Annotated in this window: 56 protein-coding genes and 2 tRNA genes (2 of these 58 only partly in view); 25 read left to right on the forward strand and 33 right to left on the reverse strand. The window is 63.9% G+C overall.

The window, feature by feature from the left end; translation table 11 throughout:
- From ACT7DK_RS12605 to fdhA, 3 genes are all read right to left on the reverse strand, one after another.
- Positions 1–782: the 5' portion of a formate dehydrogenase beta subunit gene (locus tag ACT7DK_RS12605; protein ID WP_445399651.1), read on the reverse strand. Its footprint begins 760 nt before the window's first position; the window shows 782 of its 1542 coding nt (coding positions 1–782); its start codon is at positions 780–782; the stop codon falls past the left edge of the window.
- Positions 782–1273 carry a formate dehydrogenase subunit gamma gene (locus ACT7DK_RS12610; protein ID WP_445399653.1) on the reverse strand — a complete coding sequence of 164 codons (492 nt, stop codon included), beginning with the start codon at positions 1271–1273 and terminating at the stop codon, positions 782–784. The genes ACT7DK_RS12605 and ACT7DK_RS12610 overlap by 1 nt, the downstream gene beginning before the upstream one ends.
- A 141-nt stretch (positions 1274–1414) precedes the next feature.
- The gene (gene fdhA, locus ACT7DK_RS12615) at positions 1415–2614 is read right to left on the reverse strand and encodes a formaldehyde dehydrogenase, glutathione-independent (RefSeq protein ID WP_096778904.1); all 1200 of its coding nucleotides are present in this window, start codon (positions 2612–2614) and stop codon (positions 1415–1417) included.
- A 412-nt stretch (positions 2615–3026) separates the two neighbouring features.
- Between fdhA and betI the strand changes: the two genes are divergently transcribed.
- From betI to ACT7DK_RS12635, 4 genes are all read left to right on the forward strand, one after another.
- The gene (gene betI, locus ACT7DK_RS12620; protein ID WP_445399655.1) at positions 3027–3629 is read left to right on the forward strand and encodes a transcriptional regulator BetI; all 603 of its coding nucleotides are present in this window, start codon (positions 3027–3029) and stop codon (positions 3627–3629) included.
- Positions 3620–5083, forward strand: a complete 1464-nt coding sequence (gene betB / locus ACT7DK_RS12625; RefSeq protein ID WP_445399657.1) for a betaine-aldehyde dehydrogenase — start codon at positions 3620–3622, stop codon at positions 5081–5083. The genes betI and betB overlap by 10 nt, the downstream gene beginning before the upstream one ends.
- Before the next feature lie 14 nt (positions 5084–5097).
- Positions 5098–6780, forward strand: coding sequence for a choline dehydrogenase (betA, locus tag ACT7DK_RS12630; protein WP_445399659.1), 1683 nt, complete (start codon positions 5098–5100; stop codon positions 6778–6780).
- An 82-nt stretch (positions 6781–6862) separates the two neighbouring features.
- The gene (locus ACT7DK_RS12635; RefSeq protein ID WP_445399661.1) at positions 6863–7129 is read left to right on the forward strand and encodes a DksA/TraR family C4-type zinc finger protein; all 267 of its coding nucleotides are present in this window, start codon (positions 6863–6865) and stop codon (positions 7127–7129) included.
- A 289-nt stretch (positions 7130–7418) separates the two neighbouring features.
- On the opposite strand, the gene ccoG is transcribed toward ACT7DK_RS12635, so the two are convergent.
- From ccoG to ACT7DK_RS12650, 3 genes are all read right to left on the reverse strand, one after another.
- Positions 7419–8807 (reverse strand): cytochrome c oxidase accessory protein CcoG, encoded by a 1389-nt coding sequence (ccoG, locus tag ACT7DK_RS12640; protein WP_445399663.1) that lies wholly within the window; start codon positions 8805–8807, stop codon positions 7419–7421.
- Between the two features lie 150 nt (positions 8808–8957).
- Positions 8958–10367, reverse strand: coding sequence for an aminotransferase-like domain-containing protein (locus ACT7DK_RS12645; RefSeq protein WP_445399665.1), 1410 nt, complete (start codon positions 10365–10367; stop codon positions 8958–8960).
- A complete protein-coding gene (locus ACT7DK_RS12650; protein ID WP_445399667.1) occupies positions 10368–10928 on the reverse strand; it encodes an acyl-CoA thioesterase in 561 nt (186 codons plus the stop codon).
- A 214-nt stretch (positions 10929–11142) separates the two neighbouring features.
- Here ACT7DK_RS12650 and tyrR point away from each other — a divergent pair, with 214 nt between their 5' ends.
- Entirely contained in the window at positions 11143–12699 is a 1557-nt protein-coding gene (tyrR, locus tag ACT7DK_RS12655) for a transcriptional regulator TyrR (RefSeq protein WP_445399669.1), read from the forward strand.
- Between the two features lie 304 nt (positions 12700–13003).
- Here the strand turns inward: tyrR and ACT7DK_RS12660 are convergent, their stop codons facing one another.
- From ACT7DK_RS12660 to ACT7DK_RS12685, 6 genes are all read right to left on the reverse strand, one after another.
- The gene (locus ACT7DK_RS12660; RefSeq protein ID WP_445399671.1) at positions 13004–13651 is read right to left on the reverse strand and encodes a DUF799 domain-containing protein; all 648 of its coding nucleotides are present in this window, start codon (positions 13649–13651) and stop codon (positions 13004–13006) included.
- A complete protein-coding gene (locus ACT7DK_RS12665) occupies positions 13648–14007 on the reverse strand; it encodes a DUF4810 domain-containing protein (RefSeq protein ID WP_445399673.1) in 360 nt (119 codons plus the stop codon). Before ACT7DK_RS12665 ends, ACT7DK_RS12660 begins: the two co-directional genes overlap by 4 nt.
- Before the next feature lie 16 nt (positions 14008–14023).
- A complete protein-coding gene (locus tag ACT7DK_RS12670; RefSeq protein WP_445399675.1) occupies positions 14024–14695 on the reverse strand; it encodes a CsgG/HfaB family protein in 672 nt (223 codons plus the stop codon).
- Between the two features lie 330 nt (positions 14696–15025).
- On the reverse strand, positions 15026–15397 hold the full coding sequence (locus ACT7DK_RS12675) for a diacylglycerol kinase (RefSeq protein WP_445402346.1): 372 nt from the start codon (positions 15395–15397) through the stop codon (positions 15026–15028).
- Entirely contained in the window at positions 15391–16128 is a 738-nt protein-coding gene (gene lpxH, locus ACT7DK_RS12680) for a UDP-2,3-diacylglucosamine diphosphatase (protein WP_445399677.1), read from the reverse strand. Before lpxH ends, ACT7DK_RS12675 begins: the two co-directional genes overlap by 7 nt.
- 73 nt (positions 16129–16201) lie before the next feature.
- The gene (locus ACT7DK_RS12685) at positions 16202–16699 is read right to left on the reverse strand and encodes a peptidylprolyl isomerase (RefSeq protein WP_445399679.1); all 498 of its coding nucleotides are present in this window, start codon (positions 16697–16699) and stop codon (positions 16202–16204) included.
- 147 nt (positions 16700–16846) lie between these two features.
- Between ACT7DK_RS12685 and cysS the strand changes: the two genes are divergently transcribed.
- The 3 genes from cysS (at position 16847) to ACT7DK_RS12700 (ending at position 19248) form a co-directional block, all read left to right on the forward strand.
- Positions 16847–18226: a cysteine--tRNA ligase gene (cysS, locus tag ACT7DK_RS12690; RefSeq protein ID WP_445399681.1), complete on the forward strand. Its 1380-nt coding sequence runs from the start codon at positions 16847–16849 to the stop codon at positions 18224–18226.
- Positions 18227–18335: 109 nt separating this feature from the next.
- Positions 18336–18623 carry a hypothetical protein gene (locus ACT7DK_RS12695; protein WP_445399683.1) on the forward strand — a complete coding sequence of 96 codons (288 nt, stop codon included), beginning with the start codon at positions 18336–18338 and terminating at the stop codon, positions 18621–18623.
- A 259-nt stretch (positions 18624–18882) separates the two neighbouring features.
- A complete protein-coding gene (locus tag ACT7DK_RS12700) occupies positions 18883–19248 on the forward strand; it encodes a hypothetical protein (protein WP_445399685.1) in 366 nt (121 codons plus the stop codon).
- Between the two features lie 29 nt (positions 19249–19277).
- Here the strand turns inward: ACT7DK_RS12700 and ACT7DK_RS12705 are convergent, their stop codons facing one another.
- Complete coding sequence (locus tag ACT7DK_RS12705) at positions 19278–20093, reverse strand: ion transporter (protein WP_445399687.1); 816 nt, start codon at positions 20091–20093, stop codon at positions 19278–19280.
- A 64-nt stretch (positions 20094–20157) separates the two neighbouring features.
- Positions 20158–21015, reverse strand: coding sequence for a bifunctional methylenetetrahydrofolate dehydrogenase/methenyltetrahydrofolate cyclohydrolase FolD (gene folD, locus ACT7DK_RS12710; protein WP_445399689.1), 858 nt, complete (start codon positions 21013–21015; stop codon positions 20158–20160).
- Between the two features lie 184 nt (positions 21016–21199).
- Here folD and ACT7DK_RS12715 point away from each other — a divergent pair.
- Together ACT7DK_RS12715 and ACT7DK_RS12720 are read left to right on the forward strand one after the other, a co-directional pair.
- Positions 21200–21276 (forward strand) — tRNA-Arg (locus ACT7DK_RS12715).
- A gap of 7 nt (positions 21277–21283) precedes the next feature.
- Positions 21284–21359, forward strand: a tRNA-His gene (locus tag ACT7DK_RS12720).
- 4 nt (positions 21360–21363) lie between these two features.
- Here ACT7DK_RS12720 and ACT7DK_RS12725 read toward each other — a convergent pair.
- Genes ACT7DK_RS12725 through pspA form a run of 6 tightly spaced genes read right to left on the reverse strand, consistent with a single transcriptional unit; the run spans position 21364 to position 25686 of the window.
- Positions 21364–22008, reverse strand: a complete 645-nt coding sequence (locus tag ACT7DK_RS12725; protein WP_445399691.1) for a tellurite resistance TerB family protein — start codon at positions 22006–22008, stop codon at positions 21364–21366.
- A gap of 10 nt (positions 22009–22018) precedes the next feature.
- Positions 22019–23017, reverse strand: a complete 999-nt coding sequence (locus ACT7DK_RS12730) for a TIGR01620 family protein (protein ID WP_445399693.1) — start codon at positions 23015–23017, stop codon at positions 22019–22021.
- Positions 23014–24417 carry a YcjX family protein gene (locus ACT7DK_RS12735; RefSeq protein WP_445399695.1) on the reverse strand — a complete coding sequence of 468 codons (1404 nt, stop codon included), beginning with the start codon at positions 24415–24417 and terminating at the stop codon, positions 23014–23016. The genes ACT7DK_RS12730 and ACT7DK_RS12735 overlap by 4 nt, the downstream gene beginning before the upstream one ends.
- The gene (pspC, locus tag ACT7DK_RS12740) at positions 24414–24803 is read right to left on the reverse strand and encodes an envelope stress response membrane protein PspC (protein WP_445399697.1); all 390 of its coding nucleotides are present in this window, start codon (positions 24801–24803) and stop codon (positions 24414–24416) included. The genes ACT7DK_RS12735 and pspC overlap by 4 nt, the downstream gene beginning before the upstream one ends.
- Positions 24788–25021, reverse strand: a complete 234-nt coding sequence (pspB, locus tag ACT7DK_RS12745; RefSeq protein WP_445399699.1) for an envelope stress response membrane protein PspB — start codon at positions 25019–25021, stop codon at positions 24788–24790. The genes pspC and pspB overlap by 16 nt, the downstream gene beginning before the upstream one ends.
- On the reverse strand, positions 25021–25686 hold the full coding sequence (gene pspA, locus ACT7DK_RS12750; protein WP_445399701.1) for a phage shock protein PspA: 666 nt from the start codon (positions 25684–25686) through the stop codon (positions 25021–25023). Before pspA ends, pspB begins: the two co-directional genes overlap by 1 nt.
- 200 nt (positions 25687–25886) lie before the next feature.
- Here pspA and pspF point away from each other — a divergent pair, with 200 nt between their 5' ends.
- Genes pspF through ACT7DK_RS12780 form a run of 6 tightly spaced genes read left to right on the forward strand, consistent with a single transcriptional unit; the run spans position 25887 to position 32135 of the window.
- The gene (pspF, locus tag ACT7DK_RS12755) at positions 25887–26894 is read left to right on the forward strand and encodes a phage shock protein operon transcriptional activator (protein ID WP_445399703.1); all 1008 of its coding nucleotides are present in this window, start codon (positions 25887–25889) and stop codon (positions 26892–26894) included.
- Between the two features lie 2 nt (positions 26895–26896).
- Positions 26897–28498, forward strand: a complete 1602-nt coding sequence (locus ACT7DK_RS12760) for an ABC transporter substrate-binding protein (protein ID WP_445399705.1) — start codon at positions 26897–26899, stop codon at positions 28496–28498.
- 2 nt (positions 28499–28500) lie between these two features.
- Positions 28501–29463, forward strand: a complete 963-nt coding sequence (locus ACT7DK_RS12765) for an ABC transporter permease (RefSeq protein ID WP_445399708.1) — start codon at positions 28501–28503, stop codon at positions 29461–29463.
- Positions 29447–30340 carry a putrescine export ABC transporter permease SapC gene (gene sapC / locus ACT7DK_RS12770; RefSeq protein ID WP_445399710.1) on the forward strand — a complete coding sequence of 298 codons (894 nt, stop codon included), beginning with the start codon at positions 29447–29449 and terminating at the stop codon, positions 30338–30340. Before ACT7DK_RS12765 ends, sapC begins: the two co-directional genes overlap by 17 nt.
- Positions 30340–31344: a peptide ABC transporter ATP-binding protein gene (locus tag ACT7DK_RS12775; RefSeq protein ID WP_445399712.1), complete on the forward strand. Its 1005-nt coding sequence runs from the start codon at positions 30340–30342 to the stop codon at positions 31342–31344. The genes sapC and ACT7DK_RS12775 overlap by 1 nt, the downstream gene beginning before the upstream one ends.
- Entirely contained in the window at positions 31341–32135 is a 795-nt protein-coding gene (locus ACT7DK_RS12780) for a peptide ABC transporter ATP-binding protein (RefSeq protein WP_445399714.1), read from the forward strand. The genes ACT7DK_RS12775 and ACT7DK_RS12780 overlap by 4 nt, the downstream gene beginning before the upstream one ends.
- A 15-nt stretch (positions 32136–32150) precedes the next feature.
- On the opposite strand, the gene miaE is transcribed toward ACT7DK_RS12780, so the two are convergent.
- Positions 32151–32912 carry a tRNA isopentenyl-2-thiomethyl-A-37 hydroxylase MiaE gene (gene miaE / locus ACT7DK_RS12785; protein WP_445399716.1) on the reverse strand — a complete coding sequence of 254 codons (762 nt, stop codon included), beginning with the start codon at positions 32910–32912 and terminating at the stop codon, positions 32151–32153.
- Between the two features lie 144 nt (positions 32913–33056).
- Between miaE and ACT7DK_RS12790 the strand changes: the two genes are divergently transcribed.
- Positions 33057–34085: a diguanylate cyclase domain-containing protein gene (locus tag ACT7DK_RS12790; RefSeq protein ID WP_445399718.1), complete on the forward strand. Its 1029-nt coding sequence runs from the start codon at positions 33057–33059 to the stop codon at positions 34083–34085.
- A gap of 83 nt (positions 34086–34168) precedes the next feature.
- A complete protein-coding gene (locus ACT7DK_RS12795; RefSeq protein WP_445399720.1) occupies positions 34169–35050 on the forward strand; it encodes a DMT family transporter in 882 nt (293 codons plus the stop codon).
- Positions 35051–35249: 199 nt separating this feature from the next.
- Here the strand turns inward: ACT7DK_RS12795 and ACT7DK_RS12800 are convergent, their stop codons facing one another.
- The 4 genes from ACT7DK_RS12800 to ACT7DK_RS12815 all read right to left on the reverse strand — a co-directional run bounded on the left by ACT7DK_RS12800 (position 35250) and on the right by ACT7DK_RS12815 (position 39508).
- Complete coding sequence (locus ACT7DK_RS12800) at positions 35250–36449, reverse strand: IS4 family transposase (RefSeq protein WP_445397490.1); 1200 nt, start codon at positions 36447–36449, stop codon at positions 35250–35252.
- 166 nt (positions 36450–36615) lie between these two features.
- On the reverse strand, positions 36616–37602 hold the full coding sequence (gene iolG / locus ACT7DK_RS12805; RefSeq protein ID WP_445399722.1) for an inositol 2-dehydrogenase: 987 nt from the start codon (positions 37600–37602) through the stop codon (positions 36616–36618).
- 42 nt (positions 37603–37644) lie between these two features.
- Positions 37645–38466, reverse strand: coding sequence for a 5-deoxy-glucuronate isomerase (gene iolB / locus ACT7DK_RS12810; protein WP_445399724.1), 822 nt, complete (start codon positions 38464–38466; stop codon positions 37645–37647).
- Between the two features lie 196 nt (positions 38467–38662).
- Positions 38663–39508 (reverse strand): AraC family transcriptional regulator, encoded by an 846-nt coding sequence (locus ACT7DK_RS12815; protein ID WP_445399727.1) that lies wholly within the window; start codon positions 39506–39508, stop codon positions 38663–38665.
- A gap of 167 nt (positions 39509–39675) precedes the next feature.
- Between ACT7DK_RS12815 and ACT7DK_RS12820 the strand changes: the two genes are divergently transcribed.
- A complete protein-coding gene (locus ACT7DK_RS12820) occupies positions 39676–41040 on the forward strand; it encodes an MFS transporter (protein WP_445399729.1) in 1365 nt (454 codons plus the stop codon).
- 15 nt (positions 41041–41055) lie between these two features.
- Here ACT7DK_RS12820 and ACT7DK_RS12825 read toward each other — a convergent pair whose 3' ends face one another.
- The 8 genes from ACT7DK_RS12825 to ACT7DK_RS12860 all read right to left on the reverse strand — a co-directional run bounded on the left by ACT7DK_RS12825 (position 41056) and on the right by ACT7DK_RS12860 (position 51224).
- Complete coding sequence (locus tag ACT7DK_RS12825) at positions 41056–42228, reverse strand: Gfo/Idh/MocA family protein (protein ID WP_445399731.1); 1173 nt, start codon at positions 42226–42228, stop codon at positions 41056–41058.
- 173 nt (positions 42229–42401) lie between these two features.
- Positions 42402–43325, reverse strand: coding sequence for a TIM barrel protein (locus ACT7DK_RS12830; RefSeq protein WP_445399733.1), 924 nt, complete (start codon positions 43323–43325; stop codon positions 42402–42404).
- A 250-nt stretch (positions 43326–43575) separates the two neighbouring features.
- A complete protein-coding gene (locus tag ACT7DK_RS12835) occupies positions 43576–44328 on the reverse strand; it encodes a sulfite exporter TauE/SafE family protein (RefSeq protein WP_445399735.1) in 753 nt (250 codons plus the stop codon).
- A gap of 173 nt (positions 44329–44501) precedes the next feature.
- Positions 44502–45974 (reverse strand): sugar porter family MFS transporter, encoded by a 1473-nt coding sequence (locus tag ACT7DK_RS12840; protein ID WP_445399737.1) that lies wholly within the window; start codon positions 45972–45974, stop codon positions 44502–44504.
- A 330-nt stretch (positions 45975–46304) separates the two neighbouring features.
- Positions 46305–47342 carry an ABC transporter permease gene (locus ACT7DK_RS12845; RefSeq protein WP_445399739.1) on the reverse strand — a complete coding sequence of 346 codons (1038 nt, stop codon included), beginning with the start codon at positions 47340–47342 and terminating at the stop codon, positions 46305–46307.
- A 22-nt stretch (positions 47343–47364) separates the two neighbouring features.
- On the reverse strand, positions 47365–48849 hold the full coding sequence (locus ACT7DK_RS12850) for a sugar ABC transporter ATP-binding protein (RefSeq protein WP_445399741.1): 1485 nt from the start codon (positions 48847–48849) through the stop codon (positions 47365–47367).
- A gap of 55 nt (positions 48850–48904) precedes the next feature.
- Entirely contained in the window at positions 48905–49828 is a 924-nt protein-coding gene (locus ACT7DK_RS12855) for a sugar ABC transporter substrate-binding protein (protein WP_445399743.1), read from the reverse strand.
- Between the two features lie 388 nt (positions 49829–50216).
- Positions 50217–51224 carry a LacI family DNA-binding transcriptional regulator gene (locus ACT7DK_RS12860; RefSeq protein WP_445399745.1) on the reverse strand — a complete coding sequence of 336 codons (1008 nt, stop codon included), beginning with the start codon at positions 51222–51224 and terminating at the stop codon, positions 50217–50219.
- Between the two features lie 220 nt (positions 51225–51444).
- Here ACT7DK_RS12860 and ACT7DK_RS12865 point away from each other — a divergent pair, with 220 nt between their 5' ends.
- The 6 genes from ACT7DK_RS12865 to galU all read left to right on the forward strand — a co-directional run.
- Complete coding sequence (locus tag ACT7DK_RS12865; RefSeq protein WP_445399747.1) at positions 51445–52458, forward strand: Gfo/Idh/MocA family protein; 1014 nt, start codon at positions 51445–51447, stop codon at positions 52456–52458.
- Positions 52459–52477: 19 nt separating this feature from the next.
- Positions 52478–53296: a TIM barrel protein gene (locus ACT7DK_RS12870; protein ID WP_445399749.1), complete on the forward strand. Its 819-nt coding sequence runs from the start codon at positions 52478–52480 to the stop codon at positions 53294–53296.
- 320 nt (positions 53297–53616) lie between these two features.
- Positions 53617–54168, forward strand: a complete 552-nt coding sequence (locus ACT7DK_RS12875) for a septation protein A (protein ID WP_445399751.1) — start codon at positions 53617–53619, stop codon at positions 54166–54168.
- Positions 54169–54171: 3 nt separating this feature from the next.
- Positions 54172–54471 (forward strand): YciI family protein, encoded by a 300-nt coding sequence (locus ACT7DK_RS12880; protein ID WP_445399753.1) that lies wholly within the window; start codon positions 54172–54174, stop codon positions 54469–54471.
- Between the two features lie 335 nt (positions 54472–54806).
- Positions 54807–55094: a ComEA family DNA-binding protein gene (locus ACT7DK_RS12885; RefSeq protein WP_445399755.1), complete on the forward strand. Its 288-nt coding sequence runs from the start codon at positions 54807–54809 to the stop codon at positions 55092–55094.
- Between the two features lie 77 nt (positions 55095–55171).
- On the forward strand, positions 55172–55202 hold the start of the coding sequence (gene galU / locus ACT7DK_RS12890; RefSeq protein ID WP_445399757.1) for a UTP--glucose-1-phosphate uridylyltransferase GalU. 875 nt of this gene lie beyond the right edge of the window; only the first 31 of its 906 coding nucleotides appear in the window; it begins with the start codon at positions 55172–55174; its stop codon lies off the right edge, out of view.

The following is a 55202-nucleotide window of genomic DNA, read 5'->3' on the forward strand; positions in this document are numbered from 1 at the left end:
AGCCGCACCTCCAGCTCGAAGGCGCGGCCGCAGCCCAGGATGTCTTGCCCCAGGTAGCCGGCCGCCCGGGCCCGCTCGATGGCGGTGTTCAACAGCTCATGGGCCAGGGGGTATTCCTCGCGCAGGTAGATGTAGCCCTGGGTGGCGCCCACAGCGAGTCCGGCGATGATCATGCCCTCGATCAGCATGTAGGGATCGGACTCCATCACCAGCCGGTCGGCGAAGGTGCCGGAGTCGCCCTCGTCGGCGTTGCAGACGATGTATTTCTGCGCGCCTTTGGCGTCCAGCACCGTCTGCCACTTGATGCCGGTGGGAAAGGCCGCCCCGCCCCGGCCGCGCAGGCCCGAGGCCTTGACCGTGTCCACCAGTTGCTGGGGCGTGCGGTGGATCGCTTTTTCCAGGCCGTCGAAACCGCCCAGCGCCCGGTAGTCCGCCAGCGACACCGGATCGGTGACGCCGATGCGGGCGAAGGTGACGCGCTGCTGGCGTTTGAGGTAGGGGATCTCCTCGGTCGGCCCCTGGGCCAGGGGATGGTCGTCGCCGAAGCCGTGTTCGAACAGCGAGGCCACGTCCTCCGGCGCCACCGGGCCGAAGGCGCGGCGGCCGCGGCCGTCGTCCACCTCCACCAGGGGCTCCAGCCAGCACAGGCCGCGGGAACCGTTGCGGACGAGTTCGATGTCGAGGCCGCGGGCATCGGCCTCGCGCCGGATCAGAGTCGCCACGTCCTCGGCGCCGAGCGACAGGGCCGTGGTCTCGTAGGGAACGAAGATGCGCAGGCTCATCAGTTCAGCTCCAGTTTGTAGGTGGTCAGTTCGTTTACCAGGGCGTCGAACCGGGCCGGGGTCATGCGCGCCTTGATCTGCTTGCCCACCCGCACCGAGGGGCCGCAGGCGCAGTTGCCGAGGCAGTACACCGCCTTCAGGGTGATGTCGCGGCCGGGGGTGGTCTGGTGGTAGTCGATGCCCAGGCTGGCTTTGGCATGGCGCTCCAGCTCGCGGGCGCCGCGGGCCTGGCAGGCCTCGGCGCGGCAGATCTCCACCACGTGCCGGCCCGGCTGTTCGGTACGGAAGTAGTGGTAGAAGCTCACCACCCCGTGCACGTCGGCGGCGGTGATGCGCAGCTCGCGGACGATGATGGGGGTGGCGGCGTCGGGGATATAGCCGAAATGGTCCTGGATACTGTGCAAGATAGGCAGCAGGGCGCCGGGGATATGTTTGAGGGAGCCGACCAATTGCTCTAGGGTATGGTCCATTGCTGTTTGCTTATCTTCCATAGTATCAACCTTGTTATTGTCAAATGCCGGCTCCGGTAGGACCTGGAGCCGGCGGTATTCTTGAACTCGGGTTTCCCCCTCGTCACCCCCGCGCAGGCGGGGGTCCATCGGGGCGGGCCAGCGGTGCCCGCCGAAACAGGCTCAGGCCGCGACCATGCCGTGGGGGTCTATCACGAATTTCTTCGCCACGCCGCCGTCGAAATCGGCGTAGCCCTGCACCGCCTGATCCAGGGAGATCACCTGCACGTTCACCGCCTTGGCGATCTGGACCTTATCAAAAAGTATGGCCTGCATCAGGGGACGGTGGTACTTCATCACCGGGCACTGGCCGGTGTGGAAGGAGTGGGACTTGGCCCAACCCAGCCCGAAGCGCATGCTGAGCGCGCCCTGCTTGGCCGCCTCGTCCGCCGCACCCGGATCCTCGGTGACGTACAGGCCGGGAATGCCGATCTGGCCGCCGGCCCGGGTCAGCTGCATGGCCGAGTTGAGCACGGTGGCCGGCGCTTCCTTGCCGTGGTTGCAGCCGCAGGCATGGGCCTCGAAGCCGACGCAGTCGACGAAGGCGTCCACTTCCCGCTCGCCGAGGATGGCCTCAATCTTGTCTTCCATCGAGCCGTCTTCGCGCAGGTCGATGGTCTCGCAGCCGAAGCTGCGGGCCTGGGCCAGGCGGTCCGGGTTCATGTCGCCGACGATCACGCAGGCGGCGCCCAGCAGCTGGGCGGAGGCGGCCGCGGCCAGGCCCACCGGGCCGGCGCCGGCGATATAAACGGTGGAGCCCGGGCCGACACCGGCGGTCACACAGCCGTGGAATCCGGTGGGGAAGATGTCCGACAGCAGGGTGAGGTCGCGGATCTTCTCCAGCGCCTGGTTGGGATCCGGGAACTTCAGCAGGTTGAAGTCGGCGTAGGGCACCATCACGTATTCGGACTGGCCGCCGACCCAGCCGCCCATGTCCACGTAGCCGTAGGCGGCGCCGGGACGGGCCGGGTTCACGTTCAGGCAGATACCGGTCTTGCCTTCCTTACAGTTGCGGCAACGGCCGCAGGCGATGTTAAAGGGCACCGAAACGATGTCGCCCACCTTGAGGAATTCCACGTCGCGGCCGCATTCGATGATCTGGCCGGTGATTTCATGGCCCAGCACCAGGCCGGAGGGTGCCGTGGTACGACCGCGCACCATGTGCTGGTCGCTGCCGCAGATGTTGGTGGACACCACCTTGAGGATCACCCCGTGGTGGCAGGCCCTGTTGCCCAGAGACAGCTCGGGGAAGGCGATGGACTGGACCTCGACCTTGCCGGGACCGGTATAGACCACACCCCTGTTACCGTGTATCGCACACATGTTCAGCATCCTTCTTGCTTGACGGGTTTGACGCCCGGCGCCGGGCCGGAACGTGCCGAGCCGGGAGGTCGTGTCACCTCCTCCGGCAGGCTCCCAGTAGACTGCCGAAACCCTTTTGCAACATTGCTGATTAAGACACCGACTTGTCAAAACAAGACATCACGGTCGTTAACAGCATAGTAACCCGGTCCTTTCTCCGGCCGGCTCCCAACGCCAGACTAGGGCAGAATGGCATAATGTTAAAATTGTATTAATTAATGGCTGCATTAAGAAAGCCTATTACCGCGGCGCGCCACCGGAAAAAGCAGGCGCCCCGGTGACTGGTCTGCTCACTTCGTCGGCAGATTTCGCTTGATCATTTCGAAAACTGTCCTTAGGCTTATTTTTATTGAACGTTCAATTAATAAAAATTATGCCTATTACCGGAATCAAGGATACCCGCAGGAAACAGCTGATCGACGCCACCCTGGCCTCGGTGGCCGAGTACGGCCTGCAGAACACCACCATCAACAGCATCAGCCGGCTGGCGGGGATGTCGTCGGGCATCATCAGCCATTACTTCGGCGGCAAGCAGGAGCTGATTGAGGCCACTGTTCGGCAATTGCTGGACGAGCTGAAGCAGGCGCTGCTCAGCCGCGCCAGCGCCGACATCGCCCCGCAGCAGCGGCTGCTGCGGATAGTGGAAGCCAACTTCACCGAGTTCCAGCGCTCGCGCCCGGCCACCAAGTCGTGGCTGAGCTTCTGGGCCCAGGCCATGCACGACCCGCGCCTGGCCCGGCTGCAACAGGTGAACAGCCAGCGGCTGATCAGCAACCTGCGCTATTCCTTCCGCCCCCTGCTGGGACCGGAGCAGGCAAGGATTGCCGCCCGCCAGACCGCCGCCCTGATCGACGGCTTCTGGCTGCGCAGCGCGCTCAGCACCGAGCCGGACCGGGACTTCCGGGAAGGCGAACAGCTGTGCAAGAAATTCATCACCGACCTGCTACGGCAGCATGGAGTGAACGCATGTCATTGACGATATACCAGAATTTTATCGACGGCCGCTATGTGGCCAACGAATCCGGCGATACCTTCACCGTGGTCAACCCCGCCACCGGCGAGGTCATCTATGAAGTGGAAGTGGCCGACGAGCTGATCAAGGAGCAGGCCATCGCCTCCGCCCGCCGCGGCTTCGCGCAGTGGTCGGCCATGACCGGCATGGAGCGGGCCCGCATCCTGCAAAGGGCCGTGGCCCTGCTACGCGAGCGCAACGACGAGCTGGCCCGCATCGAGGTGCTGGACACCGGCAAGCCCTGGCAGGAAGCTTCGGTGGTGGACGTGGTCACCGGCGCCGACAGCATCGAGTTCTTCGCGGGGCTCGCCCCGGCCATCGAGGGCAACCAGCAGAGCCTCGGCGGCGATTTCTACTATACCCGCCGGGAGCCGCTCGGCATCTGTGCCGGCATCGGCGCCTGGAACTACCCGCTGCAGATCGCCTGCTGGAAGGCCGCCCCGGCGCTGGCCTGCGGCAACGCCATGATCTTCAAGCCCTCGGAAGAGACCCCCCTGGGGGCGCTCAAGCTGGCCGAGATTTTTATCGAGGCCGGGGTGCCCGCCGGGGTGTTCAACGTGGTGCAGGGCGACGGCGCCGTGGGTGCCTGGCTGACCCAGCACCCGGACATCGCCAAGGTGTCCTTCACCGGCGAGGTGGGTACCGGCAAGAAGGTGATGGCCGCCGCCGCCGGCTCGCTGAAGGAAGTGACCATGGAGCTGGGCGGCAAGTCGCCGCTCATTATCTTCGACGACGCGGATCTGGACGACGCCGTTTCCGCCGCCATGCTCGGCAACTTCTACACCCAGGGCGAGATCTGCACCAACGGCACCCGGGTGTTCGTGCATAACGACATCTACCCGGCCTTTATGGAGCGGCTGCTGGCGCGCACCCGCAACAACATTGTGGCCGGCGACCCGCTGGATCCGGCCACCAACTTCGGCGCCCTGATCTCCAAGGCCCACTACGACAAGGTGCTGGGCTATATCCAGAAGGGCGTGGAAGAAGGCGCCACCCTGATCCACGGCGGCGAAGCCCTGCGCCCGGCCTCGGCCCCCAACGGCTACTTCGTGGCGCCCACCATCTTCACCGACTGCCGCGACGAGATGACCATCTGCCGGGAAGAGATCTTCGGCCCGGTGATGTCGGTACTGACCTTCGAGGACGAGGAAGAGGTAGTGGCGCGCGCCAACGACACCGACACCGGCCTGGCCGCCGGCGTCTTTACCAAGGACATCCGCCGGGCGCACCGGGTCATCCACCGGCTGCAGGCGGGTATCTGCTGGATCAACGCCTACGGCGCCTCCCCCGCCGAGATGCCGGTGGGCGGCTACAAGCTGTCCGGCATCGGCCGGGAAAACGGCCTGGCCACCCTGCATCACTACACCCAGCTGAAAGCGGTGTACGTGGGCATGAACAAGCTGGAAAGCCCGTTTTGATTCGAGGTAACGCAATGGATAACGTATTCGACTATATCATCGTGGGCGCGGGCTCCGCCGGCTGCGTGCTGGCCAACCGCCTCACCGAGGACGGCCAGCACAAGGTGCTGCTGCTGGAAACCGGCGGCAGCGACAAGAGCATCTTCATCCAGATGCCCACCGCCCTGTCCATCCCCATGAACACCAAGAAGTACGCCTGGCAGTTCGAGACCGAGCCCGAACCCTTCCTGGACAACCGCCGCATGCACTGCCCGCGCGGCAAGGTGCTGGGCGGCTCTTCCTCCATCAACGGCATGGTCTACGTGCGCGGCCACGCCCGCGACTTCGACGAATGGCAGCAGCACGGCGCCGAGGGCTGGGACTACGCCCACTGCCTGCCCTACTTCAAAAAGGCCGAAAGCTGGGCCTTCGGCGGCGACGACTACCGCGGCGACCAGGGGCCGCTCGGGGTCAACAACGGCAACCGGATGCAAAACCCCCTGTACCAGGCCTTTGTGGACGCCGGGGTCGAAGCCGGCTACTTCCACACCGCCGACTATAACGGCCGCCAGCAGGAGGGCTTCGGCCCCATGCACATGACGGTAAAGAACGGCGTACGCTGGTCCACCGCCAACGCCTACCTGCGCCCGGCCATGGGCCGCCCCAACCTGACCGTGGTCACCCATGCCCTGGTGCACCGGGTGCTGCTGGACGGCAAGCGGGCGGTGGGCGTGCGCTATGAGCGCAACGGCCAGGTGCAGGAGGTGCGGGTCAGCAAGGAGGTCATCCTCAGCGCCGGCCCCATCGGCTCGCCGCACCTGCTGCAGCTCTCCGGCATCGGTGCCAAAGAGACCCTGGCCGCGGCCGGCATCGAGCTGAAGCACGAGCTGCCCGGGGTGGGCGAGAACCTGCAGGATCACCTGGAGTTCTACTTCCAGTTCCGCTGCAAACAACCCATTTCGCTCAACGGCAAGCTGGATTGGTGGAACAAGTTCCTGATCGGCAGCCGCTGGCTGCTGAAGAAGGACGGCCTGGGCGCCACCAACCACTTCGAGTCCTGCGGCTTTATCCGCTCCAGGGCCGGGGTGGAATGGCCCGATCTGCAGTACCACTTCCTGCCCGCCGCCATGCGCTACGACGGCCGCGAGGCCTTCGCCGGCCACGGCTTCCAGGTGCATATCGGCCACAACAAGCCGAAGAGCCGGGGTTTCGTGAGGGTGGCCAGCGCCGATCCCAAGGCCGCACCGCGCATCCGTTTCAACTACCTGGAGCACGAGGAAGACCGTGAAGGCTTTCGTGCCTGCGTGCGCCTGACCCGGGAGATCATCAACCAGCCGGCGATGGACCCCTACCGGGACGCGGAAATCCAGCCCGGCGAACAGATCAAAACGGACGAGGAGATCGACGCCTTCGTGCGCCGGTCGGTGGAAAGCGCCTACCACCCCTCCTGCTCCTGCCGCATGGGCACAGACCCGCTGGCGGTGGTGGACCCGGAAGCCAAAGTGCACGGCATCAAGGGCCTGCGGGTGGTGGATTCCTCCATCTTCCCCACCATTCCCAACGGCAACCTCAACGCCCCCACCATCATGGCGGCGGAGCGGGCCGCGGATCTGATCCGGGGCAAGGCGCCGCTGGCTCCCTCCACCGCCGAGGTGGGCATGGACCAAGAGTGGCAGCGCCGCCAGCGGGCGGGCAAACCGGCCCGGGTGCCGGACTGATGTTTTTGCTACCCGGCGCACAGCACCGCCGGGTAGCCGGTGCCAAGATGGCGTACGGTCCAGCAAGAGCAGGGGAAACACCATGGCCGGAGGATGGGCACGGGACGGTGCCGTGCAGGAGCAGATAGACGCCAGTGTGGAAGAGGCGGTGCAGAATGCCCGCAGTCGGCTCGCTGCCGGCGACAGCCTGAGCCAGTGCGAGGAATGCGACGCCCCCATTCCCGAGGCCCGCCGCCGGGCGGTGCCGGGGGTGCGGCTGTGCATCGACTGCCAGGCCGGTCAGGAAAAATCACGTCAGGGTCGTGACGGCATCAACCGTCGCGCCAGCAAGGACAGTCTGCTACGCTGAGCCGCCACGTCGGGAGTCCATGCGGGTCTGCAGACCCTGGCACCGTGGCCCGGACCGGTGTACCCTGCCCTGGATGCCCGCCTGCGCGGGCAAGACGGAGTTAAGTATCACTCCCGCCTCCACCTCGTCACTCCCGAAGGCGGGAGTCCAGTGCAATATTTCATGGATCTCCGCCTTCGTAGATGACGACGGTTGGACAGCGGTGATAAAGGGAAATATCTGGCGAAAAATCAGGTGATGGACTTTGCCATCAAACTGAGGGCCCGGTGGGCCCTTTTGTTGCCTCCCCTCACCTTCCCCCGCTGAAGAACCGGCTTTCGGTGCGCACCTCGGCCTGGCCGTCGCCGGCCACGAAGGTCACCGCCTGCATATGGCCGGGCAGCCGGTAAGGGTCGGCGGCAAGGCTGACCGGCAGGCTCAGGCTTTCGCCGGGCGCAACTTCTATCTCCTGCTCGCCCAGCCAGCGCAGGGCGTCCGCGCCTTCCACCCGCAATTGGTAATGCCGATGCTGCTGGGTCTTGTTGGCGAGCTTGAGGGTATAGCTGTTCTCAACCTGCCCTTCGGCCGTTTCCCGGTACAGCTGGTTGCGATCCCGCAGCACGTCCAGCGCCAGCGGCGGTCGGCTCAATACGGCGTAGGCCAGCAGCCCCAGCGCGAGACCCATCATCAAGCCGTAGCCCAGCAGCCGGGGCCGCCGCAGCCGGCTCTGGCCCCCGGCCAGCTCCCGCTCGCTGGCGTAGCGGATAAGCCCGGGGGCATAGCCCATGCCGCTCATGGTCTGATCGCAGGCATCCGCACAGGCACCGCAGTTGATGCACTCGTACTGCAGGCCGTCGCGGATGTCGATGCCGGTGGGGCAGACCTGCACACAGAGGTGGCAGTCGATGCAGTCTCCCAGCCCCAACTGTTTCGGGTCGGCCTTGCGGGCGCGCGGCCCCCGGCTTTCGCCCCGGCGGGCGTCGTAGGTGACGGTCAGGGTATCGCGGTCGAACATGGCCGACTGGAAGCGGGAATAGGGACACATATGGGTGCACATGATGGCGCGCATCCAGCCCGCGTTGAGGTAGGTGCACAGGGTGAAGAACAACACCCAGAAGCTGGTCCATGGGCCGGCGGAGAACGCCAGCAGGCCGCTGGCCAGCTCGGTCGCCGGCACGAAATAGGCGACAAAGGTCACGCCGCTCAGCAGGGCGATCAGCAGCCAGACCAGGTGCTTGCCGCCCTTGCGGGCGACCTTTACCGGGCTCCAGGCGGCCTGGTCCAGCCGGCGGCGCTGGTTGGCGCTGCCCTCGAACCGCTCCTCCACCCAGATGAACCAGAAGGTCCATACCGTCTGCGGGCAGAGGTAGCCGCACCACACCCGCCCTAGCAAGGCGGTGACGAAGAACAGGGCGAAGGCCGCCACCATCAGCAGCAGCGCCAGCAGGGTCAGATCCTGGGGCCAGATGGTGGCGCCGAACAGATGGAAGCGCTGTTGCTCCAGATCCAGCCATATCGCCTGCCGGCCGTTCCAGCGCAGCCAGGGGCCGGCCAGGAACAGCAGCATCAGCGCCCAGCCCAGGCGTTGCCGCCAGCGCTGCCAGCGCCCTTGCTGGGCGCGCACATAGACATGGCCCTGGTCGATGGGCCGTACGGGCGTGGTACAGGTCTTGACGTCAATCCGGGAAGAAGTATCCATAAGGCTCACATTGCTCGGTTGGAACAGGCGGGTCGAACGCCCGCCACGACCGGGGCAGTAGAGCATGGGAGCAGACGGCGCAACATAAACAGTTGGCCGCAGATGAACCATAACAGTTGCGGTCTGTGAGCCGGTTTACATAACGGCGGACTAGGCCAGCTGTTCGCCGATCAGTTCCGCCAGCCGGCGGATGGCGGCGTCGCTGCGGGCATTCCAGGGCAGGGAGGCATTGAGCCGCAGGCAGTGCCGGTAGCGCTCATCGGTGGCGAACATGCGTCCCGGTGCTATGGTGATGCCCTCCGCCAGCGCCCGCCAGTACAGCCGGGTGGTGCAGACCGGCGCCGGCAGCTCGATCCACAGGAAGTAACCGCCTTCGGTGCCATGCAGCCGGGCCGAGGGCGGAAAGGCCCGCTGCACGGCCCGGCAGAAGCGCTGTTTGCGCTGCGCCAGGGTGCGCCTCAGGGTATGCAGGTGCTTGTCGTAGTGGTGGCCGGCGAGGTAGTCGGCCAGGGCCAGTTGCATGGGCGCGCTGGTGGACAGGGTGCTCATCAGCTGCAGCCGCTGCACGGCCTCGGCCTGCCGCCCCGCCGCCACCCAGCCGATGCGCATGCCGCTGCCCAGGGTCTTGGAGAAGGAAGCGCAGTGCAGCACCCGCCCCTCTTCGTCCCAGGCCTTGACCGGCAGGGGCGGCTCGTCCCCGGCATACAGCTCGCCGTAGACATCGTCCTCGATAAGGGCCACGTCGTGCTCGGCCAGCAACGCCAGCAGCCGCTGCTTCCGGGCCGCCGGCAGGGTACCGCCCAGGGGATTCTGGCAGTGGCTCATCAGCCAGCAGGCCTTGACCGGGTAACGCGCCAGGGCCTCGGCCAGGGCATCCGGATCCATGCCTTTCTGCGGATCCGTGGCCACCGCCACCGCCTTCAGCCGGTGCCGTTCCAGCGCCTGCAGGGCGCCATAGAAGGCGGGCGACTCCACCGCCACCCAGTCGCCGGGCGCGGTCAGCGACTGCAGACCGAGGTTGAGCGCTTCCAGCGCCCCCGAGGTGATGACGATTTCATCGGGCGACACCGTCATGCCCCGGGCCGCATAGCGGCGGGCGATGGCACGCCTGAGCTCGATACGACCCGGGGGCAGGCTCACGCCGGTGCCCAGGCTGCGCAGTTGCCGGGCCACCCGGCCGAGGGAGCGGGCCAGTTGCTGGCGGGGAAAGAGCGACGCGTCGGGAAAGGCGGAGCCCAGGGCGACGCAGGCCGGATCGTCCCCGGCCTGCAGCAGCTTGAAGATAACGGCGTTGATATCGACGCTTTCCGCCGGTTGCAGCAAGGGCGGCGGGGGCTGAGTGGTGCTTGCCGGCGGCTCGGCCACGAAGTAGCCGGACTGGGGCCGGGAACGGATCCAGCCCTCGCTTTCGAGCAGCTGGTAGGCGCTGAGCACCGTCATCAGGCTGAGCGCCGTGCGGCGCGCGCTTTCCCGCAGGGAAGGCAGCCGGTCTCCCGGCTGCCAGGCACCGGCCGCGATCTGGCTTTGCAGCTGCCGGGCCAGTTGTTCGTACTTGGTCACTCAGCCGCGCGCCAGCTGGCAGTTCTCCCCCTTCAGCTCCGCCATTTCCTGTCCCACGCTCAGGGCCTGGCGGATATCGGCGATCTCCTGCTGGTGGGCACGACGCAGCTTCTTGCGCAGCTTGCCCATCACGAAGCGGCGGATTTCCTCCTCGCTCTCGAGGACAAGACCGGGCACGGCGACGGGCTTGCGGGTTTCCTCGTCCAGCGCCACCATGGTGAAATAGGAGGTGTTGGTGTGCTTGACGATGCCGTTTTTGAAGTCTTCCGACACCACCTTGATGCCCACTTCCATCGAGCTCTTGCCCACGTAGTTGACCGAGGCGTACAGGGTGAGCAGCTCGCCCACCTCCACCGGGTTGACGAAGTCCACCGAGTCCACCGAGGCGGTCACGCAGTAGCCCTTGGCGTGGGTGGCGGCGCAGGTGTAGGCGATTTTGTCCATCAGCGACAAAATCACTCCCCCGTGCACCTTGCCGCCGAAATTGGCGTAGGAAGGGACCATCAGCTCTTTAAGGATGACCTGGGACGACTCGACCGTTCTGAAACCCGCTTCGTTCATTGCTTCACCTGATTTGTTCTTGATTCCGGATACTCCGCCTTCCCGCGCACCGGGAAAGGCGCTTAAGGATGTCCGAGCCGGCCGCCGGCGTAAACCGTTTGCGGCCGAAAAAGCCGATTTTTTTACGCCGGCCCCCCTGTCCGCCCGGCCGGGGCTCGTATCGCCAACGGCTGTAAGGTATTATTTACAGCCCGATATGGCTCAAGACTGCACCATGCGCTTAAAAGTTACCTGTGAAGACCGCCTGGGCCTGACCCGGGAGCTGCTGGACATACTGGTGGAGCACCAGATCGATCTGCGCGGCATCGAGATCGACATCAGCGGCATCATCTACCTGAACTTCCCCACCCTGGATTTCTCCGCCCTGCAGCACCTGATGCCGGCCATCCGTCGCATTCCCGGGGTATTCGACGTCAAGACCATCACCTGCATGCCCTCGGAGCGGGAGCACAACGCCATCATGGCCCTGCTCAAGGCGCTGCCCGACGCCGTGGTGGCGGTGGACACCAAGGGTCGCATCACCCTGGCCAACGACGCCGCCTGCGCCCTGCTGGCCCAGCCCCAGCCGCAGCTGCTGCAGCAACCTCTGGGCCCCCTGCTCAGGGGCGTGTACGTGGGCCGCTGGCTGGAGCAGGCCGAGCCGCAGCCGCTCAGCGAAAAGGTCACCATAGACCACGAGCCCTACCTGGCCGACTTCCTGCCCATCTGGGTGACGGAAGAGTCCGGCGGGCAGAGCCTGGCCGGCGCCGTGGTGGTGTTCAAGTCCGCCTACCGGGTGGGCCAGCACTTCAAGGTGATGCGCAGCCGGGAAAGCGGCCATTTCGACGGCCTCATCGCCCAGAGTCCGGCCATGAGCGAGCTGATCCGGGAGGCCCGTCGCCTGGCCACCCTGGACGCGCCCCTGCTGATCCAGGGGGAAACCGGCACCGGCAAGGAGCTGCTGGCCCGGGCCTGCCATAACGCCAGCCTGCGCGGTGAAGGGCCCTTCATCCTGCTCAACTGTGCCGCCATTCCCGACGAGGCGGCGGAAAACGAGCTGTTCGGCTATGCCCCGGGCGCCTTCGGCAACAATGCCCAGGGCAAGCGCGGCGTGCTGGATCAGGCCAATGGCGGCACCCTGGTGCTGGACGAGATCGGCGAAATGTCGGCGTGGCTGCAACTCAAACTGCTGCGGGTGCTGCAGGACGGCGTCTTCCGCCGCCTGGGCGACGAGCAGGAGGTGAAGGTGGACATCCGCTTTATCTGCACCACCCAGCAGGATCTGGCCGGACTGGTGCAGGGCGGCCGGTTCCGCCGGGATCTGTTCTACCGGCTCAACGTGCTCAACCTGCACCTTCCGCCCCTGCGTGAGCGGCAGAAGGACATCCTGCCCCTGACCCAGCACTTCTGCACCCGCTTCGCCGCCGAGCTGGAACGGCCCCGCCCCCGCCTGTCCCGGGCCCTGGCCGACTATCTGCAGCATTATCCCTGGCCGGGCAACGTACGCCAGCTCAGGCACAGCCTGTACCGGGCCATCAGCCTGCTGGAGGGGGACGAACTGGATCTGGCCCAGCTGTCATTGCCGGAGCAGAACGGCCTGCAGGGGCTGGACGCCCTGTGCGAAGGCTCACTGGAGGAGGCGGTGAAAGGCTTCGAGCGGATACTGCTGGAGCGGCTCTATCCGGAATACCCCTCCACCCGCCAGCTGGCCAAACGGCTCAATATCTCCCACACCGCCATCGCCAACAAGCTCAAGGATTACGGCATCGGCAAGCACAGCCGGCAGAAGTGAGCCACCCCGGCGCTACCTGTAGCCGAGAGCCCGGGCACCGTGGGAGGAAGAGCGGCCGGAGGCGTTGCCTTCGGCCTGCTTAACAAGCGCCCGCCACACGGCTGAAGCCGTGTCTGCCACTCCCGGTCACTCCCGCGAAGGCGGGAGTTCCAGCGCAAACTGTCATGGATCTCCGCCTTCGCGGAGGTGACCAGGGTTAACCAACCGCGTTGAAATGAAAATATCTCTCTAAAAATAGGAGGATGGACTCTATCAATAAACCGACCGTACCCGATGTCGGGTACGGCCGTGATATGCCACCCATTTACTGGGCAAAATGCGGAGAGCGGGGCCCGTAGAGAATGCCGTTGGGCATGCCCGCCGACAGCAGGCGGGCGCTGGTGATTCCCGAGATCTGGTGTCCTTTGTCGGTCAGGGTATTGGCAATCTGCTCGATCACCGCCTGGACCATCATCCCGATCAGGCCACCGGAGTTGGAGTTCTGCTCGCTGCTGGAGGCGGTCGCCTTGCCGGACCAGAGTTGCCGCCCCGTTCTGAGGTCGACCAGGCGGGCGCTGGCGGTAACCCGGGTGTCGCTGCTGATGATCATATAACTGGTGCCATATTCCTCGACGTCGATATACAGCACGGCATCGGCACCGAAAATCTGGTGCAGCTTGTCCAGGGAAACCTGATGAATGTCTTCCGGGTTGACCAGGCCGTTCTGCCGGAAGGTTTCATCCACCACCGCCACGGGAAAAACGTAATAGCCGGATTCCGCCAACGGATAGGTCACCTGGGATAACAGGCTGTAGCTGGCCTTGACGTCGGGCGACTGGTTTGCCGGCGGCAACACCAATATCGACTTGGGCTTGGCCTCTTTAAACGCCGCATAGTCATAAGCCTCGGGCGCGGCACAGCCCGCCAGTATCGCCGCGACAAGCAACAGGAGTGGATACCGTATCCGTTTCATTGCAGGGTGTCCTTGTTCTGTTTCAGCAAAAAGTCCATAAACACCGCCGACTCGGGGAACAGGCGTTTCTCTGTTGCAAACTGTTCGAGCGCCTGCTGCTCCCTCCCGCTGTTGGCATAAAGTAATCCCAGGTGGGCATGTAAACCGGGAGCAACCCGGCGATCCTTCGCCCTCGCCTTTTCAATGCTCTCTTCCAGTTCGGCGACCTGCTCGTCCAGATTGTTGTTATCCGCCTGGTAATACTGATAGACCGACGGTTGATAACCATCCCACTGATACAGCGTGGTCGGTCCGGTACAACCGGCAAGCACAACGGCTGCCGTGAGCAGTGCATAGGTAAAGTGTTTCTTGTGCATTCTCTCTTCCTGCCCCTTACTGCACCGGATCCCAGGCACCCTGCTCGACGCCGGCCACCAGATTATTGACCGCCTCACGCACGGCCAGGTCCAGTACCTTGCCGTTCAGGGTCGAGTCATAGCCGGCGGTCCCGCCAAAGCCGACGATTTCACGGTTGGACAGGCTGTATTCGCCGGCGCCCTGGGTGGAAAAAACCACCTCCGAGGTATGCACATTCACCACGTTCAGGTTGACCTTGGCATAGGCAATCTGTGACTTGCCCCGACCCAGAATACCGAACAGCTGGTGATCCCCGACCGCCTTGCGGCCAAATTCGGTGACATCCCCGGTGATGACATAGTCGGCGCCTTTCAATGCCTGCGCCTGGCCTTTAATACCGGCTTCGGCTTTTATCTCCCGCATATTGGTCCTGTCCAGCACATTGAAACGGTTGCTCTGCTGCAGGTGCGTGACCAGTATGGTGGTGGCCTGATTGCCCAGCCGATCGACACCATCCGAAAAAATACCGCGATGAAAACTGGAGCGGTTTTCAAATTTACCAACGGAGATGGGGCTGCGAACACCCTGGTACTGGCTGCCATATGAATTTACTTTTTCCACCGCCAGCGAGCGGGAAGACTCGGTTGCACAACCGCTGGCCAGGGTGGCAGAAAGCAGGGTGGCACATACTAATGCTGTTCTTTTCATTATCACCGTCTCTTTTGATTGAAAAACGAACACGAATAGGATTGGAAAGACATCCGCGAGCAAGCCGGCGAGATTCTATTTCAAGCACAAAAAGAGTAGAAGCAATATCGGCACCGCTGCGGATGCCATGCTGAGAATAACGTCGGCAAGCAAGTTTCTTGTTACGAAGATAAAGCGGTGGGCCTGCTCGTGATCGGATTAAATAGCGGATCCTAATAGTGCTACAGCGACCGGGCCCCGCGTCGGCGCAGGCGTCGCCGCGATATTCAATAACGGCCCGGTACCGCGACAAATGGGATCCGATGTGCGAGCCCGCCCGGGCTCGGCTTTTCAGAAGGTGTAATCGATCAACACCAGTACCCAGGTCAGGATCGCCAGCAGCAGGGTCAGCAGCACGGCGGCCGAGCCCATGTCCTTGGCGCGGCCGGCCAGTTCGTGGTGCTCGGGGCCGATGCGATCCACCACCGCCTCCACCGCCGAGTTGAGCAGTTCCACCACCAGCACCAGCACCAGGCTGCCGACAAGCAGCACCCTGGCCACCAGCCCCACCTCCCACCAGATGGCCAGGGGCAGCAATACCGCCGCCAGCCAGCATTCCTGGCGAAAGGCCGCCTCGTTCCGATAGGCGCTCTTCAGGCCCTGCAGCGAATAGCCGCCGGCGGAGATGATGCGGGACAAACCTGTTTTGCCTGGTTTCATGATAGCTCCTCGAAGGCCCTGCTCTGCAATTCCACACCCTGGGGGCCGACCGCCAGCACACTGTCCTGGCTGTACCAGTCGCCGAGCACGATGCGGCGGGCCGGCCGGCCGGCCAGGGAAAAGTCGTGGATGGCAGGCCTGTGGGTATGGCCGTGGATCAGCCGCCGTACGCCCGCCTCCGCCATCTGCCGTTCTACTTCGGCCTGGTTCACGTCCATCACCTGCATCATCTTGTCCTGCTTGGACTGGGCACTCTTGCCGCGGATGCCCTCGGCGATCCTGAGCCTGAGTGTAAGCGGCAGCCGCAGGAACAGCCACTGCAACCAGGGCCAGCGGGTAATACGGCGATAGCGCTGGTAGCCGGCATCCTCGGTGCACAGGGTGTCGCCGTGCATGATCAGGGTGGGCTCGCCGTACAGCTCGATCACCTGGCGCTCGGGCAACAGTGTCATGCCCGCTTCCCGGGCGAAACGACGTCCGACCATGAAGTCCCGGTTGCCGTGGATAAAGTAGACGGGCGTGCCCCGCTCACTGCAGGTGCGGAAAGCCGCCGCCACCTGCCGGTTGAGCGGGCTCTGCTCGTCGTCGCCAATCGAGAACTCGAACAGATCGCCCAGCACATAGAGGGCTTCGGCGTGCACCGCCTCCTTCTCCATAAAGCGCAGGAAGGCGGCGGTGATATCGGGACGACCGGCGCTCAGGTGCAGATCGGCGATAAAGAGGGTACGGGGCATCGATGACGGTTCCTGAAGACTAAAGACAACAATGCCCGCCGAGGCGGGCATTGCTTCAAACGGCCGGGTGGCCTTATTCGCCGACGGTCACGCCGGTGATCAGCACGTCGTCCACCGGCACGTCCTGGTGCATGTAGCCACGGGTCCCGGTGGCCACGCCCTTGATCTTGTTGACCACGTCCATGCCCTCGACCACTTCGCCGAACACGCAGTAACCGTAACCCTGGGAGGTGGCGGACTTGAAGTTCAGGAAGTCGTTGTCGTTGACGTTGATAAAGAACTGGGCGGTGGCGGAGTGGGGCTCCATGGTGCGGGCCATGGCGATGGTGCCCACCTTGTTGGCCAGGCCGTTGTCGGCTTCGTTCTTGACCGGCGCACGGGTCTTCTTCTCCTCGAAGCCGGGGCCGTAACCGCCGCCCTGGATCATGAAGCCGTCGATCACCCGGTGGAACAGGGTGTTTTCGTAGTGGCCGTCACGGCAGTATTGCAGGAAGTTGGCAACGGTGTCGGGGGCCTTGTCGGCAAACAGCGTCAGGGTGATGTCGCCGTAGGTAGTGTGCAGTGTGACCATAATCGTGTATCCGGTAAATGAAGTTCAGAAACGATTTTAACGCATGGCGCCGCTTTAGCGAACCCCTGCCGCCCACGAGGCTTGCACCGGATGGCCATTAAAGGTTCAATACGCACAGACTGACACTCACCACCAAGACCCTGGATCATGCTGAAAATCTACAATTCCCTTACCCGACAAAAAGAAGAATTCAAACCCCTGGTGCCCGGCAAGGTCGGCATGTACGTCTGTGGTGTGACCATTTACGATCTCTGTCATATCGGACACGGCCGGACCTTCGTCGCTTTCGACGTGGTCACCCGTTACCTGCGTTACCTGGGCTACGACCTGACCTTTGTGCGCAACATCACCGATATCGACGACAAGATCATCAAGCGCGCCGCCGAAAACGGCGAAAGCTGCGATGCCCTGACCGAGCGGCTCACCCTGGAGATGTACCAGGATTTCGATGCGCTCCATATCGCCCGCCCCGATATCGAGCCCAAGGCGACCCAGCACATCTCCGATATCATCGATATGGTGGAAACCCTGCTCCGGGACGGCCACGCCTACGTGGCCGACAACGGCGACGTGCTGTTCGAGGTGAGCAGTTTCGCGGACTACGGCAAGCTTTCCGGCCAGAACCTGGAGCAGCTGCAGGCCGGCGCCCGGGTGGAAGTGGAGCAGGCCAAGCGCAACCCGCTCGACTTCGTGCTGTGGAAACAGTCCAAGCCCGGCGAGCCGAGCTGGGATTCGCCCTGGGGGCCGGGTCGGCCGGGCTGGCACATCGAGTGCTCGGCCATGAACGGCAAGCACCTGGGCAAGCATTTCGATATCCACGGCGGCGGCTCGGATCTGCAGTTTCCCCATCACGAGAACGAAATCGCCCAGAGCTGCTGCGCCAACCACAGCCCCTACGTCAACACCTGGATGCATTCGGGCATGGTGATGGTGGACCAGGAGAAGATGTCCAAGTCGCTCGGCAACTTCTTCACCATCCGCGACGTACTGAAGCATTACGACGGCGAGACCGTCCGCTACTTCCTGCTGTCCGGCCACTACCGCAGCCAGCTCAACTACTCGGACGACAACCTGAACAAGGCCCGGGCGGCGCTGGAGCGCTTCTATACCGCCCTGCGCGATCTGCCGCCGGTCGAGGCCCGGGGCGGCGAGGAGTTCGTGACCCGCTTCCGGGCGGCCATGGACGACGACTTCAACACCCCCGAGGCCTATTCGGTGCTGTTCGATCTGGCCCGGGAGATCAACCGGCTCAAGGGCCAGGACGACGCCGCCGCCGCCGGCCTGGCCGGCCGCCTGCGCGAGCTGGCCGGGGTGCTGGGCCTGCTGACACAGGATCCAGAGGCTTTCCTGCGCGGAGAAGCGGGCAGCAACGACGACGTGACCGAGATAGAGCGGCTGATCCAGGCCCGCCTCGATGCCCGCAAGGCCAAGGACTGGGCCGCCGCCGACGCCGCCCGGGACCGGCTGACCGCCATGGGCATAGTGCTGGAAGACGGCCCCGACGGCACCCGCTGGCGTCGCAAGTAACCGCCCTCGCCACCGCATATTGAAAAATCCGCCATGGGCACCATAATGGGTGCCCTGTTTTTATCCTGCCCCCAGCGGGCCCTGGGACAGAGTTTAAGGAGCCTCGGAAATGAAAAAGTTGATTCCGGCCGCCCTGCTGGCGGTCCTGGTCGGCATCGTCGGCTGTGAAGAGAAAGACCCGGCCGCCGATATCGGCGACAATATCGACCAAGTGATGGAGCAGGCGGCCTCCCAGCCCGAGCCGGTGCTGGATGAAAATGCCGCCGAAGAAACGACACCGTCGCCGGAAGCGCTCGAGCAGCAAAAAGAGCAGTTTCAGCAGGCGATAGAGGGCGCATCCCGGGAAGCGGAAGATCGCCTGAACGAGATCATGGAAAAGACCCTGGATCAGGAATAAGGGGATTCACCCTTATTCCCTCCTATCTCCCGCCGGGGATGACAATCCCCGTCATATCAACGCTCGATTCCACCGTACCACTTGCGTCACCGGCCTTCGCAGCATAACGCAACCAATTGATATAGCTTGAAATTTACTTATCCCACCCGATTTTTACCGCACCGGCTCCCCTACCATTTGGACTGAAGCTAAGCTATTACTGATAGAGCAAAAACACAAAAGCGGCCCCGGCCGCCATGCAATCTAGCGAGGAACCGATATGAAGAAGTCATTGCTTAATGTTCTGCTGTTTACCTCTGTTACCGCCTTAGGCCTGGCTGCCTGTGACAACCAGGGGCCCGCCGAGCAGGCCGGTGAGAACACCGATGAGGTTATCGAAAATGTTCAGGAGCAGGGCGAACAAATGGCCGATGACGCCACGGAAGCGCTGGATGTAGAGCAGCAGGGAACCATGGAAGAGCTGGGTGAACAACTGGATGACGCCGCCGAGGGTGCCATGGATGCCGCCGAGGGTGCCATGGACGCAGCCGGCGAACAGGCCGCGGAAATGGAACAGGCCGTGGATGACGCCGCCGCCGAAGCCGAGCAGAAACTGAACGAACTGATGGAAGAAGACAACCAATAACCCCTGGGGAGCCCTGGCTCCCCTTCTTTTTATCTCTCCTTTTCCATTTCCCCACCGCAATACTTGCAGTAACGGGCATCCCCGTCGTGGCCGCCACGATCGCATTGGGGACAATGACGCAGGTCATATTCCCGGCGCATCTCCCGTCCCAGCTCGGCGGTAATGATGCCGGTGGGCACCGCGATGATGGCGTAGCCCATCAGCATAGTCACGGCGGCGATGCCCCGGCCCAGCGCGGTCTGCGGGGTGATGTCGCCGAACCCCACCGTAGTGATGGTGACGATGGCCCAGTAGATGCTGGTGGGAATGCTGGTAAAGCCGTGCTCAGGCCCTTCCACCACATAGAGCAGGGAGCCGAACAGGGTCACCAGGATGAAGAGCGTGCTGAAAAACACGATGATCTTGCGCCGGCTCTGGTTGAGTGAACGCAGCAGGGTATTGGCCTCGTTGACATAGCGCATCAGCTTGAGGATACGGAAGATGCGCAGCACCCGCAGCAAACGGATCACCATCAGGAAGCTGGCGCCGGGTATGAAGAGCGCCAGGTAGGTCGGCAACGCCGCCAACAGATCGATGATGCCGTAAAAGCTCTTGATATAGGCGGCCCGGTTCTGGGCGCAGTAGATCCGCAGGCCGTATTCGAGGGTGAACAGCAGGGTAAAGCCCCATTCCAGCCCATAGAGCAGGCCGCCAAACTGCGCCCGCACCGACCCCATGGAATCCAGGAACAGAACGGCGATGGACAGCAGTATGGTGATGATAAGGGCGATGTCGAAGCGGCGTCCCGCCGGGGTCTCGGTGCCGAAAATCACCGTATAGAGCACATCCTTGTCGGGCCAATGCATCGGCGCCTCCTCGGCTGTTCGGGGTTCCGGGCAGGAGCCCGCCCGGAATCCGGTTCAGGGCTGGTTACTGGTCGTGATAACGTTCGCAGGCGATCAGGGTATTCTCGATCAGGGCCGCCACCGTCATGGGACCCACGCCGCCGGGCACCGGAGTGATGTAGGACGCGCGCTCGGCGGCCACCGCATATTCCACGTCGCCCACCAGGCGGCCGTCGTCCAGGCGGTTGATGCCCACGTCGATCACCACGGCGCCGGGCTTGATCCAGTCGCCGGGGATGAAGTTGGGCTTGCCCACCGCCACCACCAGCAGGTCGGCCCCTTCCACCTTGGTCCGGAGGTCCTCGGTGAAGCGATGGCAGGTGGTGGTGGTGCAGCCGGCCAGCAGCAGCTCCAGGGTCATGGGCCGGCCCACGATGTTGGAGGCGCCCACCACCACGGCATTGAGACCGTGGGTCTTGATGTGGCTGCGTTCGATCAGGGTCATGATGCCCTTGGGGGTGCAGGGGCGCAGGGCCGGGATGCGCTGGGCCAGGCGACCCACGTTGTAGGGGTGAAAGCCGTCCACGTCCTTGTGGGGGTGGATGCGCTCGACCACCAGGGTGCTGTCGATATGGGCCGGCAGCGGCAGTTGCACCAGGATGCCGTCTATGGTGGCGTCCCGGTTCAGCTCGTCGATCAGATCAAGCAATTGCTGCTCTGTGGTTTCCTGGGGCAAATCGTAGGATTTGGAGACAAAGCCCACCTCTTCGCAGGCCCGGCGCTTGCTGCCGACATAGACCTGGGAAGCGGGATTGGCGCCCACCAGTATCACCGCCAGGCCGGGCGCGCGCTTGCCTGCGCCTCTCCGTTCGGCCACCCGTTCGGCCACCTGGTTGCGTACCGCCTGTGCAATCGCTTTTCCATCGATTATTTGAGCTGACATCTGCGTTGATTCTCACCTTTATAAACCTGCGGCGATTGTCGCATTTTTTCAGGGGTTTGATAAGCAAGCCGCTCAGGCTTTCCGCCGCCCGAAGGGGGCCCGACAAAGCCGTTGACCCCCGCATGGCAAATAGGTATGATGCCGCCCCGTTACGCCGTGGCCCGCCCGCGGCGAACGCCCAAAAGCGCCCTTAGCTCAGCTGGATAGAGCATCCGCCTTCTAAGCGGATGGTCGCAGGTTCGAGTCCTGCAGGGCGCGCCATCTTATGGTGACCGTAGCTCAGTTGGTAGAGTCCCGGATTGTGATTCCGGTTGTCGCGGGTTCGAGCCCCGTCGGTCACCCCAGCTTTTATTCCCCTATGCCCTGCTCCGCCTGTTTTTCCAGGTGCTCGACCAGCTCCGCTGGCAGATTGAGCCGGTGCGCCAGCGCCTGCAGATAGGCTCGCTCCGCCGCCTGATCCGGATCGATCACCAGCCGTGAGGCCAGGTACAGCTCCGCCGCCTGCTCGGGGCTGCGGGCCGAGGCGACGATATCGCCCAGCGCCACCGGCGCCGACAGCATGTCGAACACCAGCGCCTTTTCCTCCGCCGCCAGTCCCATCTGCTCCACCTGTTCGAAAATCCGTTGCTGTTCGGCACCGTCCACATGACCGTCGGCCTTGGCCGCCCCTATCATGGCCCGCATCAGCGCCAGCTGGAAGGATTCGCCGTTGGCCGCCGGGGCGTCGGGCGCGAAACGCGGATCCAGCCGCTGCAGATCGGCGCCGCTGGCCGGGGCAGCCTGGGCCGGGCTCTGGCCCTGCTGCCAGTTCTGGTAAGCCTTCCAGGCCATGACGCCGGCGGCGGCCAAACCGGCGTACTTGAGGGTGCCACCGCTCATCTTGCGACCCTTCTTGCTGCCAAGCAGCAGGCCGAGGATGCCGCCGGTGGCGGCGCCCTTGCCGAAACCGGGGTTGTTGCCCAGAAACTGGCCGATCAGTTGGTCTACTTTCATGAATGCCTCCTTACTGGCTCCTGGTCATCAGTTTAGCCACCCTGTCGACAAGTGCCCGGCGGATGCCGCCCAGCTGTTTCCTTTCATCCCCCTGCCAGGGCACCGGACGACAGAAATCCATGGTCTGCAGCCCCAGACGCGCGGTGAGCAGGCCGGCACCCACGCCCTGGCCGGCCCGGGCCGACAGCCGTCCGGCCAGCTCCAGCCCGAGCAGGTCCATGCCCATGTCGAGGGCCGCCTCCGAGGCGCCCACATAGAGCATGTGCCGCAGCAGGCGGCGGATCAGTCGCCAGCGGCTGAGCGCGCCCAGGCGGATGCCGTAGCAGGCGCCGATGTCCTCGATCATCCGCAAGTTGCGCCACAGCACCAGCAGCATGTCCACCGCCGCCAGGGGGCTGGCCGCCACCATCACCGCCGCCTCGCCGGACCACTTCAGCACCCGGGCCCGGGCCTGGCGATCCTGGCTGGCGAGCACCTGCCGGCTGTACAGGGCCAGCACCTCGGCGTCCTGCTCCTGCTCGGCGAGCCCCTGCCGCCAACCCTGGTAGGCGTCCGACTGCTCCAGTCCGCCCTGGCGGGCCAGTTGCTCGCAAAAGGCTTTGGCCCGGCCGCTGCCCTGCCCGGCCAGCAGTTGCTCGGCCCGGGCGCGCAGGCCGGACACCCGCTCCAGGGCACGCAGCAGGCGCAGTTCCCGCCACAGGCTGCCCAGGGCCGCCAGCGCCAGCAGGCCCAGGGCCAGGCTCCAGGCCGCGCCCAGCAGCAGGCTGTCCTGCCAGGTCTGCCACAGATTGATGGCGGAGTGCACCAGCAAGAGCATGAGCAGCGACAGGGCGCCGCCCCACCACAGCCGGTGCCGGCGGCGGGGTCGCAGACTCTCGACCAGGTGCGGCGCCGGCGTGTCGTCCAGCGCGATAAAATCGTCCTGCTCCAGTGGCCGGCCCGGGCGCAATGGCGCCTGGTCGGGCTCTTGCAGCGGGCGGTCCAGTATCACCTTGCTTTTCAGTGTCACGATAATTTGTCTCCCAGCAGGAAGGCCAGCGCCTGATCCAGGCGCAGATGGGGCAGCGGTGCCTCCGGCTGCCATGCGGGCGGCGCGAACTCGGTGAAGTCGAAGCCCCGCCGTTGCCAGAAGTCGTCCCCGGGCAGGGCCTCGGGCACCTCGCCCGGATAGAGGGTCACCGGGGCGAGGTCATCCAGCCGGCGCCCCTGCAGGGCGGGGATGTCCTCGCCCTGGTGCCGGACCCGGCCGCTGTGGGTGGCCTTGATCGAGGCCAGGGCCAGGGTATGGATGTCGATGCCGGACAGGCGGGCATGGCGATGGCCGCCGCGCACCAGGGTGCCCAGCAGCCGGGTCAGGCGACCGTGCTGATCCGGGGTCAGGTGGTCGGCCTTGGTGGCGGCGAACAGCAATTTGTCGATACGCGGGGCGAACAGCCGCCGCCACCAGCCGCTCTTGCCGTATTCGAAGCTCTGCAGTATGGCGTCCAGCGCCCGGCCCAGATCGGCGAAACTGGCCGGCCCCCGGTTGAGCGGTGTCAGGCAGTCCACCAGCACGATCTGCCGGTCGAAGCCGGCGAAGAATTCCCGGTAGAAGCCGGCGACCAGGTGCTTCTTGTAGTGCTCGAAGCGGGCTTCCATCATGCCGTGGTGGTGTTGCTCGCCCAGGCCGGCGCCCACCTCGCCCCACACCCAGGGCACGAACTGCAGCATGGGCGCGCCCTGGTATTCACCGGGCAGCACGAAGCGCCCCGGCTGTACCAGGTAACAACCCCGTTCGCGCTTGCAGTCGTGCAGCCAGCGGGTATAGGCGGCCGCCAGCGGCGCGATGCGCGCGTCGTCGGCGGGGCCATCGGGGGCCAGCTCCTCGCCCATCCGCAGCCAGGGGCCGGCCAGTTCCCGCAGTGTCGGATCCCGCAGCAGCTCACGCTGCTGGGCGCTCCACTGGGCATAACTCATTGCCAGCAACGGCAGATCCAGCAGCCACTCGCCCGGGTAGTCGACGATTTCCAGATAAAGGGTGGCGTTGTCGTTGAGCCGGCGCTTGAGCCGGTTTTTGGGCCGGTACTTGATGGCCAGGGTGATCTCGCTGATGCCGCGGGTGGGCTCGGGCCAGGCCGGCGGCGTACCCGCCAGCTGGCCGAGGGCCGCCTCGTAGCCGAAGGCGGGCACATGGTGGTGGCGGCTCGGCACCCGTTTGATGCCGAGCAGGCGCCCTTCCGCCGCCGGCGGCCAGTGGGGCAGGCGGGCGTCCAGGCCGGCGTGCTCCAGCTGGTTGACCAGGCTGGTGATGAAGGCGGTCTTGCCGCTGCGGCTCAGGCCCGTCACCGCCAGCCGCAGCCGTTGATCCAGGCCACGCTGTACCCAGGCGCCGGCCTTGTGTCGCCACTGGGTCAGTGCCGTCTTGCTCATTTATCCTCGCGCAGGTCGTTGAATTCCCGGCGCAGGCGGAACTCCCGGGAGGTCAGCAACTGCTCCATCTCCGCCACCCGGCCGTTGAGCCGCCGGAGCTTGCCTTCCAGCTTGTCCAGCGCCTCTTGTGGCGACAGCCCCGACTGCCAGCCGGCGCTCTTCACGTGGGCCGGCTCGGGCTCCGGCCGATCCGGCCTGTCCTCCAGCAGCAGCCAGGCGGCCATGTACAGCACGAAGGTGAGGAAGCTGGCGAACACCAGGCCGGTGACCGCCAGCACCCGTATCAGCCAGGGCTCGACCCCGGCCTGGCGGGCGATGCCGGCGCACACGCCGCCGAGCTTGCCGTTGCGCTTGTCGCGATACAGGTTCATCAGGGTCGACGCCATCCGGGTACCTCCTGGTCCAAGAGCCGTTCGAGGGTTTCCACCCGTTCGGCCAGTTGTTCCGCCTGGGTCAGGGCCTGCTCCAGCCGTTGGCGGGCAGACTCGTCCAGCCCGGCGTCCAGCCGGCGTTTACTGCGGTAGTGCAGCACCAGCCAGATGGGCACCACCAGGAACAGGAAGATGTTGAGGGGGGCCACCAGGGCCCAGGCCAGTTCGGACATCAGTTATCCTCGCTCTTGTTCATTTTGGCCTTGAGCTTGTCCAGCTCCCGGCTGATGGCGTCGTCCACCTCCAGCTCGGCGAAGGCCTGGTCCAGCCCCTTGCTCTGGCTGTACAGATCCGCCTTGGCTTCCAGCTCGTCTATCTTGCGCTCCATGCGCTCGAACTTGTCGACGGCCGAGGCGGTTTCGCTGTGACGCACCCGCTCCTGCACCTTGATCCGGCTCTGGGCGCTGCGCTCGCGCAGTTGCATCGCCTGCTGGCGGGCACGGGCATCGGCCAGCTTGGCTTCCAGTGCGTTGATGGCCTCGGACAGCTTGTTCATGCCCTCCTCCACCGCTTCGCACTCCCGCTCCAGGGCCTTCAGCAGCTCGGCCTGCTTGCTCTTTTCGATCAGCGCGGCCCGGGCCAGGTCTTCACGCGCCTTGGTCAGCGCCAGCTCGGCCTTGTCCTGCCACTCCTGCACCCGCTCCCGGTGGCGCTCTATCTGGCGCAGCAGATCCTTCTTCTCGGCCAGGAAGCGGGCCAGGTTGGAGCGCTCGCGCACCAGTTCGTCTTCCATCTCCTGGATGATCAGCCGCACCATCTTGGCCGGATCCTCCGCCTTGTCCAGCAGGGAATTCAGGTTGGCGTTGATGATGTCCGCCAGTCGGGAAAATATGCTCATGGTCGTGCTCCTCTGGGCTTGGGGTGGAAGGGCCGTCATCGCGGCCCGCCTGCCCTACTGGTAACAACTTATATGCCAACTTTTACAAAAACACTAATTTATTGAAAAACAAATAAAATCAGAAAATTCTGCGATACGGGCACTGGCCAGCGCCGGCGAGCTACACTACTATTTGGTAAATTTCGCCACATTCATAAGCTATGACAGACAACGAGCTGATCGGCCAGTCCAATCCCCTGTTGGCCGTGCTGGAGCAGGTGTCCCTGCTTGCGCCCCTGGACAAACCGGTGCTGGTGGTCGGCGAGCGGGGCACCGGCAAGGAACTGGTGGCCCACCGGCTGCACTACCTGTCTTCCCGCTGGCAGCAACCCTTCATCTCCCTCAACTGCGCCACCCTGGCCGAGACCTTGCTCGAGACCGAGCTGTTCGGCCACGAGGCCGGCGCCTTCACCGGCGCCCAGAAGCGCCATCTCGGCCGCTTCGAACGGGCCGACGGCGGCACCCTCTTCCTCGATGAGCTGGCCACCACCAGCCCGAGGGTGCAGGAAAAACTGCTGCGGGTCATCGAATACGGCGAGTTCGAACGGGTCGGCGGCAGCCAGGCGGTATCGGTGAACGTACGGCTGGTCTGCGCCACCAACCGGGATCTGCCGGCCCTGGCCGGATGTGGAGAATTTCGTGCCGATCTGCTTGATAGACTGGCCTTCGATGTGGTTACATTGCCGCCCCTGCGCGCCAGGGGGGACGATATTCTGCGCTTGGCGGAGCACTTCGCCGTCAACCTGTGCATGGAGCTGGGCTGGCCCCTGTTCGCCGGCTTCAGCCCGGCGGTGCGCGAGCAGTTGCTGACCCACCCCTGGCCGGGCAACGTGCGGGAGCTGAAGAATGTGGTGGAGCGCAGCCTGTACCGTCACGGCCAGCCGGAAAGCCCCCTGGCCGAGCTGTATCTGGACCCTTTCGCCTCGCCCTGGCGACCGGGCGGCCCGCCGCCGGCGGGACCGGCGGCGGCAGTGGCCCTGCCCTGCGATCTCAGGGCCCACCTGGCCGAGCAGGAACGGCAGCTTATTGGTGCCGCCCTGGCCCGGGCCCGTTATAATCAGCGCCAGGCCGCCGAGCTGCTGGGCTTGAGCTATCACCAGTTGCGCGGCCTGTTACGTAAATATGCTTCCCTCTTGCCGGCGGGCGAGAAGGCGAAACTCAAGGACTAAGCATGCGTTCATGGCTCTGCGGCCTGCTCACTGCCTTCTTGCTGGCGGGGTGCGACAACGGTAACCGACAGCTGGCGGCGGAAAGCCTGTTGTACTGTATAGAGGGGGCGCCGCTCACCTTCAACCCGCAACTGGTCACCTCCACCGAAACCCTGGACGCCACCGCCCACCAGCTCTATGACCGGTTGCTGGACATCGATCCCAACAACCAGCAGCCGATGCCGGCCCTGGCCATGAGCTGGAGCCACAGCGACGACGCCCTGCGCTACCGCTTCGTGCTGAGGCCCGGCGTCACTTTCCACCAGACCGCCTGGTTCAGCCCCAGCCGGCCGCTCAACGCCGAGGACGTGGTGTTCACCTTCCGCCGGCTGATGGACGAGGCGCATCCCTACCACGCGGTGAGCGGCGGCCGTTACCCCTTTTTCGACAGCATCGGCTGGCGGGAGCTGGTGCAGGAAGTGAACGCCCTGTCCAGTCACGAGGTGGAGTTCGTACTGTCCCGCCCCGACGCCTCCTTCCTCGCCAACCTGGCCACCGACTATGCGGTGATACTGTCGGCGGAATACGGCCGGCAACTGCTCAGCCAGGGCACCCCCCAACTGCTCGACCAGCAGCCGGTGGGCACGGGCCCCTTCCGGCTCGGCCAGTACCGCACTGACGAATTCATCCGCTACTACCGCCACCCTACCCACTGGCGCGGCAGCGCCCGCCTCGGCCAGCTGGTGTTCGACATCACCCCCAAGTCGTCCAAACGGCTGGCCAAGCTGCTCACCGGCGAGTGCGACGTCATGGCCCACCCCGGCACCAGCCAGCTGTCGGTGATCCGCCAGCATCCGGCGCTGGAGCTGAGCCGGGCCACCGGCATGAACGTGGCGGTGCTGGCACTCAACACCCAGAAACCGCCCTTCGACGATATCCGGGTACGCAAGGCCCTGAGCCTGGCCCTGAACCGGGAAGACATACTGCACGCCGTCTATTTTGATGTCGGCTCCCTGGCCGAGTCGCTGCTGCCGCCGGTGTCCTGGGGCTATCATCCCAACCTGCTGATGCCGCTGCCGGACATGAGCCGGGCCCGTTTCCTGCTGGAGCAGGCCGGCCAGGAACAGGGCTTCGAGCTGACCCTGCTGGTGCCCGCCGGGGCCCGCACTTTCAATCCGGACGGACTCAAAACCGGCCAGCTGATCCAGCGCCGGCTGGCGGAACTCGGCATCCGGGTGCGCTTGCTCAGCCTGGAGGAGCAAATACTGAGGCGGGAGCTGATCATCGGTGAGCAGGATGCGGTGCTCACCGGCTGGTCCGCCGATACCCCGGACCCGGACAACATGCTGCGCAACCTGCTCAGTTGCCAGGCCATCGCCGCCGGCACCAACGCCAGCCGCTGGTGCCACCCGCTGTTCGAACGGCAGCTGGACATGGCCCTGACCGAGCCCAACCTGGCCAGCCGGATCCGCCACTACCACTTGGCCCAGGAGCTGGCCTTCCAGGACATGGCGATCATTCCTCTGGTGCACAGCCTTAAACTGCAGGCGCACCGCCGTCCGGTGAAGGGGCTGCGCCTGCAGCCCTATGGCGGCGTCGCCTTCCACCAGGCCTACAAGGAGTAGCCATGCTGGTTTACCTGTTGCGCAGGGTCAACCTGCTGCTAACCACCCTGCTGCTGCTGACCCTGATCGCCTATGCCCTGGAGTACCACCTGCTCAGCGAGGCGCGCGGCGACTTCTGGGCCGGCTACCTGGTCTTTATCCGTCAACTGCTGGGCGGGGACTTCGGCATCTCCAGCGCCACCGGCATGCCGGTGCTGGGGGCGCTCGGCCAGTATTTCCCCGCCACTCTGGAGCTGTGCCTGGCGGCCTTCGTCATCTCCCTGGTCTTCGGCGTGCCCGTCGGTACCCTGGCCGCCCTGCGCCAGGGCCGCTGGCAGGATACCCTGATCCTCACCGGCACCCTGGTGGGCTATTCGGTGCCGGTATTCTGGCTGGGTCTGTTGCTGGTGATGTTCTTTTCGCTCAACCTGGGCTGGCTGCCGGTCTCGGGCCAGTTGAGCCTGCTCTACGACATCACCCCGGTGACCGGCATCATGACCATCGATGCCCTGCTCACCGAACACCCCTACCGCTGGTCCGCCTTCCTCGATGCCCTCAGGCATCTGATACTGCCCTCCCTGGTGCTGGCCATAGTGCCCACCACCGAGGTGATCCGCCAAATTCGCAGCGCCCTGCTGGAGGTGCTGAAGCAGAACTATATCCGGGCCGCCCTGACCAAGGGCCTGAGCGAGACCCATGTGGTGCTGCGCCACGGCCTGCGCAACGCCTTTCCCATGGCCATCCCCACCCTGGGGCTGCAGCTCGGCACCGTGCTGACCTCGGCGATGATGACCGAAATCGTGTTCGACTGGCCGGGCCTGGGCCGCTGGCTGGTGACCAGCATCGCGCTGCAGGACTATGCCGCCATCAAGGGCGGTACCCTGGCCATCGCCACCTTCACCATAGTGGCCAACGTGGCCGTGGACATCCTCTCTACCCTGATCTATCCCACCAGGAGGAAGGCCCTTTATGCCAAGCAGGGCTAACATCTACCCCGAGCTTCGGGTGCGCTCCCCGCTGGAGCAGGCCTGGGAGCTGTTCCGCCAGAACACCCTGGCGATGATCGGCCTGTGGGGGCTGGGTTTCCTGAGCCTGCTCACCCTGTTCGGCCCCTGGCTGGCGCCCTACCCGCCCCATGAGCAGTTCAGCCAGGCGCTGCTGCTGCCGCCTTCCTGGGCCGACGACGGCAATATCGACTTCTTCCTCGGCACCGACGACCTGGGGCGGGACCTGTTGTCGCGGCTGATCACCGGCGCCCGCCTCACCGTCGGCAACGGCGTGCTGGTGGTGCTGGTGGCGCTGCTGGTGGGCGGCTGCATCGGCATCCTCGGCGGCATGAGCAAGGGACTCAAGTCGAGCATCCTCAACCACCTGCTCGATACCCTGCTGTCCATCCCCTCGCTGCTGCTGGCCATCATCTTCGTGGCCATACTGGGGCCGGGGCTGTTCAACACCCTGCTGGCCATTACCCTGGCATTGACGCCCCAGTTTATCCGCGCCACCTACAATGCCGTGTCCGACGAGATGCAGAAGGAGTACATCACTGCCCTGCGTCTCGATGGCGCCAACCGCTGGCGTATACTCAGGTTTGGGGTGCTGCCCAACCTGAGCGACACCATCGTCAGCCAGACCACTCGGGGCCTGTCTTCCGCCATCCTGGACATCACCGCCGTGGGCTTTCTCGGCCTGGGAGCCCAGCCGCCGCGTCCGGAATGGGGGGCCATGCTGTCGGATGCCATGGAGCTGGTGTACCTGGCCCCCTGGACCGTGACCCTGCCGGGCCTGGCCATACTGCTCAGCGTGCTGGTGATCAACATGGTGGGCGAAGGCCTGCGCCAGGCCATCAACGAGGTAATGAACTGATGCCGTTGCTGGATATTCGTAACCTGACCATCGAGATCGATACCCCCCAGGGCATGGTCAAGGCGGTGGACAAGTTCAGCCTGACCCTGGCCGATGGCGAGATCCGCGGCCTGGTGGGCGAGTCCGGCTCGGGCAAGAGCCTGGTGGCCCAGACCATAGTGGGCATCGAGAAGGACACCTGGCGGGTCACCGCCGACCGCATGTACCTCGACAACATCGACCTGCAGAGCCTGTCGCCCAAGGAGCGGCGGCGCATCATGGGGCGGGATATCGCCATGGTGTTCCAGGAGCCCTCCAGCTGTCTCGACCCCTCGGAGAAGATCGGCGCCCAGCTGGAGGAAGCCATTCCCGCCCGCAGCTTCCAGGGCAAGTGGTGGCAACGCTGGCAGTGGCGCCGCAAGCAGGCGGTGGCCCTGCTGCACCGGGTGGGTATCCGGGATCACAAGATGGTGATGAACGCCTACCCCTACCAGCTGTCGGAAGGGGTGTGCCAGAAGGTGATGATCGCCATGGCCATCGCCAACCAGCCCAAGCTGCTGGTGGCCGACGAGCCCACCAACGCCATGGAGGCCACCAACCAGGCCCAGATACTGCGGCTGCTGGAACGGGTGAACAAGCTCTCGGGCACCACCATACTGCTGATCAGCACCGACATCACCGCCTTCGCCAAACTCACCCACAACATCACCGTGATGTACTGCGGCCAGACGGTGGAGTCCGGCACCCGGGAGCAGATCCTGACCCGCCCCCACCATCCCTATACCGCCGCCCTGCTGCAGATGATGCCGGATCTGGACGGCAGCCTGCCGCACAAGTCGCGGCTGAATACCCTGGCCGGCGTGATACCGCCGCTGCAGAGCCTGCCCATCGGCTGCCGCCTGGGCCCCCGCTGCCCCAACGCCCAGAAACAGTGTGTGATCACCCCGCCCCTGGCCAAGGTCAAGGGCCATGTCTACTACTGCCATTTCCCGCTCAACATGCAGAAAAAGGGTAAACCGCGATGAGCCAGGTGCCGCTGCTCAAGGTCGATAATCTCAGCAAGGTGTTCGTCAATCAGAGCGGCCTGTTTCGCCGGGTGCGCAAAACCGCCTTCCATCCCCTGTCGTTCACCCTCGAGCGGGGCCAGACCCTGGCATTGATGGGCGAGGCCGGCTCCGGCAAGAGCACCCTGGCCAAGGTACTGGCGGGAGTGATGCCGCCCACCCAGGGCAGCATCTACATCGACGGCGACAAGATCGAGGCGGGGGACGACAAGAAACGCTGCAAGCTGCTGCGCATGATTTTCCAGGATCCCAACACCTCGCTCAACCCGCGCAGCCGCATCGGCCAGATCCTGGAGGCACCGCTCAGCCTCAATACCGAGCTCGACGCCGAGCAGCGGAAAGCCCTGGTCATCGACACCCTGCGCATGGTGGGGCTGCTGCCGGATCACTATCATTTCTACCCGCGAATGATCTCCACCGGCCAGAAGCAGCGGGTGGCCCTGGCCCGGGCGCTGATCCTCTCGCCCAAGATCATCGTCGCCGACGAGACCATCTCCACCCTGGACCTGTCGGTACGCTCCCAGATCATCAACCTGCTGCTGAGCCTGCAGAGCACCCTGGGGTTGTCCTACATCATGGTGGCCAACGATCTCGGCGTGGTACGCCACATCAGCGATCAGATCATACTGATGCACGAAGGCCATGTGGTGGAAGCCGGCCCCACCGCCAAGGTGCTGGCCAATCCCCAGAGCGAGCAGGGCCTGCGCCTGCTGCAAAGCTACAACAACGAATACCGCTGGCACCGGGGCTGAGCCGGCACGCAGGTCTCAGGCCGCCGCCGGCACCCCGCTGTGAAAACGGAGCTGGTCGTCCGGTGAGGTGATGAGCTCCGCTTCCCTTTCCCCGAAAAAGCGCACCCGCTCGTCGATATCCCCTCCGGCGTAATCCCGCGCCAGGCCCAGGTAATCCTGGTAGTGGCGCGCCTCCGAGCGCAGCAGCGACAGGTAGAAGCGGCCGAGCTCCTCGTCCAGCCAGGGCGCCAGCCGGGCGAAGCGCTCGCAGGAGCGGGCCTCGATATAGGCGCCGATGATCAGCCGGTCGACGATGGCCGCCGGCTCGTGGGTGCGGACATGGGCGAGCAGCCCGCCGGCGTAGCGGGAGGCGGACAGGGTGGCGTAGCCGATGCCCCGCGCGGCCATGATCTCCAGCACCTGCTCGAAATGGTGCAGCTCCTCCTGGATAAGGCGCACCATTTTCACCAGCAGCTCGTTCTTGGCCAGCTCGTCGAACACCCGCCTGTTGTCCTCGGTCAGGGCCTGCTTGCCCAGCACCTCGGCCTTTTCCGGCAGGGCGTCGAGCGACTTGTAGAAATCCAGGCTCGGCAACAGCTTGCGCTTGTCCTTCGGCAGGCAGTAGCGACGCACCAGGCGGTGAGCACTCATCGCCGCCTTCATCTCGCAGTTGGCGTGATCCACCAGCAGCGCGGCCAGGTGCTCGGGCTTGCGCGCCTCGGCTATCCACTGGTCGGGCGTGGCACAATGCAAAAAGCCATGGATGGGCGCCAATAACTGGCTACACTCTGTATTCAAGGGAATAATTTCCAAAAATAATACCCCGTGCAAGGATGGCAGTGGCGATGTTACTGATTGATGCAGTTTATCAATTCAACTCGGTGGTGGCAGCCTCAAAATGCGACCGTCGAACTGGGTGGCTTCCATTCACAGGGGGCGCCCATGGCTGAGGACAATGGCGAGCAGCAGGAACTGGAACGGTTGCGCTCCCTGGAAAAAACCCTGCAGCTGGCGCTGGATATCGTCAGCGAGGGTATCTGGGACTGGAATCGGCTCACCGGCACCGTCAAGCGCAGTGCCCGCTGGTACCAGATGCTGGGCTATGAGCCCTTCAGCCTGCCGGAAACCGTGGATACCTGGCTCGAGCTTATCCACCCCGACGATCACCCCGCCACCATGGCCGCCATGCAGCGCTATCTCGACGGCGAGGCGCCCCTGTTCAGCGCCCGCTACCGTTTCAAGAAGGCCGACGGTGACTATATCTGGCTGCAGGACAAGGCCAAATTCGTGGAGTTCGACGCCGCCGGCGAGCCGGTCCGCATGCTGGGCGCCCACCAGGATATTCATCACCAGGTGCAGGCGGAGGAAGAGCAACGGCAGCATCAGGCTCACCTGGAACGATTGAACCGGGAACTGGAGCAGAAAGTGCAGGAGCGCACCCGGGCGCTGGCCGACGCCAATGCCGCCCTGGCCCAGCAACTCGCCCTCTCCCGGGAGCAGGCCTGCACCGACTACCTTACCGGCCTGTTCAACCGCCGCCATTTCGATCAGCTCCTCACCCAGCACTGGTACAGGGGCGAACAGCGCCCGTCGGCCATCGTGCTGCTGGATCTGGACTACTTCAAGGCGGTCAACGACCGGCTCGGCCACCATACCGGTGACCTGGTATTGCAGGCCATTCCCGCCCTGCTGCGTCCCCACCTGCGCCACCAGGATCTATTGGCTCGCTGGGGCGGCGAGGAATTTATCCTCTGGCTGCCCGACACCGACGGCGCCGCCGCCCTGCGGCTGAGCGAGCGCCTGCGCCACACCCTGGCCGAGGCCCGCTTCTGCCGGGACATCCACCTCACCGGCAGCTTCGGCGTCGCCGTCTGCCGCCCGGGCGACCAGATCCAGCAGGTCATACAGCGCGCCGACGACTGCCTGTACCGGGCCAAGCGGGAAAGAAACAAGGTGGTGGGAGAAAGGTGAAGAATGGCCGGGCCAGCGTACTGGCCATTCCCCGCCGGCTTGGGTAGCATCGCGGCTTTATCCGTCAACGATGGCCCGAGGTTATGGATCACCACCAGAAAGGACTGCTGCTCACCGCCCTGGGGGTGCTGATCATCTCCCCCGACGCCCTGTTGCTGCGCATCATCAGCATCCCCGCCGATCAGCTGGTGCTGTGGCGCGGGCTGCTCAACGTTCTGGGGTTCTGGCTTATCGTGGTGGCCCGCTACCGCCGCCACTGGTTTCGCGCCTACCTGGCCTGCGGCCGGGCGGGCCTGGGCTGCGCCCTGCTGTTCACGGTCAGCACCCTGGGCTTTGTGCTCGGCAACCATTTCACCAGTGCCGGCAACGTGCTGGTGATCCTGGCCTCGGCCCCGCTGATCGCCGCCCTGCTCAGCCGTGTGTTCCTGCATGAGCGGCTGCCCCTGCGCACCTGGCTGGCCATCGGCGCCTGCCTGGCGGGGATTTCGCTTATCGTGCTCGACGATGCCGGCGCAGGCTCCCTGCTCGGCAACGCCCTGGCACTGATGGCGGCCGTCGGGCTGGCCGGCAACCTGACCCTGGCCCGCAGCCGGCCCGGGGTGGACATGAGCCCCATGCTGACCCTGGGTGGCCTGGGCACCGCCCTGCTGGCCCTGGCCTGGAGCGGCGGGGTGATGCTGCCCGACGCCGCCAACCTGGGCTGGCTGCTGTTGCTTTGCCTGGTGCTGATGCCGGCGGGCTTCACCCTGATCCAGCAGGGGCCCTTGTACCTGCCCTCGGCGGAAGTGAGCCTGCTGCTGTTGCTGGAAACCGTCTTCGGCACCCTGCTGGTGTGGCTGTTTTTGAGTGAGCGGCCCACGGATCAGGGCCTGCTGGGCGGCGCCATGGTGCTGCTGGCGATGGCGGTGAAAAGCGTGCTCGACCGGCGGGCGCAAAAAAAGCGCCTGCTCACAGAGCAGGCGTAACACTCAGATCCAACGATCTGATACCCATCGAGAAACAAAACAGACTTGATAAGGTCCCACCTCAGCGGCGCCCCCTGGCCCCGGCGCCGTATTCTGATCGGCTGACGTCGCCCTGGGGAATCTCCCGCGTTGGGGGAAGCCTAGTGCAAACGGTCATGGACTCCCGCCTTCGCGCTGACGGCTCCCCAGTTTTTTCTGGTCATGCCGCGACCTCTTCCATGAGGGTGTAGATACGGCTCAAGCGTGTTAAGGCTCGCTCCAGTAGCGAGCCCGTTACTCTCCTCGGCTCATGGATAAGCACCTGTTTTCCCAAGGTTAAAAAGGAAAGCACCCGACGCTCCTCGGTGTTGGCCTGGTATCGCCGATGCAGCCCTTGTTGTTCGCACTCGAACCCCACCAACCATAGGAACAGGGTTGCTACCTGGGCTATCAGGCACAGTTGACCCAAGCGACCCTCCCCCTGACTTTTACTGTTGCTCCAGCCAAAACCGTAACGCTGGCTCTTGTCATCACGGAAGTTCTGCTCGATTTGCATCCGCTTCCGATACAGCGAGACGACCTGCTGGGCAGTGAGTTCCGCATCCGAGGTCACCAGCAGCCACGGCTCTTCCGCCGCGTCGCGATACTGCTTCTCTGCCTGGGGATACATGGGCTGCTTCTTGCCCCTTTTCTTGTGCCGTCCCTTCGAGGGGGCATGGTACTGGTGATAGTAAACCGGGCAGGCCGGCTTCACTGTCTTACCCAACAGGCCCGCTCCCAGCGCCTCCGGGGTGGCCGTCGCCTGCTGGGCCAGCGTGGCCGCGGGATACCACTCTTTCTCGTTATCCAACTTGCCATGGATGCGCCCGCGCACTCGCCCTACAAACACCCAGCCCAACGCCCGCACCTGATTCAGCCACGGCGTTTTAAAGCCACCGTCCGACAGAAGAATGACCCGCTGGTGTGCCCCCAGGGCGGCATGCAGATCGAGCAGAAACTGCTGATGTTCATCATGATTTTCTTGCCGCGCAGAGGGCACAACACGGTTCAGCAAGGGCAGGCTGCGACCTTCATACACCAGGCTGGCGCGCAAGACATGAAAGTCCTGGCTGCAACAGCCGCTCCAGTCAATGGCAATGAAGCAGCAGGGCAAGCAATCGGTGATGCGGCGGGTCAGGGCGGCACTCATGGTGACGCAGTCCTGGTGGGCCTTCTCATTACGAAGAAAGCGGTCGACGCGTTTTATCTTGTGCTTGACGCAGGCTTTGCCGGGCAGATGTCGTCCAATCCGGGTCAAGGAGAGGGTGTTGCCGGTAATGAGTCCTTCGGCACAGTTCAGCAGGGTTTTTACCCGAGCCTGATGAAAAGGAGCGAAGGCAGACGCGAAGAATTTATGGCAAACTGAGGACACGGCAGGCATGGCGGAACGTCTTTGTTTTTTTGGCGATTAATAAAGACGCAATCTACCATGCCTGCCGATTTTTTTGGGGATCCCTCAGCGCCTTCGCGGGAGTGACCGGAAGGGAGTGACGACAACGTACCGCGAATATGTTTCAGCAATCCGAAGGGGCCGACAGCCCCTTGCCTTACAGGCGGATCGTCTTGCCGGTGGCATAGGATTCCACCGCCGCGTCGGCCAGGCGCAGTGCCTGCTCGCCTTCCTTGCCGCCGCTCAGGCATTGGGCCCGGCCCAGGGCCACGTCCACGAAGTGGGCCCACTCGGCCTTGTAGGCGGCATGATAGCGCTCCAGGAAGAAGTATTGGGGGTTGGCCACCGCGGTGCCCTGCTCGTTGGCCAGCTGGACGGTGTTTTCCAGCTGGTTCTCGGCCCTGAGCATGCCCTCGGCGCCCAGGAGCTCGATGCGCTGGTCGTAGCCGAAGCCGGAGCGGCGGGTGTTGACGATGGTGCCCAGGGCGCCGGAGGCGAACTCCAGGGTGACCACGGCGGTGTCGATATCGCCGGCCTCACCGATGGCCGGGTCCACCACGCAGCTGCCGCGGGCGGTCACCGCCACCACCGGCTCGTCCACCAGGTAGCAGGCCATGTCGAAGTCGTGGATGGTCATGTCGCGGAACAGGCCGCCGGAGCGCTGGATGTAGGACACCGGGGGCGGCGACGGATCCCGGGACACGATCAGCACCGACTCGGCCTTGCCGATCTGGCCCTGCTGGTAGCGGTTGCGCACGGCGGCAAAGTTGGGATCGAAACGGCGATTGAAGCCCACCAGCAGCGGCACCCGGCACTCCTCCACCACCTTGAGGCAGGCCTGCACCCGCGCAAGGCTCAAATCCACCGGCTTTTCGCAGAAGATGGCCTTGCCGCTGCGGGCCGCCAGCTCGATAAAGTCGGCGTGGGTGTCGGTGGCCGAGCCGATGACCACGGCGTCGATGCCCGGGTCCGCCATCACCTCTTCCAGGGTCTTCACCGGCGCGCCGGTTTTCTCGGACAGACTCAGGGCCGCCTCCGGAAATGCATCCACGATGGCCACCAGTTGGCTCTCGGGGTGGGCCACGATATTCGCCGAATGCACCTGGCCGATGCGGCCGGCGCCAATCAATGCCACATTAATCATTTACCCTCTCCTTGTGCTTGTGTCGGCTTGCTTGTTGTTGGGTTACTTGCTTTTGGGGTAGTTATCGGAATTCACCCAGGCGTGATCGGCCTCCCAGGTAAAGCGCCATTTGCGGGTGGGCCCGGCCATCACGTTCAGGTAGTAGTTGTCGTAGCCGGCGATGGTGGCCACCGGGTGGTAGCCTTTCGGCACCTGCACCACGTCCTGGTTGTAGGGCGCCATGCACTCGTCCAGCTCGAAATCGTCGGTATAGACCCGCTGCAGGGCAAAGCCCTGGGGCGGATCGAAGCGGTGGTAATAGGTTTCTTCCAGGTAGGTTTCGCCCGGCTCGGCGTCCCGGTCGTGCTTGTGGGACGGGTAGGAGCTGGTGCAGCCCTCGTCGGTGAACACCTCCACCACCAGCAGGCTGTCCGCCTCGGCGGTGTCGGGCAGGATGTTGTGCACATAGCGCTGGTTATGGCCCTTGCCGCGATGCTCGGCATCGATACTGTCGGGGCCGATCAGCCGCGCCGGGTAGTTACCGAAACCCGGCGCCTTGCATACCGCCAGCTCTACTTTAGTGTCGGCGGTGACGGTGAAATGATCGTCGTTGGGCACATAGACGGCGTAGGGCTTCATCCGCTCGAAGGGATTCATCCGCTCGCCGATGGAGCCGACGTTCAGCTCTTTTGTGCGCACACTGGCCTTGCCCGCCACCAGCACCAGGCAGACTTCCCGGTCCAGGGTGTCCTGGCTCAGGCTCTGGCCGGCCTCCAGCTCATACACCTCGAAGCCCACATAACCCCAGCCGGCCGATTCCGGCGTGATGCGCTGGATGGCGCCCTGGCTGTCCGGTTGCCGGCGCTTGGATAATAACTTGGACATCCGCTCCCCCTGGTTGGTGCATGACTGAATTCTGTTGGGAATGATAATAAAACATTTATTTCGTTTTGTGAAAATGTGAATTTAAAAATCCAATCGCTCTTTGGCGGAACTGTGACTGGCGACACAATTCGTTAACCTCGCCGGCCGGCGCGGGCCGGTTTGGAGCAGGCTGGCACGGGGCCGGCGCGCGGCGGGGCTATTCCAGGTATTGCCGGCGGTACCGGCCGGGACTGATGCCCACCACCTTCCTGAAGGCGGTGTTGAAGTAGTTGGGGTTGTCGTAGCCCACCATCAGCGCGATGTCGGTGACGCTGAGCCCGGTGTTGATAAGCAAAGTCTGGGCCTCGCCGATGCGCCGGCGGATCAGGTACTGGATGGGCGAGCAGCCCACGCTTTGCCTGAAGCGGTGGGCGAGGTAATAGGGGCTGATATTGAGCGCCTCGGACAGCCGGCCCAGATCCAGCTCGTTCTGGTAGTGCCGGTCGATATAGCGCTTGACGCTTTCGCCCAGCTCATAGCGGGCTTCCGCTTCTTCCGCGTCCTGCTCGTCGATCAGGCTGGACACCATCAGCAGCAGCGCCTGCAGCAGGTGATCGCAGCAGGCCAGGCTGAGCCTGTGCTCGGAACGGATCTGGGCATGCAAGAGCCCGAACAGACTGTCGAACTCCCCATGGCGCTCGCCGGTGGGGATCCGCACCCGACCGCGACTCAGGGTGTTCTTGGGCAGGTCTTTGAGCTTGAGGTTGGCAAAGGCGCAGCAATAGACGCTCATGCCTCCGCCCGGGTTGGCGGACTCGTCGTGCAACACACCGCCGTTGTAGATCAGCAGATCGCCCCGCTCAGTACTGTAGGCGCGACCGTCGATGATATGGGTGCCGCTGCCCTCGCGGATAAAGACGATCTCCACCCGGTCGTCGTGCCGGTGCATGGCGCGAGGCAGACGGGTGTCGCCGGCGTCGGCCAGGCACAGGTACATCAGCTCGGCCGGCTGCTCCAGCTCCAGCCGGCCCCGGCGCTTGCCGCTGACAAAATGCTGTATCACGCCGTCTCTCCTGGTGGGCACACCCGCTTATCTTGTCCCCGGGGAGCGCGCGGCGCAAGCCCGGCTCCCGCCGGGAAGGCCACCACCAGCCTCCCCCGACCTTTGACGGAAACCCAAAAGCGGCGCAAAATCGCTCTTTCGATCGCGCCAATAACAAGACCCAGATAATGACAAAAAGCACGATACCTCCCCATTACCCCAGCCTGATCAATCCCGTGCTGATCGGCGGCTGCATCATCATCCTGGTCAGCTTTTCCGTGCGGGCGTCGTTCGGACTGTTCCAGCTCCCCATTGCCGAGGAGTTCAACTGGCCGAGGGCGGAGTTCTCTTTTGCCCTTGCCCTCCAGAACCTGTTCTGGGGCATAGGCCAGCCGCTGTTCAGCGCCCTGGCCGAGAAGTACGGCGACCGGAAAGCCATCGTCGCCGGCGTGGCCTGTTATGTGCTGGGGCTGGTGCTTTCCGCCCAGGCGATCACCCCGGGTCAGCACCAGCTGCTGGAGATGCTGATAGGCTTTGGCATCGCCGGCACCGGCTTCGGCGTTATCCTCGCCGTGGTGGGCCGGGCGGCCTCCGACCAGCACCGCTCCCTGGCCCTGGGGATCGCCACCGCCGCCGGCTCGGCCGGGCAGATCATCGGCCCGCCGCTCACCCAGTGGCTGCTGGAGCGAATGCCCTGGCAGTCGGTGTTCGTCAGCCTGGCGGGCGTTATCGTGCTGTCGCTGCTGGCGCTGTTTTTGATGCGGGTGCCGCCCCCCGCGCCCAGGCAGCCTCATGAAGAGAACATGGGCGAGGTCGTGAAGCGGGCACTGAAGGATCCCTCGTTTTTGTTCATCTTTATCGGCTTTTTCTCCTGCGGCTACCAGCTGGCCTTTATTATTAACCCGGCGGCAATTTCGATCAGTCCTCAGCCCAGTAACCATGCGGCTTTCGGGGCTGTCCTGGCAGATGTAAACTGCCACCAGGTTAATACCGCCCACTTCCCGGCCTTTATCACCGAGATGTGCAGCGCCATCGCGCCGGACAGCCTGGTCCGGGCCCTGGGGGTGAGCTCCACCTCCAGCCTGGGCGCCGTGGCCATCGCCCTGATCGGCCTGTTCAATATCGGCGGTACCCTGCTGGCCGGCTGGCTGGGCAACAAGTACTCGCGCAAGTACCTGCTGGCGGGAATTTATGCGCTGCGCACCCTGGTGGCCGCGCTCTTTATCCTGAACCCCATCACCCCGGAAAGCGTGGTGCTGTTCTCGATGGCCATGGGCGCCCTCTGGCTGGCCACGGTGCCGCTCACCTCCGGCCTGGTGGCCCAGATATACGGGCTGCGCTACATGGGCACCCTGTATGGCCTGGTGTTCTTTTCCCATCAACTGGGTGGCTTTATGGGGGTCTGGCTGGGCGGCACCCTGTACGACCTGCATTCGAACTACCTGCTGGTGTGGTGGATCGGCGTCGGCTTCGGGGCCCTGTCGGCCCTGGTGCACCTGCCCATCGAAGAAAAGCCCTGGTCGATGCGGGAAAAGCCGCTGCCCGCGGCCTGACCCTGTTGCGGATCGCTAGCGGTAATCCACCCACACCGCGCCCAGATCCGCCGAGCGCACGCAGTTTTCCACCCAGCGCACCCCTGCCACCCCGGCCTCGATGCCGGGGATGTGCAGGGCCTGCACCCGGTCGTGCTCGCCCGCGTCGCAGGCTTCCATCGCCAGGGCGAAACGGTAGTAGAGGTTGGACCAGGATTCGAACAAGCCCTCGGGATGGCCGCCGCCGATGCGATCGTCCTCCCGCGCCTCGGGGTAGAGGTAGCCCATGCCCCGCTCCAGGATGCGCGCCGGCTCGCCCTGGATTTCAAAACGCAGCTGGTTGGGCTGCTCGTCCCACCACTCCAGGCTGGCCCGGGAACCGATCACCCGGATCTTCTGGCCGTGCATGGAGCCGGCGTTGACCGCGCTGGCCCAAACATGCCCCATCACCCCGCCGCTGTACTGCATCAGCACATAGGCGTTGTCTTCGAGCGGTGCCCGGCTCCGCACGAAGCTCTGGCGGGCGCACAGCAGCTTTTCAATCTTCAGCTGTGGCAGCATCACTTCGGACAGATAGAGCGGATGGGTGGCCAGATCCCCCAGCACATAGCTGGGCCCGGCATAGCGGGGATCCACCCGCCACCGGGTGCTGGGGTTCCCCTGCTCCACCGCCTCACTGTGGAAGCCGTGGGCGAACTGCATGTGCACCATGCGGATCTCGCCCAGCTCGCCGTGGGCGATCATGGCCCTGGCCTGGCTGATCAGCTGGTGGCCGGCATAGCCGTAGGTTACGCACAGCATGCGCTGCCGGCGCTCGGCCAGGGCGCGCAGCTCCTCGGCCTCGGCCAGGGTAAAGCACAGGGGTTTTTCGCACACCACGTGCAGGCCGGCTTCCAGCGCCGCCTTGCTGATGGCGAAGTGGGTGCCGTTGGGGGTGGCGATGGACACCGCCTGGATGCCGTCTTCCCGTTTGGCCTCTGCGGCGAACAGGGTCTGGTAGTCGGCATAGCAGCGCTCGGGCGCCACCTGCAGGCCGGCGCCGAATTCCCGGCCCCGTTCGGGGTCGAGGTCGAAGGCGCCGGCCACCAGCTGGAAGCTGTGGTCGCGCAGCGCCGCCGAGCGGTGGATATAGCCAATCTGGCTGCCCTTGCCGCCGCCCACCATGGCCCAGCGGATGGGCGCCTTGACCTTGCGTTCTCCATAAATCATTGCGATTTCTCCTTATTCCAGTCGTCTGTAGGTATCCCGAGTCCGGCCAAAGGGACTACTCCGCCGACCCGCTGTAAATACATCCCTGTACGCTCGCACATGCCATCCCTGGCATGTGACGGTCGGCGGAGCAGCTCCCTTTGCCCGCCCCTTTGACATTGGTATTGGCTGCCCTAAAACCCCTTGCCCTGCAAAAAGGCCAGGCTGGCGGTCACATCCTGCAGGCTGCCGGCGGCGTTGCGCGGATCCCGCTCCTGCTCCACCGTGATATAGCCCTGGTAGTCAAGCTTCTTGAGCAGGGCGTGGATGGCGTCGTAGTCCAGCACGCCCCGGCCGATGGGACACATCACGCCCCGGGCGCAGGCGGCGAAGAAGTCCACCGGCTCCGCCATCACCTCGGCGTACACCTCGGGGTCTATGTCCTTGAAATGCAGGTAGTCGATGCGCCCGGCATGGCGCCGCAGCCAGCTCACCGGATCCATCTTCGAGTAGTAGAGATGGCCGGTGTCCAGGCACAGGCCGGCCACCTCGGCGGGGATGTCCTCTACCAGTCGCTCGATTTCATCCTCGAATTCGATATAGCCGCCCGCGTGGGGATGGATCACCGCCCGCACCCCGTACCGGTCCCGGGCCAGGGTGGCGATGGCTTCGATGTGCGCCATGGTCTGCCGCCAGCGCTCGGGCGAGAGCCGGGGCGCGCGCTCCGGGTGGCCGGCCACCAGGCTGCGCTCGGCGTGTACATGGTCGATCAGCACCAGGTAGGGGGCGGCGAAGCGCTGGCCCGGCGCCTTGGGCAACCGGGGCAAGCGGCTGAGCAGGTCGCAGATGTCACGGGTCTGGCGGAGCAGGTTGTCGAGGTTGGCCGGGTCCACCAGATCGTCGAAGATGGTGCCCGCCACCACGCTCAGGCCGTTGGCGTCGAGCGCCGTGCCGACCAGATCAATATCCAGCGGCAAATAGCCGTAGGGGCCGAGTTCGATGCCCCGGTAGCCGGCCTGGGCCGCCTCGCTCAGTACCCTTTGCCAGGGCGGCAGGTGGGGATTGTTGACGTCGTCCACGCCCCAGCAGCAGGGGGCACTGGTGATGTGTATGGTCATGATGGCACCTCGGATAGGGCTTTACGCCGTTGTTAATGTGCTGTTATTAGAGCAAAAGCCGGCAGGGCCCATATTCGATTTCTTGCGCTTTGTGAATGTTGGCAGAGAACGGAAATTGCGATATATGGCGCATCGAAGTGGGCTGCGAGTAAAAAGAGTAGAGCAAAACTTCGTCTTCTTGCTTTAGGGGTCATTGCCCCGCCGGATTTCTCCCGGCTGTGGGTGGCGCTCCAGCAATATGGCGGCCTGATCACCACCAGATCTGGAGGCTAAGCTGCAGGAAGTGCAGGCCGGAGAGGAACAAGAGCCCGTAGCACAGCCGGTAGATCAGTTGCTGGCTGGCGGTTCGGACCAGCCAGACCCCGAGCCAGACCCCGACCGGCACCAGCGGCACCAGCATCAGGGAGGTTTGCAGGTTGCCGGGGTTGAGCTGGCCCAGCAGGGCATAGGGCACCAGCTTCATCAGGTTGATCAGGGCGAACAGCACCGCCATGGTGCCGATCAGCAGCCGTTTCTCCAGTTGCTGGTGCAACAGGTACATGCTGGCCGGCGCCCCGCCGGCGTGGATGGTGGTGCTGAACAGACCGGTGAGGGTGCCCCACAGGGTGCCCTGGCCCAGGCCGCCGGCCCTGGCCGGCACCGGCGGGCTGAACCAGTGGTGCAGGCAGAACAGGATGGAGGCAATACCGATAAAGCCGGTGAGCAGCCAGGTCGGCGCCCGGGCCATCAGCAGCCCCGCCAGCGCCACCCCCAGCAGGGCGCCGGGGATGATCTGGCGGATTTGGCGCCAGCACACATGGCGGTGGTGCCAGGCCACGGCGAACAGGTCCATCAGGCACAGCAGCGGCAGCAGCACGGCGGCGGCGGTGGAGGGATGGGTGGTAAGGCTGATGAGCGGCACCGCCACCACCCCCAGGGCACCGCCCAGGCCGCCCTTGCCGATGCCGTAGATCAGCACGGCGGGCACGGCAACCAGGTAGAAGAACGGATCGGTGATCATCATGAGCCCTCAAAAAAACCGGCCCAGGGGCCGGTTTCAGACTACAGACAAAGCTTCGCAGTTATCGGTAGTCACTCCCGCGAAGGCGGGAGCCCAGTGCGCCGTGCCCTGGATCTCCGCCTTCGCGGAGATGACGATGGTAATACATCCATAACGAAGGAAAATACCGGGCAAAATCAGCCGCTGGCCCGGGCCATCTCGGCCGGTAGCTCCTTGGCTTCCAGCCTGGTTTTGGACAACATGGTTTCTTCCATCCGCTCCAGGGTCACGCCCTTGGTCTCGGGCAGGAAACGGGTGACGAAGAAGTAGGACAGCACACAGCAACCGGCGAACAGCCACATGGGGAAGGCGCCGTTGAAGTGCTCGAGCAGGAAGGCGTTGTCGTTCATCAGCGGGAAACCGAGGCCGATAATGAAGTTGCTCACCCACATGGCGGCTATCGCCAGCGACATGCCCTCGGAACGCATCCGGTTGGGGAAGATTTCGGACACCACCACCCAGGCGCCCACCGCCCAGGAGAAGGCGAAGAACAGCATAAACAGCAGCATGCCGGAGAGGATGAAATAGCCGTTGCGCACTGCCTCGACCCCGGCAAGGCCCGCCGAGTGGTAGAGGAAGTAGGAGGTCACCAGCAAGCCCAGGGTCGAGCCGATGGCGCCGATGCGCAGCAGCGGCACCCGCCCTACCCTGTCCATCAGAAAGGCGCCGATGGTAGTACCGATCAGTTGCACCACCCCGATCCAGATGGTCATAAACAGGGCGGCCTCGTTGTTGCCGGTGGCCTGCTCCAGCACCACGGGGGCGAAGTACATCATCACGTTGACCCCGGTGGCCTGCTGGAAGATGGCGATCATGCAGCCCACGAAAGCGATAAACCAGAACGCCTTGTCGTTTTTGTAGTCGACCTTGCGCTTTTGCTGCTGCTCCAGTCGGCGCAGCTTGAGCGAGTCCTTGATCTCCTTGAGTACCTTTTCCGGGTAGGGACCGTTGTAGATCCTGCGCAGGGTGGCCAGGGCCGCGGCGTCGTTGCCCTTTATCACGTTCCAGCGGGGCGATTCGGGGATAAACATCACCACCAGGCAGAACAGCAGGCAGGGGATCACCTCAGAGCCCAGCATCACCCGCCAGCCCATGTCCACCAGCCAGGCTTCGCTCTCCCCCTTGGCGATCAGGTAATTGATGGTAAAAATCGCCACCTGGCCGAACACGATGGCGAAGTTCTGCATGCCGATCGCCCGGCCGCGCATGTCCTTGGGCGAGACTTCCGACATGTACATGGGCGACACCGCTGAGGCCAGGCCCACCGCCACCCCGCCGATCAGGCGGTAGACGATAAACCAGGAGAAGGTATCCACCAGGGCGGAGCCCAGGGCGGAAACGGTAAACAGCAGCGCCGCCAGCACCAGCGCCTTCTTGCGGCCGAGCCGGCCGGCGATGGCACCGGCGGCAAAGGCGCCGACGATGCAGCCGATGGCCACGTTGGAGACCGCCCAGCCCACACCGGCGGCGTCCAGTCCGAAATAGCTCTTGATGGGGCCGATGGCGCCGGAAATCACCGCCGTGTCGTAGCCGAACAGCAGGCCTCCCAATGCGGATACCGCGCAGATCAGCAGTACGTACTTGATGTTGTATCTTCCTTGCGGCGTCATGATGCCTCCGTTTGCATAGCTGCCTGGCCATGGGCCTGCGTAAAAGCAAGGTAACGTTATTGTTATTGATTTATCTCGCACACAAACTAAACCAAAAATCCATTTAAATCAATTTTGAAATAAAAATTCCACGATCTGAATCGCGATTTGTGCCTGATATGTAAAATTTTGTTTGACCGGGATCCCGTTTCGGCAGCGCTCCGGGCACCGTCAGGGTGAAACGACGACCGTTCGTTTCATGCTGCAGTAGGGGAATCGAAGCCCCATAAAAAACAGGCAGGGGCCGAAGCCGCCTGCCTGAAAAAGGACAAATCGCACCAGGATATTGAATTAGCGTTTGGCTCTGTTGCGGCGCATGTCGATCACCACGGCACCGACGATGATGGCGCCCTTGATGATGTCCTGCACATAGGTATCCACCCCGATAAAGGTGAAGCCGCTCTTCATCAGGCCGAGGATGATGGCGCCGATCACGCAGCCGGTGATGCGCCCCACCCCGCCCATCAGGCTGGTGCCGCCGATCACCGCCGCGGCGATGGCGTCCAGCTCGTAGGCCATGCCCATGCTGGACTGGCCGCTGCTCACCCGTGCCGCCATCACGATGCCCGCCAGGCCGGACAGGGCGCCCGCTATGGTGTAAACGATGATCAGGTACTTGTCGACGTTGATGCCGGACACCCGGGCCGAGGTCATGTTGCCGCCGATGGCGTACACGTATTTGCCGTAGCGGGTATGCTTGAGCGCGATATGGAACACCACCGCCACCACCAGGAAGATCACCACCGGCACCGAGCCCTGGCCGATGGAGGTAAAGCCGTCGGACAGGAAGCTGATGGGGTTGCCCTGGGTATAGAACTGGGCCAGGCCGCGGGCCGACACCATCATCCCCAGGGTGGCGATAAAGGGCGGTATGCCGGTCTTGGTGATCAGCCAACCGTTGAGCAGGCCGCACAACAGCCCCACCCCGATGCCCGCCACTATCGGCACTATGGCCGGCAGATCCACCAGGGACGGATACATGGGCGAGATGCTGTCGGCGGTTTGCGCCAGGCTGGCCGCCACCACCGCGGTGAGCGCCACCAGCGAGCCGGAGGAAAGGTCGATGCCGGTGGTGATGATGACCTGGGTCACGCCCACCGCGATGATGCCGATGATGGCCACCTGCAGCACGATCAGCACCAGCCGGCCCGGGTTCATCAGGAAGGACTGGCCGCGGAACACCCAGCCCAGCACCTCGAACACCAGGGCGATGCCGATCATCACCAGGAAGATGCCCATGTCCTTGGGCATTTTCCGCTTGAGGTTGTCCCAGGCGGTGCCGTTGTTCTGCGTTGCCGCCATCTCTTTCGTTGCCTTCACGTTTTCCATAGTCCTGTTCCTTTATAACCGCTTATTCCGAGGCCAACTCGAGGATTTTTTCCTGAGTGGCTTCCTCCCGGTCGAGAATGCCGGTGATATGCCCCTCGTGCATCACCATCACCCGGTCGCTCATGCCCAGGATTTCCGGCAGCTCCGACGACACCATGATGATGGCCACGCCCCGGTTGGCCAGTTCGCTGATCAGCTTGTAGATCTCCGCCTTGGCGCCCACGTCGATGCCGCGGGTGGGCTCGTCCAGGATCAGTATCTTGGGTTGGGCCAGCAGCCAGCGGGCGATCAGCACCTTTTGCTGGTTGCCGCCGCTCAGGTTGTTGATGATCTGATCCATGGTCGGGGTCTTGATGTTGAGCTTCTGGATCTGCTCCATGCAGTCCTTGACCATGTCCGCGTGCCTGACGAAGCCCTTGCCGTCGATGTAGCGGGGCATCTTGACGATGCTCATGTTTTCCAGCACCGACAGCACCAGGAACAGGCCCGACTTCTTGCGGTCCTCGGTGAGGAAGGCCAGCCCCAGATCGATGGCCTGGGCGGGGGAGCCTATCTGCACCTCCTGCCCTTCCAGCACCAGGCTGCCGCTGTCGGCCGGGTGCACCCCGAACAGGCTTTCCATCACCTCGCTGCGCCCGGCGCCCACCAGGCCGGCCACGCCCAGGATCTCGCCCCGCTTGAGCGAAAAGCTCACGTCGTGGAACTTGCCGGCACGGCAGAGGTTGTGCACCGTCAGCACTTCTTCCCCGATATTGTCGTTGAACTTGGGGAACATCTGGGTCAGCTCGCGGCCCACCATCCTGGTGATCAGGCTCTGACGGTCGAAGTGCTCGGTCTTGTCCGAACCGACATAGGTGCCGTCCCGGAAGATACTGATTTCATCGGTGATTTCGAAAATTTCGTCCATCTTGTGGCTGATGTAGACGATGGACTTGCCCTGCTCCTTGAGGTCGTTGATGATGCGGAACAGGTGGAACACCTCCCCTTCGGTCAGGGCCGAGGTGGGCTCGTCCATGATCACCACGTCGGCGTTGTAGGACACCGCCTTGGCGATTTCGATCATCTGCTGGGTGCCGATGCTGAGATCGCCCACCAGGGTGTCGGGTTTGACCTTGATGCTGAGCTGTTTGAGCAGCTTGTCGGTTTCCCGGTAGAGGATGTCGTGGTCGACGAACAGGCCCTTCATGGGCTCGCGGCCCAGCCAGATATTCTCCGCCACCGTCATGTAGGGCACCAGGTTCAGCTCCTGGTGGATCATGGAAATGCCGGAGTGCAGGGCGTCCATGGTGTCGCGGAAATTCATTTCCTTGCCCTTGACCTTGATGGTGCCGGTATCGGGCGTATAGATACCGATCAGGCATTTCATCAGGGTCGACTTGCCGGCACCGTTTTCGCCCATCAGGGCATGCACGCTGCCCGGCCGTATCTTCAGGGTGACGTTGTCCAGCGCCTTGACACCGGGGAAGCCTTTGCTGATGCCTTCGGCCTCGAGCACATATGGGTACATCTGATTACCTCCGAGACGTATCAAGGGGCCCGGCCCGCGGACCCCGGTTGATGGCTTAGTTACGTCCAACGAATTCCTTGTAGTTGTCGGGAGAAACCAGCTCGTAGGGGATCATGACGTTTTTATCCACAGCCTCCCCTTTCGCCATTTTCACCGCCGTTTCGATGGAGGCCTTGCCCTGCCCCTTGGCGTCCTGGAACACGGTCAGAGCCATCATGCCCTTGTCCACAAAGGCCAGGGCGTCGGGGGTGGCGTCCACGCCGCCCACGATCACGTCCTTCAGGCGATTGGATCCCAGGGCCATGATGGCACCGATGGCCATTTCATCGTTGTTGGAGGCGATGGCGTCGATCTCGTAGCCGGACAGCAGCCAGTTGTTGGTCACGTCGATGCCTTCCTTGCGGGACCACTTGGCGGTTTCCTTGGCGATGATCTTGATGTCCGGGTACTTGGCGGCCACTTCCTCCACCCCGCGGGTCCGGTCGCGAGTGGCTTCGTTGGACAGCTCGCCCATCAGGATGGCGACATTGCCCTTGCCGCCCAGCTTCTCGGCGATATATTCCATCTGCAACCGTCCAGCCACCTTGGAGTCGGAGCCGACAAAGGCCATGCCGTCGGGCAGCTCGGCCTCGGGACGGCGGTTGACGAAGATCAGGGGAATGCCGGCTGCCTCGGCGCGTTTGATGATGGGCGCCACCGCCTGGGTATCCACCGGGTTGATCACGATGGCATCCAGCTTCTGGTTGACGAAACTCTCCACCTGCTGCAATTGCTGCCCCACGTCGTTCTTGGCGTCCTCGAACTGGGCATCGACCCCTTCCAGCTCGGCGACTTTCTCCTGCATGGCCTGGCGGATCAGGGTCAGGAAGTTGTCGTCGAACAGTGCCATGGACACCCCGATCTTGAGATCCTCGGCATAAGCGCCGAAGGGCAGCACCGAAGCCAGGGCGGAAGCAACAATCAGTTTCTTGAATTTCATGGTCTTACTCCTTGTAGGGAAGCGGTGTTTCATTCCTTGAGGCTGCCAAACCACGCAGCAGCCGTTAAGAGCATGGTCGTTCCTGCGAACACCTAATTTGAACGTTTATTTCAAAATTAATATTGTTGGAATTTATGATTTTTCGCAAGGCACCATTACCGCTAAACAGCAAAAAAATAACAATTCTTTGACATGGATCTTGTTATGGTACTCCCGGCCCGAATATCAGCTCGGGCATCAATTTATTAAACTCATATAAATCATTAGGTTATTAGCATCCCCAAATTTAAGGGGAAAAGTCGGTGCCCATGCCCCGCCCGGGCCCGCCAGGACCCGGAACAGAGAGGAAAAGAATGAAATATAAATTTCAACAGCGGAGGGCGGCAGCTCAGGCGCCGATGTTTTCGGGAGTGAACAGGGAGAAGTCGATGCGCCCGCCGGCGGCCGGCGCGATCTGCTCCAGATGACAGAGCAACAACTCCAGGGCACGGAAGGCATGCAGCCTGGGGTTCTGATCCAGGGTCAGCTGCATCAGGCCCCGCCGCAGCAGGCCCTCGGTGGTGGCGTGGCGCTCGTGGCCGATAAAGATGCAACGTCCGGCCAGGTCCCGGCGTGCCAGCAGGCGGGCGATGGTGCCGTTGCCGGGCCCGGTGTTGTACACCGCCACCACCCGGCCTTCGGCCAGCCGCTCCCGCACCAGGGACTCGATAAGCGGATTTTGCTCCCGCCCCTCCAGCACCCGGGGCAGCAGATGGGGCGCGGACTCCGCCAGCCGCTCCCGGCAGCCGCGCATCCGCTCCCGGTGCACCAGCACCTCCAGCGGGCCGCACACCACCAGCACCTCGCCGGGTTCCCGGCACCACTGGCCCAGCAACCAGCCGGCAGTGCGCCCGGCGGCGTACTGATCGATGCCCACATGGGCAAGGGGCGCCGTGCCCGGCAGCTCGGTAACCAGGGTGATCACCGGCACCCCCTGGTCGGTGGCGGCGTTCACCGCCGCCACCACCGCCGGATGATCCGAGCCGAACAGGATGATGCCGTCCCGGCCGGCGGCGGCCTCGCCCAGTTTCTTCGCCAGCAGGGAAGGCTCCCGCTCGCCCACAAAGGTACGGTGCAGCACCAGGCGCCGCTTGCCCAGGGTGTCGGCCGCCTGCATAAAGCTCTTGCTCAGCTGTTTGAAGAAATAGGTGTCGCTGTCGCTCAGGAACACCTCTATATGGCGCAGCCGGCGCCATTCGTCGGGCAACACCCGTTTCAGCCCCAGCTCCCGGGCGATACGGATCACCCGCTCGGCGGTGTCCGGCGACACATTGCCCCGCTCGTTCAACACCCGATCCACCGTGGCTTCCCCCACCCCGGCCCGCCTGGCGACCTCCGCCAGCGTGATCTTCTTCATGTTTCTTCACTCCAGATCCCGACATGAGCCCAGTATAGCCTCGGGTGATGGTTTTCCATCATCACGGTCTTGGCGTTTTTGCCCCGCCACTGCTTATAGTGATGGTCATGAAACATAAATTCCAACAAGCCGGTAACATCGAAAAATGCCGGCGTGCTGGAAGAAGACCGCTGAGCGTCGGCGCCATGCCGACGAGACGACCTTTATCTGGAGAAAAAACATGACAATCAGAATCGGTGTTATCGGTACCGGCGCCATCGGCGCAGATCACGCCCGCCGCATTACCCAGACCCTGTCCGGCGGCCGGGTGGTGGCGGTGAACGACGTCAACCGGGCCCAGGCCGAAGCGGTGGTGGCACGACTGGGGCTGGACGCCCGGGTCTACGACAACGGCCACGACCTGATCCAGGCCGACGACGTAGATGCCGTGCTGGTCACCTCCTGGGGTCCCACCCACGAGGAGTTCGTGTTGTCCGCCATTGCGGCCGGCAAGTACGTGTTCTGCGAGAAACCCCTGGCCACCACCGCCCGGGGCTGCCTCAATATCGTCGAGGCCGAGGTCGCCGCCGGCAAGCGCCTGGTGCAGGTCGGCTTTATGCGCCCCTACGACAAGGGCTACCAGCTGCTGAAGCAGGCCATCGACGCCGGCCAGATCGGCGAGCCGCTGATGGTGCACTGCGCCCACCGCAACCCGACCGTGCCCGACAGCTATGTCACCAGCATGGCCATCGTCGACACCGCCATCCACGAGCTGGACGTGCTGCGCTGGCTGCTGGACGACGACTACAAGACGGTGCAGGTGGTGTATCCCAAGCGTACCCGACACCGTTTCGAGCACCTGGCCGATCCGCAGATAGTGCTGATCGAAACCCAGAAAGGCGTGCGCATCGATCTGGAAATCTTCGTCAACTGCCAGTACGGCTACGACATCCAGTGCTCGGTGGTGGGCGAAACCGGTGTCGCCAACCTGCCCGAGCCCCAGAGCCTGTTGCTGCGCACCGAGGCGACGCTTGCCACCAACATCCTCACCGACTGGAAACAGCGCTTTATCGACGCCTACGACATCGAGCTGCAGGACTTTATCAAGGGCATTGAACAGCAGCAGCTGTCCGGCCCCACCGCCTGGGACGGTTATGCCGCCGCCGTGGCCGCCGATGCCTGCGTGTTGGCCCAGGAAAGTGGCCAGATTGAACCCGTGGTGATGGCCGAGCGCCCCACCTTCTACAACAAGTGATGTACGGAGCCGAATCAAGATGTCTCAACTGACCCCTACTTTCTCCCTGAACCATATGACGGCGCCCAGGCTGAGCGCCTTCGAATTGCTCGACACCGCCAAGGCGCTGGGCCTGAAGGCGGTGGAGCTGCGCAACGACGTGGCCGACAACAGCATCAGCGAGCTGGACAACGCCCGCGCCATCGGTGCCCGGGCCCGAGAGCTCGACATCGAGATCCTGAGCATCAACGCCCTCTATCCGTTCAACGTCTGGAACCAGGAGCGCGCCGCCCAGGCCGAAAGACTGGCCGAACTGGCCGCCGCCTGTGGCGCCACCGGCCTGGTGCTGTGCCCACTCAACGACGGCAGCTTCCAGGGCTCGGACGCCGCCAGCCTGGAGCAGGCCCTGAACGGCCTCAGACCGATACTGGAAAAGCACGGCCTCAAGGGTTTTGTGGAGCCGCTGGGCTTCCCCGTCTCCTCCCTGCGGCTGAAGAAGAACGCCGTGGCCGCCATCCAGGCGGTGGGCGGCGAGGGGCGCTTTGCCCTGGTGCATGACACCTTCCATCATATGGTGGCGGGCGAAACCGAGTTCTTCCCCGAGTTCACCGGCCTGGTGCACATCTCCGGGGTGGAAGACACCGCCATCGGCTACGAGCAGATGCTGGACGCCCACCGGGTGCTGGTCGGCCCCGCGGACCGGCTGGACAATATCGGCCAGATCCGCACCCTGCTGCAGGCCGGCTACCGGGGCTACTTCTCCTTCGAGCCCTTCGCCCGGGAAGTGTGCGAGCTGGACCAGCCGCTGCCGGCGGTGCAGGCCAGCATGGACTTTATCGCCGAAGGCGTGCAGGGCTGAGTCCCCGCTCCCTCTCGTCGTCTCCCCATATGCCAAGGGCCCCGGCTCCGCATCGGACCGGGGCCCTCTCGGCTGGATGGCAAAGTTCACCATCCGTTTCTTCGCCAGATATTCCCTGTCAGCACCGTTGTTTAGTGGCCGTCACCTCCGCGAAGGCGAAGGTCCATGAGGTATTGCGCTGGATGCCCACCTGCTCGGCATGACGAAAGAGGGACCCCGACGCTTTGTCAGCCGTTTGCCGTGAATAAACAACGGCAACTTTGCCTGCGGCCGGCCATGGGGGTAAACTGGGCCCACATTCGCAGTACGGGTCATTCCTAATGAAGCAATTCGCCGAGTTCATCCCGCTCATCATCTTCTTCGTGGTGTACAAGACGGTCGATATCTATGCCGCCACCGGCGCCCTGATGGCCGCCACCTGCGTACAGATGCTGGTGCAATGGATCAGGCATAAACGGCTGGAAAAGATGCACCTTATCACCCTGGTGCTGGTGCTGTTCTTCGGCGGGCTGACCATGTTCTTCCAGGACGATGCCTTTATCAAATGGAAGGTGACCGCCGTCAACGGCCTGTTCGCCCTCGGCCTGCTGGTGAGCCGTTACGGCTTCGGCAAGAACCCGCTCAAGCAGATGCTGGGCAAGGAGCTCACCCTGCCGGACGCCATCTGGGACAGGGCCAACCTGGCCTGGGTCGGCTTTTTCCTGTTCTGCGGCCTGCTCAATATCTATGTGGCCTTCAATCTCTCCCAGGAACTGTGGGTCAACTTCAAGGTATTCGGCCTGCTCGGCCTGACGCTGCTGTTTACCATCGCCACCGTTTTCTATCTGTACCGGCATCAACCCACCCAGGAAAAAAACAAACAGGAAGGATAAATCATGTGGTACGTCATCTTTGCTCAAGACGCCCCCAATAGTCTGGAAAAACGATTGGCCGCCCGCCCGGCCCACCTGGCCCGGCTGCAGGCCCTGGCCGAGGAAGGCCGGCTGCTGGTGGCCGGCCCCAACCCGGCCATTGATGCCGAAGACCCGGGCGCGGCCGGTTTTACCGGCAGCACGGTGATCGCCGAGTTCGACTCGCTGGAAGCCGCCCAGGCCTGGGCCGATGCCGATCCCTACCTGGCCGCCGGCGTCTACGCCTCCGTCATCGTCAAGCCCTTCAGAAAAGTCCTGCCCTGAACCAGAACCGACCTTGGCCGGTTTCCCCCTGTCAAGGTCGCCAATCATTGCTGGCTCTCCTGTACGCACACTCCCTTGAGCTGAAAGAAGTTCACCGACGTAGCCAACCCCGCCTGGAATCAGGTTGTGATCGGTGCCGGCCACGCCCTGCAGCAGACCATCGGCAGTGCGCTCCGCAGGCGACAATATGAGCTCATTTGAGTCATATCATGAGACGACGCCCCTTTCCCCCAAACGGGGGATTTTTACTTTCGGCGTTGCCAAATTCCCTGCCCCTGGTCAAGGCTTGATAGGTCCATCGGACACCCCCAGCCCAACAATAAGGAGAGACGGGTATGAACAAGGTTCTGTCATCTGCTCTGCTGGCGGCCATGCTGGCCGTCGGCACGCCGACCCTGGCCAATGAAGCGGCCGGTGATGATGCCATGGTCACCAGCATCGATATCAACACCGCGACCCAGGAACAATTGACGTTGCTCACCGGCATAGGTCCGGCCAAGGCGGAGGCCATCGTGAAGTACCGGGAGAACAACGGCCCCTTCGCTTCGGTCGAAGACCTGGCCAAGGTCGGCGGCATCGGCCCGGCCACGGTAGAGAAGAACCGGCACCTGTTAAGCCATTGATCCCAAGCCCTCCCGCCCATGGCCGGGAGGGCCGCTATTGGTTATGATACGGCTCCAACGTTTTTTTGGTGCCAGCCATGCCTTCACAATCCTTGATACGTAAAGCCG

It is taken from the genome of Zobellella sp. An-6, assembly GCF_052487945.1.

Bases quoted from the DNA above. Each gene is read 5' to 3' on its own strand.
- ACT7DK_RS12610 (WP_445399653.1), bottom strand. From the start codon at position 1,273: ATGGAAGATAAGCAAACAGCAATGGACCATACCCTAGAGCAATTGGTC.
- fdhA (WP_096778904.1), bottom strand. From the start codon at position 2,614: ATGTGTGCGATACACGGTAACAGGGGTGTGGTCTATACCGGTCCCGGC.
- betI (WP_445399655.1), top strand. From the start codon at position 3,027: ATGCCTATTACCGGAATCAAGGATACCCGCAGGAAACAGCTGATCGAC.
- betB (WP_445399657.1), top strand. From the start codon at position 3,620: ATGTCATTGACGATATACCAGAATTTTATCGACGGCCGCTATGTGGCC.
- betA (WP_445399659.1), top strand. From the start codon at position 5,098: ATGGATAACGTATTCGACTATATCATCGTGGGCGCGGGCTCCGCCGGC.
- ACT7DK_RS12635 (WP_445399661.1), top strand. From the start codon at position 6,863: ATGGCCGGAGGATGGGCACGGGACGGTGCCGTGCAGGAGCAGATAGAC.
- ccoG (WP_445399663.1), bottom strand. From the start codon at position 8,807: ATGGATACTTCTTCCCGGATTGACGTCAAGACCTGTACCACGCCCGTA.
- ACT7DK_RS12650 (WP_445399667.1), bottom strand. From the start codon at position 10,928: ATGAACGAAGCGGGTTTCAGAACGGTCGAGTCGTCCCAGGTCATCCTT.
- tyrR (WP_445399669.1), top strand. From the start codon at position 11,143: ATGCGCTTAAAAGTTACCTGTGAAGACCGCCTGGGCCTGACCCGGGAG.
- ACT7DK_RS12660 (WP_445399671.1), bottom strand. From the start codon at position 13,651: ATGAAACGGATACGGTATCCACTCCTGTTGCTTGTCGCGGCGATACTG.
- ACT7DK_RS12665 (WP_445399673.1), bottom strand. From the start codon at position 14,007: ATGCACAAGAAACACTTTACCTATGCACTGCTCACGGCAGCCGTTGTG.
- ACT7DK_RS12670 (WP_445399675.1), bottom strand. From the start codon at position 14,695: ATGAAAAGAACAGCATTAGTATGTGCCACCCTGCTTTCTGCCACCCTG.
- lpxH (WP_445399677.1), bottom strand. From the start codon at position 16,128: ATGCCCCGTACCCTCTTTATCGCCGATCTGCACCTGAGCGCCGGTCGT.
- ACT7DK_RS12685 (WP_445399679.1), bottom strand. From the start codon at position 16,699: ATGGTCACACTGCACACTACCTACGGCGACATCACCCTGACGCTGTTT.
- cysS (WP_445399681.1), top strand. From the start codon at position 16,847: ATGCTGAAAATCTACAATTCCCTTACCCGACAAAAAGAAGAATTCAAA.
- ACT7DK_RS12695 (WP_445399683.1), top strand. From the start codon at position 18,336: ATGAAAAAGTTGATTCCGGCCGCCCTGCTGGCGGTCCTGGTCGGCATC.
- ACT7DK_RS12700 (WP_445399685.1), top strand. From the start codon at position 18,883: ATGAAGAAGTCATTGCTTAATGTTCTGCTGTTTACCTCTGTTACCGCC.
- ACT7DK_RS12705 (WP_445399687.1), bottom strand. From the start codon at position 20,093: ATGCATTGGCCCGACAAGGATGTGCTCTATACGGTGATTTTCGGCACC.
- folD (WP_445399689.1), bottom strand. From the start codon at position 21,015: ATGTCAGCTCAAATAATCGATGGAAAAGCGATTGCACAGGCGGTACGC.
- ACT7DK_RS12725 (WP_445399691.1), bottom strand. From the start codon at position 22,008: ATGAAAGTAGACCAACTGATCGGCCAGTTTCTGGGCAACAACCCCGGT.
- ACT7DK_RS12735 (WP_445399695.1), bottom strand. From the start codon at position 24,417: ATGAGCAAGACGGCACTGACCCAGTGGCGACACAAGGCCGGCGCCTGG.
- pspC (WP_445399697.1), bottom strand. From the start codon at position 24,803: ATGGCGTCGACCCTGATGAACCTGTATCGCGACAAGCGCAACGGCAAG.
- pspB (WP_445399699.1), bottom strand. From the start codon at position 25,021: ATGTCCGAACTGGCCTGGGCCCTGGTGGCCCCCCTCAACATCTTCCTG.
- pspA (WP_445399701.1), bottom strand. From the start codon at position 25,686: ATGAGCATATTTTCCCGACTGGCGGACATCATCAACGCCAACCTGAAT.
- pspF (WP_445399703.1), top strand. From the start codon at position 25,887: ATGACAGACAACGAGCTGATCGGCCAGTCCAATCCCCTGTTGGCCGTG.
- ACT7DK_RS12760 (WP_445399705.1), top strand. From the start codon at position 26,897: ATGCGTTCATGGCTCTGCGGCCTGCTCACTGCCTTCTTGCTGGCGGGG.
- ACT7DK_RS12765 (WP_445399708.1), top strand. From the start codon at position 28,501: ATGCTGGTTTACCTGTTGCGCAGGGTCAACCTGCTGCTAACCACCCTG.
- sapC (WP_445399710.1), top strand. From the start codon at position 29,447: ATGCCAAGCAGGGCTAACATCTACCCCGAGCTTCGGGTGCGCTCCCCG.
- ACT7DK_RS12775 (WP_445399712.1), top strand. From the start codon at position 30,340: ATGCCGTTGCTGGATATTCGTAACCTGACCATCGAGATCGATACCCCC.
- ACT7DK_RS12780 (WP_445399714.1), top strand. From the start codon at position 31,341: ATGAGCCAGGTGCCGCTGCTCAAGGTCGATAATCTCAGCAAGGTGTTC.
- ACT7DK_RS12790 (WP_445399718.1), top strand. From the start codon at position 33,057: ATGGCTGAGGACAATGGCGAGCAGCAGGAACTGGAACGGTTGCGCTCC.
- ACT7DK_RS12795 (WP_445399720.1), top strand. From the start codon at position 34,169: ATGGATCACCACCAGAAAGGACTGCTGCTCACCGCCCTGGGGGTGCTG.
- ACT7DK_RS12800 (WP_445397490.1), bottom strand. From the start codon at position 36,449: ATGCCTGCCGTGTCCTCAGTTTGCCATAAATTCTTCGCGTCTGCCTTC.
- iolG (WP_445399722.1), bottom strand. From the start codon at position 37,602: ATGATTAATGTGGCATTGATTGGCGCCGGCCGCATCGGCCAGGTGCAT.
- iolB (WP_445399724.1), bottom strand. From the start codon at position 38,466: ATGTCCAAGTTATTATCCAAGCGCCGGCAACCGGACAGCCAGGGCGCC.
- ACT7DK_RS12820 (WP_445399729.1), top strand. From the start codon at position 39,676: ATGACAAAAAGCACGATACCTCCCCATTACCCCAGCCTGATCAATCCC.
- ACT7DK_RS12825 (WP_445399731.1), bottom strand. From the start codon at position 42,228: ATGATTTATGGAGAACGCAAGGTCAAGGCGCCCATCCGCTGGGCCATG.
- ACT7DK_RS12830 (WP_445399733.1), bottom strand. From the start codon at position 43,325: ATGACCATACACATCACCAGTGCCCCCTGCTGCTGGGGCGTGGACGAC.
- ACT7DK_RS12835 (WP_445399735.1), bottom strand. From the start codon at position 44,328: ATGATGATCACCGATCCGTTCTTCTACCTGGTTGCCGTGCCCGCCGTG.
- ACT7DK_RS12840 (WP_445399737.1), bottom strand. From the start codon at position 45,974: ATGACGCCGCAAGGAAGATACAACATCAAGTACGTACTGCTGATCTGC.
- ACT7DK_RS12845 (WP_445399739.1), bottom strand. From the start codon at position 47,342: ATGGAAAACGTGAAGGCAACGAAAGAGATGGCGGCAACGCAGAACAAC.
- ACT7DK_RS12850 (WP_445399741.1), bottom strand. From the start codon at position 48,849: ATGTACCCATATGTGCTCGAGGCCGAAGGCATCAGCAAAGGCTTCCCC.
- ACT7DK_RS12855 (WP_445399743.1), bottom strand. From the start codon at position 49,828: ATGAAATTCAAGAAACTGATTGTTGCTTCCGCCCTGGCTTCGGTGCTG.
- ACT7DK_RS12860 (WP_445399745.1), bottom strand. From the start codon at position 51,224: ATGAAGAAGATCACGCTGGCGGAGGTCGCCAGGCGGGCCGGGGTGGGG.
- ACT7DK_RS12865 (WP_445399747.1), top strand. From the start codon at position 51,445: ATGACAATCAGAATCGGTGTTATCGGTACCGGCGCCATCGGCGCAGAT.
- ACT7DK_RS12870 (WP_445399749.1), top strand. From the start codon at position 52,478: ATGTCTCAACTGACCCCTACTTTCTCCCTGAACCATATGACGGCGCCC.
- ACT7DK_RS12875 (WP_445399751.1), top strand. From the start codon at position 53,617: ATGAAGCAATTCGCCGAGTTCATCCCGCTCATCATCTTCTTCGTGGTG.
- ACT7DK_RS12880 (WP_445399753.1), top strand. From the start codon at position 54,172: ATGTGGTACGTCATCTTTGCTCAAGACGCCCCCAATAGTCTGGAAAAA.
- ACT7DK_RS12885 (WP_445399755.1), top strand. From the start codon at position 54,807: ATGAACAAGGTTCTGTCATCTGCTCTGCTGGCGGCCATGCTGGCCGTC.